General features: G+C 59.5%; 49 protein-coding genes, 5 tRNA genes and 1 other RNA gene (1 of these 55 running past the window's edge). 24 read left to right on the forward strand and 31 right to left on the reverse strand.

The window, feature by feature from the left end; genetic code table 11:
- The 3 genes from EDC28_RS05540 to ffs form a co-directional block, all read right to left on the reverse strand.
- A partial coding sequence (locus EDC28_RS05540; RefSeq protein WP_211355720.1) for an IS4 family transposase occupies positions 1-644 on the reverse strand: 644 nt, incomplete at its 3' end.
- Between the two features lie 45 nt (positions 645-689).
- Positions 690-1,778, reverse strand: a complete 1,089-nt coding sequence (locus EDC28_RS05545; RefSeq protein WP_123420943.1) for a tryptophan 2,3-dioxygenase family protein — start codon at positions 1,776-1,778, stop codon at positions 690-692.
- Between the two features lie 75 nt (positions 1,779-1,853).
- Positions 1,854-1,950, reverse strand: an RNA gene (gene ffs / locus EDC28_RS05550) — signal recognition particle sRNA small type.
- Positions 1,951-2,088: 138 nt separating this feature from the next.
- Here ffs and EDC28_RS05555 point away from each other — a divergent pair.
- From EDC28_RS05555 to EDC28_RS05575, 5 genes are all read left to right on the forward strand, one after another.
- Positions 2,089-2,514, forward strand: coding sequence for a lytic transglycosylase domain-containing protein (locus EDC28_RS05555; protein WP_123420944.1), 426 nt, complete (start codon positions 2,089-2,091; stop codon positions 2,512-2,514).
- A 36-nt stretch (positions 2,515-2,550) separates the two neighbouring features.
- Complete coding sequence (locus tag EDC28_RS05560; protein WP_123420945.1) at positions 2,551-3,204, forward strand: RluA family pseudouridine synthase; 654 nt, start codon at positions 2,551-2,553, stop codon at positions 3,202-3,204.
- Between the two features lie 70 nt (positions 3,205-3,274).
- Positions 3,275-4,396 (forward strand): pyridoxal-phosphate-dependent aminotransferase family protein, encoded by a 1,122-nt coding sequence (locus tag EDC28_RS05565; RefSeq protein WP_123421230.1) that lies wholly within the window; start codon positions 3,275-3,277, stop codon positions 4,394-4,396.
- Positions 4,397-4,482: 86 nt separating this feature from the next.
- Positions 4,483-5,886, forward strand: a complete 1,404-nt coding sequence (locus tag EDC28_RS05570; RefSeq protein ID WP_050657474.1) for an Ada metal-binding domain-containing protein — start codon at positions 4,483-4,485, stop codon at positions 5,884-5,886.
- Positions 5,883-6,362, forward strand: a complete 480-nt coding sequence (locus EDC28_RS05575) for a methylated-DNA--[protein]-cysteine S-methyltransferase (protein ID WP_123420946.1) — start codon at positions 5,883-5,885, stop codon at positions 6,360-6,362. Before EDC28_RS05570 ends, EDC28_RS05575 begins: the two co-directional genes overlap by 4 nt.
- 13 nt (positions 6,363-6,375) lie before the next feature.
- Here EDC28_RS05575 and EDC28_RS05580 read toward each other — a convergent pair whose 3' ends face one another.
- From EDC28_RS05580 to aspS, 22 genes are all read right to left on the reverse strand, one after another.
- Entirely contained in the window at positions 6,376-6,999 is a 624-nt protein-coding gene (locus EDC28_RS05580) for a LysE family translocator (RefSeq protein WP_050657472.1), read from the reverse strand.
- Between the two features lie 150 nt (positions 7,000-7,149).
- Positions 7,150-7,560 carry a D-Ala-D-Ala carboxypeptidase family metallohydrolase gene (locus EDC28_RS20485; protein ID WP_123420947.1) on the reverse strand — a complete coding sequence of 137 codons (411 nt, stop codon included), beginning with the start codon at positions 7,558-7,560 and terminating at the stop codon, positions 7,150-7,152.
- A 490-nt stretch (positions 7,561-8,050) separates the two neighbouring features.
- Positions 8,051-8,138 (reverse strand) — tRNA-Ser (locus tag EDC28_RS05590).
- A 158-nt stretch (positions 8,139-8,296) separates the two neighbouring features.
- Positions 8,297-9,358, reverse strand: coding sequence for a quinolinate synthase NadA (gene nadA, locus EDC28_RS05595; RefSeq protein ID WP_050657470.1), 1,062 nt, complete (start codon positions 9,356-9,358; stop codon positions 8,297-8,299).
- A gap of 93 nt (positions 9,359-9,451) precedes the next feature.
- A tRNA-Lys gene (locus tag EDC28_RS05600) sits at positions 9,452-9,527 on the reverse strand.
- Positions 9,528-9,589: 62 nt separating this feature from the next.
- Positions 9,590-9,665 (reverse strand) — tRNA-Lys (locus tag EDC28_RS05605).
- A gap of 184 nt (positions 9,666-9,849) precedes the next feature.
- Positions 9,850-9,925, reverse strand: a tRNA-Lys gene (locus EDC28_RS05610).
- A 93-nt stretch (positions 9,926-10,018) separates the two neighbouring features.
- A tRNA-Lys gene (locus EDC28_RS05615) sits at positions 10,019-10,094 on the reverse strand.
- Positions 10,095-10,182: 88 nt separating this feature from the next.
- Positions 10,183-10,947 (reverse strand): tol-pal system protein YbgF, encoded by a 765-nt coding sequence (gene ybgF / locus EDC28_RS05620; RefSeq protein WP_123420948.1) that lies wholly within the window; start codon positions 10,945-10,947, stop codon positions 10,183-10,185.
- A 3-nt stretch (positions 10,948-10,950) separates the two neighbouring features.
- Entirely contained in the window at positions 10,951-11,472 is a 522-nt protein-coding gene (pal, locus tag EDC28_RS05625; RefSeq protein ID WP_050657468.1) for a peptidoglycan-associated lipoprotein Pal, read from the reverse strand.
- A gap of 40 nt (positions 11,473-11,512) precedes the next feature.
- The gene (gene tolB / locus EDC28_RS05630; RefSeq protein WP_050657467.1) at positions 11,513-12,856 is read right to left on the reverse strand and encodes a Tol-Pal system beta propeller repeat protein TolB; all 1,344 of its coding nucleotides are present in this window, start codon (positions 12,854-12,856) and stop codon (positions 11,513-11,515) included.
- A gap of 10 nt (positions 12,857-12,866) precedes the next feature.
- Positions 12,867-13,817 carry a cell envelope integrity protein TolA gene (gene tolA, locus EDC28_RS05635; protein ID WP_123420949.1) on the reverse strand — a complete coding sequence of 317 codons (951 nt, stop codon included), beginning with the start codon at positions 13,815-13,817 and terminating at the stop codon, positions 12,867-12,869.
- A 2-nt stretch (positions 13,818-13,819) separates the two neighbouring features.
- Entirely contained in the window at positions 13,820-14,257 is a 438-nt protein-coding gene (gene tolR, locus EDC28_RS05640; RefSeq protein ID WP_050657465.1) for a protein TolR, read from the reverse strand.
- On the reverse strand, positions 14,254-14,946 hold the full coding sequence (gene tolQ, locus EDC28_RS05645; protein WP_336391505.1) for a protein TolQ: 693 nt from the start codon (positions 14,944-14,946) through the stop codon (positions 14,254-14,256). The genes tolR and tolQ overlap by 4 nt, the downstream gene beginning before the upstream one ends.
- The gene (gene ybgC, locus EDC28_RS05650; RefSeq protein WP_050657463.1) at positions 14,943-15,338 is read right to left on the reverse strand and encodes a tol-pal system-associated acyl-CoA thioesterase; all 396 of its coding nucleotides are present in this window, start codon (positions 15,336-15,338) and stop codon (positions 14,943-14,945) included. The genes tolQ and ybgC overlap by 4 nt, the downstream gene beginning before the upstream one ends.
- 46 nt (positions 15,339-15,384) lie before the next feature.
- Positions 15,385-17,526 (reverse strand): prolyl oligopeptidase family serine peptidase, encoded by a 2,142-nt coding sequence (locus EDC28_RS05655; RefSeq protein WP_123420950.1) that lies wholly within the window; start codon positions 17,524-17,526, stop codon positions 15,385-15,387.
- A gap of 484 nt (positions 17,527-18,010) precedes the next feature.
- Positions 18,011-21,703 (reverse strand): autotransporter assembly complex protein TamB, encoded by a 3,693-nt coding sequence (tamB, locus tag EDC28_RS05660; protein WP_123420951.1) that lies wholly within the window; start codon positions 21,701-21,703, stop codon positions 18,011-18,013.
- On the reverse strand, positions 21,703-23,457 hold the full coding sequence (gene tamA, locus EDC28_RS05665; RefSeq protein ID WP_244946547.1) for an autotransporter assembly complex protein TamA: 1,755 nt from the start codon (positions 23,455-23,457) through the stop codon (positions 21,703-21,705). Before tamA ends, tamB begins: the two co-directional genes overlap by 1 nt.
- 24 nt (positions 23,458-23,481) lie before the next feature.
- Positions 23,482-24,486: a Holliday junction branch migration DNA helicase RuvB gene (ruvB, locus tag EDC28_RS05670; protein WP_050657460.1), complete on the reverse strand. Its 1,005-nt coding sequence runs from the start codon at positions 24,484-24,486 to the stop codon at positions 23,482-23,484.
- Between the two features lie 8 nt (positions 24,487-24,494).
- Positions 24,495-25,103 (reverse strand): Holliday junction branch migration protein RuvA, encoded by a 609-nt coding sequence (ruvA, locus tag EDC28_RS05675; RefSeq protein WP_123420953.1) that lies wholly within the window; start codon positions 25,101-25,103, stop codon positions 24,495-24,497.
- Positions 25,104-25,112: 9 nt separating this feature from the next.
- Positions 25,113-25,640, reverse strand: a complete 528-nt coding sequence (ruvC, locus tag EDC28_RS05680) for a crossover junction endodeoxyribonuclease RuvC (protein ID WP_050657458.1) — start codon at positions 25,638-25,640, stop codon at positions 25,113-25,115.
- 117 nt (positions 25,641-25,757) lie between these two features.
- On the reverse strand, positions 25,758-27,527 hold the full coding sequence (gene aspS, locus EDC28_RS05685) for an aspartate--tRNA ligase (protein ID WP_123420954.1): 1,770 nt from the start codon (positions 27,525-27,527) through the stop codon (positions 25,758-25,760).
- Between the two features lie 129 nt (positions 27,528-27,656).
- Between aspS and EDC28_RS05690 the strand changes: the two genes are divergently transcribed.
- The 3 genes from EDC28_RS05690 (at position 27,657) to cmoB (ending at position 30,256) form a co-directional block, all read left to right on the forward strand.
- The gene (locus EDC28_RS05690) at positions 27,657-28,472 is read left to right on the forward strand and encodes a DUF72 domain-containing protein (RefSeq protein WP_050657456.1); all 816 of its coding nucleotides are present in this window, start codon (positions 27,657-27,659) and stop codon (positions 28,470-28,472) included.
- Between the two features lie 81 nt (positions 28,473-28,553).
- The gene (gene cmoA, locus EDC28_RS05695; protein WP_123420955.1) at positions 28,554-29,279 is read left to right on the forward strand and encodes a carboxy-S-adenosyl-L-methionine synthase CmoA; all 726 of its coding nucleotides are present in this window, start codon (positions 28,554-28,556) and stop codon (positions 29,277-29,279) included.
- A complete protein-coding gene (gene cmoB, locus EDC28_RS05700) occupies positions 29,276-30,256 on the forward strand; it encodes a tRNA 5-methoxyuridine(34)/uridine 5-oxyacetic acid(34) synthase CmoB (protein ID WP_123420956.1) in 981 nt (326 codons plus the stop codon). The genes cmoA and cmoB overlap by 4 nt, the downstream gene beginning before the upstream one ends.
- On the opposite strand, the gene glsB is transcribed toward cmoB, so the two are convergent.
- The gene (gene glsB, locus EDC28_RS05705) at positions 30,253-31,167 is read right to left on the reverse strand and encodes a glutaminase B (protein WP_123420957.1); all 915 of its coding nucleotides are present in this window, start codon (positions 31,165-31,167) and stop codon (positions 30,253-30,255) included. The genes cmoB and glsB overlap by 4 nt on opposite strands.
- A gap of 150 nt (positions 31,168-31,317) precedes the next feature.
- Here glsB and EDC28_RS05710 point away from each other — a divergent pair, with 150 nt between their 5' ends.
- From EDC28_RS05710 to EDC28_RS05785, 16 genes are all read left to right on the forward strand, one after another.
- Positions 31,318-32,091 (forward strand): ATP-dependent zinc protease family protein, encoded by a 774-nt coding sequence (locus EDC28_RS05710; protein WP_050657452.1) that lies wholly within the window; start codon positions 31,318-31,320, stop codon positions 32,089-32,091.
- Positions 32,088-33,599 (forward strand): UUP1 family membrane protein, encoded by a 1,512-nt coding sequence (locus tag EDC28_RS05715; protein WP_123420958.1) that lies wholly within the window; start codon positions 32,088-32,090, stop codon positions 33,597-33,599. The genes EDC28_RS05710 and EDC28_RS05715 overlap by 4 nt, the downstream gene beginning before the upstream one ends.
- The gene (locus tag EDC28_RS05720) at positions 33,596-34,567 is read left to right on the forward strand and encodes an alpha-L-glutamate ligase-like protein (RefSeq protein ID WP_050657450.1); all 972 of its coding nucleotides are present in this window, start codon (positions 33,596-33,598) and stop codon (positions 34,565-34,567) included. The genes EDC28_RS05715 and EDC28_RS05720 overlap by 4 nt, the downstream gene beginning before the upstream one ends.
- Positions 34,568-34,707: 140 nt before the next feature.
- Positions 34,708-36,396, forward strand: a complete 1,689-nt coding sequence (locus EDC28_RS05725; RefSeq protein WP_123420959.1) for a M3 family metallopeptidase — start codon at positions 34,708-34,710, stop codon at positions 36,394-36,396.
- Positions 36,397-36,410: 14 nt separating this feature from the next.
- Entirely contained in the window at positions 36,411-37,484 is a 1,074-nt protein-coding gene (locus EDC28_RS05730) for a DUF3541 domain-containing protein (RefSeq protein WP_123420960.1), read from the forward strand.
- Positions 37,485-37,487: 3 nt separating this feature from the next.
- Entirely contained in the window at positions 37,488-38,546 is a 1,059-nt protein-coding gene (locus EDC28_RS05735) for a DUF3541 domain-containing protein (RefSeq protein WP_050657447.1), read from the forward strand.
- 223 nt (positions 38,547-38,769) lie between these two features.
- Positions 38,770-39,669, forward strand: coding sequence for a LysR family transcriptional regulator (locus tag EDC28_RS05740; RefSeq protein ID WP_050657446.1), 900 nt, complete (start codon positions 38,770-38,772; stop codon positions 39,667-39,669).
- Between the two features lie 101 nt (positions 39,670-39,770).
- Positions 39,771-40,208: a hypothetical protein gene (locus EDC28_RS05745; RefSeq protein ID WP_050657445.1), complete on the forward strand. Its 438-nt coding sequence runs from the start codon at positions 39,771-39,773 to the stop codon at positions 40,206-40,208.
- 166 nt (positions 40,209-40,374) lie between these two features.
- The gene (locus EDC28_RS05750) at positions 40,375-43,323 is read left to right on the forward strand and encodes an amidohydrolase family protein (RefSeq protein ID WP_244946548.1); all 2,949 of its coding nucleotides are present in this window, start codon (positions 40,375-40,377) and stop codon (positions 43,321-43,323) included.
- Positions 43,323-44,552, forward strand: coding sequence for an amidohydrolase family protein (locus EDC28_RS05755; RefSeq protein ID WP_123420962.1), 1,230 nt, complete (start codon positions 43,323-43,325; stop codon positions 44,550-44,552). Before EDC28_RS05750 ends, EDC28_RS05755 begins: the two co-directional genes overlap by 1 nt.
- Positions 44,553-44,933, forward strand: a complete 381-nt coding sequence (gene rcsF / locus EDC28_RS05760) for an Rcs stress response system protein RcsF (protein WP_123420963.1) — start codon at positions 44,553-44,555, stop codon at positions 44,931-44,933.
- A complete protein-coding gene (tsaA, locus tag EDC28_RS05765) occupies positions 44,933-45,637 on the forward strand; it encodes a tRNA (N6-threonylcarbamoyladenosine(37)-N6)-methyltransferase TrmO (protein ID WP_123420964.1) in 705 nt (234 codons plus the stop codon). The genes rcsF and tsaA overlap by 1 nt, the downstream gene beginning before the upstream one ends.
- A 38-nt stretch (positions 45,638-45,675) precedes the next feature.
- On the forward strand, positions 45,676-47,163 hold the full coding sequence (locus EDC28_RS05770) for an ABC transporter substrate-binding protein (protein WP_123420965.1): 1,488 nt from the start codon (positions 45,676-45,678) through the stop codon (positions 47,161-47,163).
- Positions 47,164-47,225: 62 nt separating this feature from the next.
- Positions 47,226-48,941 carry a proline--tRNA ligase gene (locus EDC28_RS05775; protein ID WP_123420966.1) on the forward strand — a complete coding sequence of 572 codons (1,716 nt, stop codon included), beginning with the start codon at positions 47,226-47,228 and terminating at the stop codon, positions 48,939-48,941.
- A 112-nt stretch (positions 48,942-49,053) separates the two neighbouring features.
- The gene (locus EDC28_RS05780; protein WP_123420967.1) at positions 49,054-50,190 is read left to right on the forward strand and encodes a patatin-like phospholipase family protein; all 1,137 of its coding nucleotides are present in this window, start codon (positions 49,054-49,056) and stop codon (positions 50,188-50,190) included.
- Positions 50,191-50,231: 41 nt separating this feature from the next.
- On the forward strand, positions 50,232-51,071 hold the full coding sequence (locus tag EDC28_RS05785) for a GGDEF domain-containing protein (RefSeq protein ID WP_170164041.1): 840 nt from the start codon (positions 50,232-50,234) through the stop codon (positions 51,069-51,071).
- Here EDC28_RS05785 and tilS read toward each other — a convergent pair.
- The 5 genes in view from tilS to lpxB are tightly spaced (at most 29 nt apart) and all read right to left on the reverse strand, a layout consistent with a single transcriptional unit that may run on beyond the window.
- The gene (gene tilS, locus EDC28_RS05790; RefSeq protein WP_123420969.1) at positions 51,029-52,306 is read right to left on the reverse strand and encodes a tRNA lysidine(34) synthetase TilS; all 1,278 of its coding nucleotides are present in this window, start codon (positions 52,304-52,306) and stop codon (positions 51,029-51,031) included. The genes EDC28_RS05785 and tilS overlap by 43 nt on opposite strands.
- Positions 52,306-53,262 carry an acetyl-CoA carboxylase carboxyl transferase subunit alpha gene (gene accA / locus EDC28_RS05795; RefSeq protein ID WP_050657435.1) on the reverse strand — a complete coding sequence of 319 codons (957 nt, stop codon included), beginning with the start codon at positions 53,260-53,262 and terminating at the stop codon, positions 52,306-52,308. Before accA ends, tilS begins: the two co-directional genes overlap by 1 nt.
- A 29-nt stretch (positions 53,263-53,291) precedes the next feature.
- Positions 53,292-56,798: a DNA polymerase III subunit alpha gene (gene dnaE, locus EDC28_RS05800; RefSeq protein ID WP_123420970.1), complete on the reverse strand. Its 3,507-nt coding sequence runs from the start codon at positions 56,796-56,798 to the stop codon at positions 53,292-53,294.
- Positions 56,795-57,364 carry a ribonuclease HII gene (gene rnhB, locus EDC28_RS05805; protein ID WP_050657433.1) on the reverse strand — a complete coding sequence of 190 codons (570 nt, stop codon included), beginning with the start codon at positions 57,362-57,364 and terminating at the stop codon, positions 56,795-56,797. The genes dnaE and rnhB overlap by 4 nt, the downstream gene beginning before the upstream one ends.
- On the reverse strand, positions 57,358-57,671 hold the end of the coding sequence (gene lpxB, locus EDC28_RS05810) for a lipid-A-disaccharide synthase (RefSeq protein WP_336391510.1). 817 nt of this gene lie beyond the right edge of the window; the window shows 314 of its 1,131 coding nt (coding positions 818-1,131); its start codon lies off the right edge, out of view; it ends in the stop codon at positions 57,358-57,360. Before lpxB ends, rnhB begins: the two co-directional genes overlap by 7 nt.

A 57,671-nucleotide genomic window follows, 5' to 3' on the forward strand; every position in this document is an offset into this window, starting at 1 on the left:
TCGAGCAGTTGCTCGGCCAGCCGCATTTCCCCTTGGTGTTCGCCGCCCATGGCGCAGTTGAGCAGCAAATGGCTGGTCAGCTCCATCTGACAGACCAAGCGCACCTGCGGGTAGCGCCCTTGCTCGGTGTTATCACCGGTAAAAGCGGCGCGGTTCTCTGCCGTGTCCTGGGCGCGGAACATCACCCCATCCACGGCCAGCAAGTTCAGGCCGCACCAGGTATCGAAAGCATGATGCTGGTAGCTGTGCTGGGCCAATCCTTCAAAAACGGCTCTGACCGGCGCTTCGCCAAGGCGCTGGCGGGCCTGTACCACGGCGCTGGGCGCGAGCAGAGGCTGCTGGTTGGCCAGCAGCACATCCAGGCGATTGGCGATGTGCCACACCGACTCCTGGCGGAACAAGCTCATGCCGATAACGGTCCAGAGCACGGCATCGATGGGTAAACGGCGCCGACGCAACGTGGCAACACCGGTACTGGCAAAGGCTTGTTCGAGCACGGCCGGGTCGAGAAGGGCGGAAAACTGCTCGAGAGAGCGGTACTCGTTGCTGAAGGCAAAAGCGGAGGACAAGGCGGTTTGAAGACGCATAAAAAAATCCGACACCAAGGAGATGTCGGATTTTTCCATCACTAGAGGATCAGTCAAGCGATCGGTCTTAACTGATCAGCATTAGGGCATCAGCCCGCTTTTTCATTCGCCGCCAAGGCTAAAGCCCAAGCGCTTTTTCACCTTCGCCGGCAGCACCGGCAGCGCATGTTTGGGCAACAGATAGGTAGAGATGGCATAGAGGTCGGTAAAGAGCCGGTTGGCTTCGGTGTTGCGGCGCAGGTAGTCCGAACCGCTGGAGCCGCCGGTGCCAATCTTCGAGCCCAGCATCCGCTGCACCATCAGCACATGGCGGTAACGCCAGGCAGTGAACAGCTCGTCGATTTCCATCAGGGTGGTCAGCAGTTGGAAGGGCAATTGAAAAAGGGGCTCGTCCCGGTAGAGGTTGATAAAGAGCGCCGACATCAGGGCGTCGTGGCTGAAATTGAGCTGCCCTTCCTTTAACAGTTGCTGGTAGTGGCTGTCGTCAAAAAGGGCCATAAAGCGGTCGCGGGTGGCGGCCAGCTCTGCCAGTTGGTTATCGCGTTCCTTGCCGTCAAAAGTGGTACGGATAATGGTCTCGTCAGAGTCCAGCATCTCGCTGGCGCCTTTGCGGTAGTGCTCCCAAAAGGCGAAATCTTCAAAATCCAGCAGCGGCAGACGCGACAGCCAGCGGTCCAGCTGCTCGCTCAGGGTCTCCTGCTGCTCCAGGCCCAGCAGGTAGTTGCGGTCCTTATCGTTAAGGCGCGAGTAGAAGAAATCCCGGTCGGCCTGGGTACGCTGGGTGCGGCGCAGCCCAAGCAGAATTTCCAGCTCTTTAAACTGCACCGACTGAAAGCCAGAAGCGGGTACCAGGTAGTCTCGAAATTCCAGGAAGTCCTGGGGCGACATGGTCTCCAGCACCCCAATTTGGTCATTGATGAGCTTTTGAATGGCAGTAAAACGCTTGAGCCGATGCACCACGGTGGCCAGGGCGTTGTCGTCTAAGACCGGCCCGGCAAAGAGCGCCATCACCGAGCGCAGTTCATGGAGCAGCTGCTTGAACCACAGCTCATAAGCTTGGTGGGTAACGATAAAGAGCATTTCATCATGGGCAGGGTTGCCATGTTTTTCGCTCTCCATGGCCTGGGCGTCCAGCAGTTTATTGAGCTGCAGGTAGTCGCTGTAATAGCAGGCATTGAGATTTTTGCGCATAACCTTGTGTGGCCTGTTGTTGTTATCAGGCAGAAGGCTACGTCAGGGATAGGGGTAAGGCAAGGAAGGTGGCTCCCTCTCCAGCCACACCCCGGCACACGAGTCACCTGCTGTGGCTGCTTCCTTCCGGACCTGACCAGGTTCACAGGGTATCGTTGCGAGGGGACCGGAGAGGTCGCCGAGCGCTATTATCCATAGCCCCCTACCCAACAGCAAGGCGCAATGGCTCGTTCGCTCAGAAATCCGGCACTTTTATTAGAAAGCGCCAAAAGCTACACTTTTTAGCAACATATCAATAAGACGCTTGCCCATGGATCTGCCACCACCCTCCGACGTTCCCGTTCAAGAGCTCAGGCTTTGTGTGGCCAAGGCCGCTTTGGATTTCAAGCTGGCCAGTTCCCTGCTTTACGCCATCATCAAGGCCGAAGGCGGCAAAAAAGGCAGCATGAACGTCAACACCAATGGCACCCTCGACCTTGGCGTCGCCCAGATAAACTCTATCCACCTGCCCCAGATGCAGCGCTACTACCCGCACCTGACCTTGCAAAAGCTGGCCACTGACACCTGCACCAACGTCCATGTAGCAGCCCGGCTGTTTCGCAGCCATCTCGACCAAACCGGCGGCGATATCTGGGAAGCGGTGGGCCGCTACCATTCCAAAACCGACAAATACAAAGAGAAGTACCAGCAGCGGGTGGTGAGTTACTGGCTGGAGTTCTCCAAGGCCAAACGCTGATGTGATAAGGTGTCGCCGACTTTTCGGAGAGACCCCATGCAGCCCCTCGTTTATCGCCCCCCACAAGATCCCTTAGCCGTCCTGTTTGAGGACAAGCACCTGTTGGTGGTGGACAAACCCTCGGGGCTGCTGTCGGTGCCGGGGCGCGAGGAAGCGCATAAAGACTCGGTGGTCAGCCGGGTAAGAGTGCGCCACCCCCAGGCCGAGGCCGTGCATCGCCTGGACATGGACACCTCCGGCATCCTGGTGCTGGCCCTTAGTAAAGAAGCCGAACGCAACCTTAAAAACCAGTTTCAGCAGCGCCAGACCCACAAGGGTTACCAGGCGCTCATTTGGGGTTGCCCCGAGGCGCTGTCGGGCAAGGTGGAGCTGCCGCTGGTGTGCGACTGGCCCAACAGGCCCCGGCAAATGGTGTCCTTTGAGCACGGCAAACACGCCCTCACCCATTACAAGGTGACCGAGCAGCAAGGCAGTATCAGCCGGGTGGAGATGACCCCGGTAACGGGCCGCTCCCATCAGCTGCGGGTGCATATGCAGGCGCTGGGCTGCCCCATTATCGGCGACCGCTTTTACGCCGAAGGCGAGGCCTTGGCGGCGGCCGAACGGCTGATGCTCCATGCCCATTGGCTGCAGATCCAGCATCCGGTGAGCACCGACAAACTTAAGCTGGTGGCGCCGCTGCCGTTCTAGCATCAGCCCATAGCGGTTGCACTGCTGTTTTTTTGCCGCCAACATGGGCAAAAACAGCAGGGAAACCACCATGAGCTTTCACTCTTTTATTCCGCCACGTCGTACCCTGATGGGCCCAGGCCCCTCGGATGTTTACCCCAATGTGCTGGCCGCCCTGAGCCGCCCTACCCTCGGCCACCTCGACCCACTGTTCATCGGCATGATGGATGAACTCAAAGCTTTGCTCCAATACGCCTTTCAGACCCGTAACCCCATGACCCTGGCTATCTCCGCTCCCGGCAGTGCCGGCATGGAGGCCTGTTTTGTCAATCTGGTCGAGCCCGGCGAAAAGGTGATTGTCTGCCGCAATGGCGTCTTTGGCGGGCGCATGTTGGAGAACATCAAGCGCCTTGGCGCCGAGGCGGTGGTGGTCGATACCCCCTGGGGCCGGGCCGTGGAGCTCGATAAGGTCAAAGCAGCCATCAGCGCCCACCCCGACGCCAAGTTTCTGGCCTTTGTCCATGCCGAAACCTCCACCGGCGCCCTTAGTGACGCCAAGGCGCTGTGTGCCATGGCCCGCGAAGCCGGCATGCTCAGCATTGTCGATGCCGTTACCTCCCTTGGCGGGGTGCCGGTCAAGGTAGACGAATGGGGCATCGACGCCATTTATTCGGGCAGCCAAAAGTGTTTGTCCTGCGTGCCGGGGTTATCGCCGGTGAGCTTTAGCCCGGCAGCGGTCGAGAAGATAAAAAACCGGCGAAGCCCGGTGCAAAGCTGGTTTTTAGACCAAAGCCTGGTGATGGGGTATTGGGAAGGGGCCGGCAAACGCAGCTACCACCACACGGCGCCCGTCAACGCCCTCTACGCCCTGCACGAAGCGCTGGTGCAGCTGCACAGCGAAGGGCTGGAGCAAAGCTGGCAGCGCCATCGCCAAATGCACGAGCGGCTGGCCGAAGGCCTCGGCGCTTTGGGCCTTGATTTTATCGTGCCCCAAGGCGAGCGCCTGCCCCAGCTCAATACGGTGACCATCCCTCAAGGGATTGACGACGCCGCCGTGCGCGCCACGCTTCTAAATGACTACAACCTGGAAATTGGCGCTGGCCTTGGTGATTTTGCCGGCAAAGCCTGGCGTATTGGCCTGATGGGCTACGGCGCCCGGCGCGAGAACGTCACCCTTTGCTTGGCCGCCCTGGCCGAGGTGCTGAACAAATAACAGTGCCTTAAAGTCCAGGTCCGAAAATGGCGAGCCAGCACCGTGCTGGCTCGCTATCATGGCACCATCCTCAGCGGAGATGGTGTATGCAACTTAACGATGACGCCTGCTACCAGGCCCTTATCAGCCGCGACAGTCGCTTTGATGGCCGCTTTTTTGCCGGCGTACTCAGCACCGGCATTTATTGCCGCCCTGTCTGCCCGGCCCGCAAACCCCTTGCCGAGAACTGCCGTTATTTCAGCAATGCCGCTGCCGCCGAGGCCGCCGGTTTTCGCCCCTGCCTAAAATGTCGCCCCGAGCTGGCGCCAGGCCAGGCCTGGAGCGACGGCGCTGCCATGGTGGCCCGCCGCGCCGAAGAGGCTATCCGGGCTGGCGATTTTCAGGACTTAACCACCCTGGCCGAGCGCCTTGGGGTCACAGACCGGCACCTTCGCCGCGCCTTTGCCAACCGCTTTGGGGTCTCCCCCGTTGCCTACGCCCAAACCCAGCGGCTACTGCTGGCTAAAAAACTGCTGGCCGAAACCACCTTGCCGGTGGTGGATATTGCCATGGCCGCCGGCTTTGGCAGCTTGCGGCGCATGAACAGCCTCTTTGCCGAGCGCTACCAGCTCACGCCCTCCAAGCTTCGCCGCCAAGCCGAAGCGCCGGCGGCCGAGCTTACTTGCCGTCTGGCGTTCAGGCCGCCTCTCGATTGGCAGGCAACACTGGCCTTTTTAAAAAATCGCGCCATCACTGGCGTCGAGAAAATCGAAGCCAATGAGTACTGGCGCACGGTGCGCCTCGATTACCAAGGCAAGATGCACCAAGGCTGGCTGAAGGTGGCGTTGGCTGGCAGCGAACTCACCGTTACCCTCAGCAACTCCTTGATTAAAGCGGTGCCGCCGGTGCTGAGCGCCCTTCGTCACTTGTTCGATCTCGACGCCGATCCGGCCGAAGTGACGGCCAACCTTGGGCCATTGGTTAACAACCCGGGGTTACGCGCCCTCGGGGCCTTTGACGGCTTTGAAATGGCCATACGCGCCATCCTAGGCCAGCAAATCACGGTAGCAGCGGCCAGGACCCTGGCCGGTAGGCTGGCCGCCCTGGGGAGCCCCTGCCCGGATGCACCAGAGGGGCTGAGCCATTGCTTTCCAACGCCGGCGCAAGTGGCGGCATTAAGCCAAGAGCAGTTGGGGCAGATGGGGGTTATCCGCTCGCGAAGCCGCGCCATGCTGGCCTTGGCGAGCGCTGTGACGGAGGGTCTTGAGTTATCGCCTTCGGCCGACATCGACGAGATAACAGCCAAGCTTGAAAGCCTGCCCGGCATCGGCCCTTGGACAGCGAGCTATATCGCCATGCGCGCCTTGCATTGGCCTGACGCCTGGCCTGTGAACGACCACGGCCTCAAAGCCGCCACCGGCCTTGAGAGTCCCAAGGCCCTCGCCCACTACATGAGCGCCTTCAGCCCCTGGCGAGCCTACGCCACCCAGCATTTGTGGAGTCAGTTATGAAAGCCCACCTGAGTCTCGACACTCCCTTAGGAGCACTGCACCTTGTCGCCGAAGCGGGCGCCCTGATTGGCGCCTGGTTTGACGGCCAAAAACACTTCCCGGTGGCGGACGATTGGCAAAGCGCCGGGCAAGAGCCCGTGTTACAAGAAGCGGCCAGCCAGCTTGGCGCCTTTTTTACCGGCCGTCTTACCCACTTCAGCCTGCCGCTGGCGCCGCGCGGCACCGACTTCCAGCGCCAGGTTCGGCAGGCCTTACAACAAATCCCTTTCGGCCAAACCTGCAGCTATGGCGAACTGGCCAGGGATCTGGGTAAACCCAGCGCGGTGCGGGCGGTGGCGGCGGCCAATGGCCGCAACCCTTTGTCGGTGATTGTGCCTTGCCACCGGGTAGTGGGCAGCAATGGCGCCCTTACCGGTTACGCCGGCGGCCTGGAGCGAAAGGCCTGGCTGTTGGCACTGGAGCAAAAAGGCCGCTAAGTGCGGCCTTTTTTCAGCTGTTACCCAGTAACAGCTTTAACCCCAGCGCCGTCATCACGAAACCTGCGGTGCGGTCGATAGCGGTCTTGGCTCGAAGATAAGTCTGGCGGGGCTTTTCAGCCGAGAGCGCGAAGGCCACCAGCAAATACCAGAGGGTATCAACGGTAAAGGCGCAAAGGGGCAACACCGCGTACATCCAGGGAGAGATCTGGGCCGGCAGCAGGGCCGAGAAGACCCCGGCAAAGACGATGGCGGTTTTGGGGTTGGCTAGCTGAGTCAGCAACCCGAACAGCAAGGTTTTGGTTAAACCGCGCTTTTTACCGCTTTTACCGTCAAAGGCCAGCGGCGCCCGGGCGTGGCGCAAAATTTGATAGGCAAGGTAGAGCAGGTAACAGCCGCCACCAATTTTCAGTACCCAGAAGGCCATGGGCACGGCAGCCAACACGGCGTGCAGCCCCAACAACGCCAACAGGGCGAAGACGCCAGCGCCCAGGCCGCTGCCAAGAGCGGTCATAAAGCCATGGCTGCGGGACACCCCAGCTGCAGTGCGGGCCACCACCACAAAGGTAGGGCCCGGGCTCATGGCCCCTATGGCAAGCGCCCCCGTTATCGCCGCAACCGACATTAATTCCTGCATACACAATCCCTCCAGCACCGAACTGCCATTACACCTCAGGGCAGCATAAAAGTCAGGTGGGATTTCCAAAGGAGAGTATTAAAGGGCGCGTGGTGGCACTACCCCACAACAAGTAGCACCAAGCATCGAGGATAAGGTGCCTGCAATCACTTAACGAGGACGGCTCTCGCAATCGCGTTCAATGTGCACAAACTGGCGTTCTTCCTTTACCAGCCAGCCTTGCCTAGCAACGCGCCGAGCCGTATCGGCCAGAAGCTTCAACTCGATGCCCTCAGCCACGATGTCGGCTGCGTCTCCTGCTCGGTAACGATTACCGTGGGCTCCCCCCACGCGCAGATCCTGACACTCACAACGGCTGCTTTCGACTACCCGAATAGGTACAGCCAGCACATCCCTTACCTGTTGCAACAAAAACACCAACTCCGGTGCCACACAAGCCAAACCGCATCCGCAGCGGCATGCAAACTCGGCTCGGCTGAAGTTATTCGTTAGATCGCCCAAAAGTTTCTCGCAAAAAAAAGCCTGCAGAAAACCTGCAGGCGGTGGAATAGGAACGGACACAAACCGAAGCCTTTATACCCGAAGAACCAGCAGGAGGTGAGTGACAAATTGTAGCGAGGTCAGGCCTGTTGCCTACTCCTACAAATGCGCCAGCCAGGATACAAGCGGGCCAGCAGGTTGCAACCATAAAAGGCTGAACATCGAATACAAAAGAAGGCAAGGTTATCGAAACCCTAGCTGTGCATTGCGCCAAGCGAAGTGGGCAACATAGCCGGGATGATGATTTCGCAAATGATGGGGTTTAGAGCGGACAACGAAGGACTGGAGATTGCTGATTCTGCCCCAAATTTGCCCCAAGGAGCTTCCCTAGCACGAAAAAGTCCGATCCCAAGAGCTATTGCGTAGGACCAATGCACCTCCTGTGCTTTGCCCTGCGGCGGTGCCGGTTGCGCCTGCAACCGGGCGAACCCAGGGCTTCGAACCAAGTCCACCCTGCACGGCGTACAAAAGCAAAAAGCCCGTCCAGAGGACGGGCTTTTTGCTTTCAATATGGCGGTGAGGGGGGGATTCGAACCCCCGATACGTTGCCGTATACACACTTTCCAGGCGTGCTCCTTCAGCCACTCGGACACCTCACCACATTGCTTGTTAAGTGCCATCGCACTGCGATTTGCCTCTCAACGGGGCGCTATATTAGGGGCAAGGCCTTGGAGGGTCAACCGCTTTTTCAAGCAAATAAGCGCGTTAGGCGAGGATTTGAGCAAACACCAAAACGCCACCTTGCGGTGGCGTTTTTTCAGGCGTTACCTTTGACCTTGAGTTTGAGGTCGGCGGCAAAATCCAGCATCCGGTTAAGGGGCACCATGGCTTTGTCAGCCAAGGCCGGATCTACATGGATCTCGTGGGGTTGCAGCTGTTCGGCGCTCAGCGATTCGTAAATAGCTTTAAGACCATTCATGGCCATCCAAGGGCAGTGGGCACAGGAGCGGCAGGTGGCGCCGTCACCGGCGGTAGGCGCTTCCACGAACTCTTTGTCGGGGCACAGCTGCTGCATCTTATAAAAGATGCCGCGGTCGGTGGCCACGATAAGCCGCTTGTTGGGCAGGGTTTGGGCCGCCTTGATTAACTGGCTGGTAGAACCCACCGCGTCGGCCATCTCGACAATGCTGGCCGGCGACTCGGGATGCACCAGCACGGCGGCGTCGGGATACAGGGCCTTCATGTCTTTAAGGGCGCGGGTCTTGAACTCGTCGTGGACGATACAAGCGCTTTGCCAGAGCAGCATGTCGGCGCCGGTCTTCTTATTGATGTACCCGCCCAGGTGCTTATCCGGTGCCCAAAGAATTTTTTTGCCTTCGCTGTCGAGGTGCTCAACGATTTCCAGGGCAATGGAAGACGTCACCACCCAGTCGGCCCGCGCTTTTACAGCTGCCGAGGTATTGGCATATACCACCACGGTGTGATCAGGGTGGGCATCGCAAAAGGCGCTGAATTCCTCTGCCGGGCAGCCCAGATCCAAAGAGCAGGTGGCCTCGAGGGTCGGCATCAGTACTGTTTTCTCAGGGCTAAGAATTTTGGCAGTTTCGCCCATAAACTTAACGCCGGCCACAATCAGGGTCTTGGCCGGATGCTCTTTGCCGAACCGGGCCATCTCCAGCGAGTCGGAGACACAACCGCCGGTTTCTTCAGCCAGGGCCTGGATCTCCGGATCGGTATAGTAGTGGGCGACCAGTACCGCATCACGGGCTTTAAGTAGCGCTTTGATACGGGCTTTGTAATCTGCTTTTTGGTCATCGCTCAAGGGTTTAGGCTTGGGCGGGAAGGGTAAATCCAGGTTTACCTGGGGAGTCTGGGTCATAACCTCAAAACCAACTGAGTCTTTGCGTCCGGGCATTATACCCCCACCCCCGGCGATAACAAAAAACCCCGCACAAGGCGGGGTTTCAAATAATGGTGGGTCGTGCAGGATTCGAACCTGCGACCAATTGATTAAAAGTCAACTGCTCTACCAACTGAGCTAACGACCCAAATTGTCTCTTGGGTTTGCAGCAAAGCTGCGCTTTGCCGCCGGGCCAAGCCCCTTGAATGATGGTGGGTCGTGCAGGATTCGAACCTGCGACCAATTGATTAAAAGTCAACTGCTCTACCAACTGAGCTAACGACCCATCTTGTTCTTCATTTACCGTCCAGCGTTGTCAGTCATCCTGACGCTCTGTCCGGCTCGCCGTCCTGCCTCGCGTTCGATGCTGCGTCTTCCTCGCATCTCACCCAACTGAGCTAACGACCCAAATTGTCTCTTGGGTTTGCAGTAAAGCTGCGCTTTGCTGCCGGGCCAAGCCCCTTAAATGATGGTGGGTCGTGCAGGATTCGAACCTGCGACCAATTGATTAAAAGTCAACTGCTCTACCAACTGAGCTAACGACCCATCTAAATTGTCTTTTGTCGCCCTTGGCGTTGCTTCAGAGCCGACTCGGCGTTGCCGATTAAAAAAGCCCGCGCTGGCAGGCTTTTGGGTGTCTGGTGGGTCGTGCAGGATTCGAACCTGCGACCAATTGATTAAAAGTCAACTGCTCTACCAACTGAGCTAACGACCCGACGGGCGCCTATCTTACTGAATTTGCCTGACCGTGCAAGAAGAAAATCACGGCCAGGCATCGATTGCGCAAAAAGCCAACAGGCAGCTTAAAGACTGCCCAAACTGTCCTTGGCCATACGGGCAGAGGTGCTGTCCGGGTACTCTTTGATGACGCGGTTGAAGTAGCTCGATGCCCCCGCTTTGTCCCCTTTCTCCTTGGCGATGATACCGAGCTTGAGCATGGCATCGGCGCGCTTGGTGGAGTTGGGGTAGCGGTTTACAACCACGCTGAAAGATTGGCTTGCCTCATCCAGCTTGCGGTCGCTGTACAGCAACTGCCCCAGCCAGTAATGGGCGTTGTCGATGTAGGAAGATTTCGGAAAATCCTGGATGAACTTTCTGAAAGCATCCGTCGCCTTGGCATAATCCTTTTGCTTGAGCACCAGGCCGACTGCACGGTCATACGCCTCGTTTTCACTCAAGTTATTGGAGTAGTCAGGGGTAGTGGTTACCACTTGCGGTGTTGCGGCTGCAGGCGTGCCACTTGGCGCTGCGGTATCGGTGCCAGCGGCAGGTGCACCGGTTTGCAGGCGGGCGATTTCTTTGTAGATCTCCCGTTGCCTGTCCAGCAGCTGTTGCAGCTGGTGGTCGTGCTCTTCGGTAATGCCACGCAAGTCGCGCAAATCATCCTGCAAAGCACTTAAACGCTGCATCATTTCTAGCTGCGCACGGCTGCGGGATTCAAACTGCGCTTCCAAGCGGGCGACTCGGGACTCCAAATCCCCGCCGGCCTCCACAACGGGCGCCGGCGCCGCGTGAGCGGCGCCGGACAGGCCGACCAACAAGATGACACTTGTCAGCGGTTTCTTCATAACTTAGTAAACCAGTACAGCTCGGCGGTTCTTAGCAAAGGCCGCTTCGGTGTGAGAAGGATCAAGCGGCTTCTCTTCACCGTAGGAGACGATGCTGATCTGGGAGTCCAGCACGCCCAGGCCCAGCAGGTACTGCTTAACGGCTTTGGCACGCTTCTCGCCCAGGGCGATGTTGTACTCAGGGGTACCGCGCTCGTCGGCGTGGCCTTCAATGAGGACCTTAACGTCCGAATGCTCACGCAGGTAAGCGGCGTGGGCTTCGAGCAGTTCGGCGAACTCGGGGCGGATGTCGTACTTGTCGAATTCGAAGTAGATGATGTGCTCGCGGCGCATCTCTTCCATGCGCTGCTTACGCTGCTCTTCGGCGCTCATCACAGGCTCAACAGTACCGGTAACCACTTCTTGCTGCTGGTTAGAGCTGGTTTTAGAAGTTGTTTTATCAGTACCAGAAGTAGAAGAACAGGCTGAGAGGGCCAGGATTGGCAGAGCCAACAGCATCCCTTTCAGAAGTTTATTGTGTTGCATCGTCAGGTCCTTATGTTGTCAATGACTGCAAGTTATTTTTTTACAAAAAGGGTGACCAGGCCGGAGCCTTCACCTGTCCCTGGCGGGCCGGCAAGCGGGCTTTAAAACGCCCATCTACCGACACTAGGCCCAAAACCTTCTGCCCCCGATAGAGCGTGGCATATATGATCATGCTGCCATTGGGGGCCAGGCTAGGCGATTCATCCAATTCTGTCTGCGTCAACACCTGCAAAGCACCGGTTTGCAAATCCTGTCGCGCTATCCGGTAATGTCCCTGGGTACGATTGACCATAATCAGGTATTTGCCATCCGGGCTAATGGAGCCACCCAGGTTTTGCTCACCTTCAAAAGTCAAGCGTTTCACGGCTTTAGTGCCCAAATCTACACGATAAAGCTGTGGACGACCACCCCGCTCCGATGTAAATACCAAAGATTTGGAATCGGGATACCAAGAGGGTTCAGTATCAATAGCGTAATGATCGGTCAGGCGCGTTTCTTGTTTCGTCGCCAGGTCCATAACATAAATTTCAGGGTTGCCATCTTTGGATAAAACCATGGCCATCTTTTTACCGTCTGGTGACCAAACGGGGTTACCGTTAATCATCGGAAACGAGGTTAATTTTTCACGATGTTGGTTATAAAGATCCTGAATGAAAATCTCAGATTTACGGTTTTGGAAAGAAACATAAGCCAATTTGGTTCCGTCTGGTGACCAAGAGGGAGACATCAGCGGTTCTTTGGCCTTGGTGACCATGGTTTCGTTGTAACCATCGTAATCGGACACCATCAACCGGTAGGGGTAAACCGGGTCGGTGTTGTCCACTACCACGTAGGCAATGCGGGTCAAAAAGGCGCCGCGCTCGCCGGTCAGCTTCTCATAGACGATGTCGGAGATGCGGTGGGCATATTGGCGGAACTGGCGGGCGCTGATAACGGCCTGGCGCGACTCCAGCACCGGGCCGGAAGACTTGACCAAGCTGCCGTCTTTGAGGCGCTCCATGTTGCCGCCAATGGCCTGGCCGCGCACCACGTCCACCAAGTCAAAGCTCACCAGGTACTTGTCCTGGCCGTAGGGCTTGACGGTTCCCATCACCACTGCCTCAACCCCTTTGCTGGCCCAGGCCTGATAGTGAATGTTGTCAACCGAGGTGGGCTGCTCCGGCATGGCACTCAGGGCCAGGGGCGAGAACTTGCCGGAGTTGCGAAGGTCGTCGCTTATCACCTCGGCCGGCTGCATTGGCTGGTCGCCGCCTTCAAAGGTAAAGGGCAGTACCGCCACCGGTCGGGCCGTGTCCATCCCGCCGGTAATGACGATGTCCAGGGCAGCACGGGCGCTTAGGCTGATGCTGAGCAGGCCAACAAAGATCACACTGAGAATTCGCACATTTACCTCGTTAGAATTCGGGTCGGTAAGTAATGTTCAGGTTTTTCATCTGGGCAAACACATCCGGGTCCTTGGATACCGGCAGGGTCTGTATTTTCCACAGCGCCCGTTGTACGGCGTCGTACAAAGCCTTGTCGCCAGATAAGTAACGCACGTCCAGCACCAAGCCGCTGGGCGCCAGCTGCACCGCCACTTTTGCTTCTTTTCCGCGCATGCTGTCGTCACGGATAACGTTGCGGTCGATGGCGTCCTTAATCAGCGCCTGGTATTTTTGCAACTCGCTCAAAACCTGTTTTTGCCGGGCAGCGGAACGTTGCGCCGCTTCCTGGGCCATTTGGTCGGCCAGTAGTTTTTCCTGCTCGGCTTTTCGCTTGGCTTCTTCGGCTTGGCGCTTTTTCTCGGCTTCGGCCTTTTTACGGGCCTCTTCTTCTTTACGTTTGCGCTCAGCTTCTTCTTTTTTCCGTTTTTCTTCGGCAGCTTTGGCAGCGGCTTCTTCTTTTTGCCTTTTTTCTTCAGCGGCCTTGGCGGCAGCGTCAGCCTGTTTTTTCTCTTCCAGTTTTTTCTGGCGAGCAATTTCCAGTTCTTTGGCTTTTTGTTGTTCCTGCTGCTGAATACGTTTGGCTTCCTGGGCCTGTTTTTGCGCCTCGACCCGGGCTTGTTCTTCCTGGACGCGCTGCTGCTTGAGCTGGGCTATGCGTTGCTGTTCGGCTTGGCGTTCGGCTTCCAGCTTTTGCTGGCGATCGACTTCAGCCTTGCGCTCGGCGGCCTGGGCCGCCTTGATGCGTTTGACCTGCTGCTCGACAACGGCGCTGTCCACCGCCTTGGCGGTGATGGGCTCGCCCTGGGGCTGGGGCATTTCCGGCGTTTTGGAAAAATCCAGTGACAACCCCAGCAGCGCCAGGATCAGGGCATGTAAACCAATAGACAGCCCGGCCGGCAGCCCCATGCCTTCATTGCGCATCGTTACTTCTTCTCCTCGGGCGGATCGGTCATCAGCCCGACGTTATCCACACCGGCGCCTTGCAAGGTCCCCATCAGCTGCACCACCTTGGCGTAAGGCACGGCGCCGTCGCCGCGAATGACCACCGGCGTCTGGGGTTCCACTTCCCGTTGGGCCTTGACCACGGCAGCCAACATGGCCACGTCGTCATACTGTTCGGCTTTCTTGGACCCCACTTGCAGGAAATAGGTGCCGTCCTTGGTGATGGACACCACCGCGGCCGGTTTGGAATCCGGCGGCAACGGCTGGGACGATTGCTTGGGCAGGTCTACCTTCACACCCTGGGTGATAAGGGGCGCGGTCACCATAAAGATGATCAGCAGCACCAGCATCACGTCGATGTAGGGAACGACGTTGATCTCGGCAACAGGGCGGCGGCGTTTACGCGGCGCGGCACTCATGCAGCCTGACCTCCGTCATTGGCAAACACCTGGCGGTGCAAAATGGTGTGAAACTCTTCTTGGAAGTTGAGGTAGCTCAGCTCCAGCTTCTCAACGTTATGGGAGAAACGGTTGTAAGCCATGACCGCCGGAATGGCCGCAAACAGGCCCATGGCGGTGGCGATAAGCGCTTCGGCAATGCCTGGCGCCACCATCGACAAGGTGGCCTGCTGGACATTACCCAGGGCGATAAAGGAGTTCATGATGCCCCACACGGTACCGAACAGACCAATATAGGGGCTGATGGAGCCGACGGTGGCCAGAAACGACAGGTGGCTCTCTAGGTGCTCCACTTCCCGGTTGAGGGTAACGCGCATCGAGCGGTCGGCGCCGTCCAGCACCGATTGGGGGCTGCGGCTGGAGCTTTTGGAGAGGCGAGCGAACTCTTTGAAGCCGGCAGTAAATACCTTTTCCATGCCCCCCAGCTGCTCCTGGCGGGCATTGAGTTCGTGGTAAAGCTTACCCAGATCCACACCTGACCAGAATTTATCCTCGAACCGGTCCGCATTGCTCTTGGCAGATTTGAGCACCTTATGGCGCTGGAAGATCAGGGTCCAGGAGAACACGGAAAACGCCAGCAGGATAAGCATCACGATCTTCACCAACAGGCTCGCCTGCCAGAAAAGACCAAAAAAGGACATATCGTTCACCCTTTGAGCACTCCCAAAACTTGCGAAGGGATGGCCGTGGCTTTTCCTTTGTTTTGATCGACGCAGGCCACCAGCACTTCGGCTTCACACAAAATTTGACCCCCTTCCCTGAGCAGCTGTTGGTGAAAGGTCAGGCTGGCACGTTTAAGTGCCGGCACTGTGCTTGCCACCGTCAGTAACTCATTGAAGCGGGCCGGTAAATAGTTATCCATCTTAACAGAGCGAACAACGAAGGCGATACCGGCCGCCAGCAGCTCGTCTTGCTCTATCCCAAAGCTTCTGAGCCACTCGGTGCGAGCGCGTTCAAAATACTTGAGATAGTTAGCGTGATAAACGATACCGCCGGCGTCGGTATCCTCGTAATAAATACGAATTGGCCATTGATGCTGCATAGGGCCCTCATCATGAGAAAGGGGAGCTTAAGCTCCCCTGAACACTTTACTGGGTTTCACCGAGGTTTTTTAGCAAAAACGCAAAGATGTCGGAAGCCTCACGGATCTTCATCGCCGTAGGCTTACCGGCGCCGTGACCGGCATTATGTTCCACCCGCAAGATGACAGGAGCATTGCCCTGTTGGTCAGCCTGCAAGGTGGCGGCAAACTTGAACGAATGGTATGGCACCACCCGGTCGTCGTGGTCGGCGGTCATCACCATGGTGGCCGGATACGCCTGTTTTTTCAGGTTATGTAGCGGCGAGTAAGCATAAAGGTAGGGGAAATCGGCGGCGTTATCGGCGCTGCCGTATTCACTGGTCCAGGCCCAGCCGATGGTAAATTTCTGAAAGCGCAGCATGTCCAGCACCCCAACAGCAGGCAGCACGGCACCAAAGAGATCGGGGCGCTGGGTGAGCGCCGCCCCCATCAGCAAGCCGCCATTGCTGCGGCCATAGGCGCCTAATTTGGCCGGGCGGGTGTAGCCCATCTCGATAAGGTACTCGGCGGCGGCAAAGTAGTCGTCAAAGACGTTTTGCTTTTTCTCCTTCATGCCGGCCTGGTGCCAGGCTTCGCCGTATTCGCTGCCGCCACGCAGGTTAGGCACGGCGTACACGCCGCCACGCTCCATCCAGGCGATGTTGGCGGGGCTGAACCTCGGTGTCAGCGGGATATTAAAGCCGCCGTAGGCATAAAGCAGGGTCGGGTTGGCGCCATCGAGCTTGATGCCCTTTTTATGGGAGATCATCATCGGCACCCGAGTGCCGTCCTTGGAGCGGTAGAACACCTGCTCGGAGACGTAGTCGTCAGGGTTGTAGGCCAGCACCGGCTGGCGATACACCGATACCCGGTTTTGGTCCATGTCCAGCTTGTAGACGCTCGGCGCCTGGATGTAGGAGCTGAACGAGAAGTACAAGTCGGGGCTGTTCAGACGGCCATAAAGGCCCGACACCGCGCCTTTGCCCGGCAGCGGCACGGTCTTTAAAAAGGTGCCTTTGCGGTCAAAAATTTTCAGCTCCGACAAGGCGTCTTTCATGGTCAGCAGCACAAACTGGTGATTAAAAAGGGCGGCGCCGGCGATGGGGTTATCCCCTTGGGGGATAAGGGTCTGCCAGTGGGCCTTGGCCGGGTGGCGGATATCGATGGCAATGATGCGCCCGCGCGGTGCATCGAGGTTGGTTTGAAAGTAAAATACCGGGCCGTCGTTACCCACAAAGCTGTAGGACGCTTCCAGGGCCGGCAGCAGCTCCACCACCGGGCCATTGGCCTTTAAATCTTTGTAGAAGAATCGGTTACGAGAATCGGTGCCCTTGGAGACGTAGATCAATAGGTAACGGCCGTCTTCCGAGACGTCGGCGCCAAAGCCCCAGTCTTTGTGGTCGGGGCGCTGATAAATAAGCTTGTCGTCACTTTGGCGGGTGCCGATGCGGTGGTAGTAAAGCTTTTGGTTGTAGTTAACCCCGGACAGGCTGTCGCCCTTGGGCTCGTCGTAGCGGGCGTAAAACACCCCTTTATTGTCCTTGCTCCACACCGCCGAGGAAAACTTTATCCAACTCAGTTCGTCTTTGAGCGGCTTGCCGGTGGCCACATTCAAAAACTGCCATTGCTGCCAGTCGGAGCCGGCGCGGGAAATGCCATACGCCAGGGTTTTGCCGTTACCGGACACGGCGTAGCCGGATAGCGCCACGGTGCCGTCGCTGGCAAAGCGGTTGGGGTCCAGCAGCACCCGGGCGCTGCCCTGAGGGCCGTCCTGCACATAGAGCACGTCCTGGGATTGCAGGCCGTCGTTACGGAAATAGAAAAGGTTGTCACCTTTAAAAAACGGCGGCGAGAATTTCTCGTAATTCCAAAGGGTGGTGATGCGTTTTTCTAGCTCCGGGCGCACCTTGATACCGTCAAGGTAGCGCTCAGCCAGGGCCTTTTCCTTGGCAACCCAATCCGTTACCTCGCTGCTGTCGCTTTCCATCCAGCGGTAGGGGTCGGCCACCTCGGTGCCAAAATAGTTATCCACCTGGTTGCCACGGCGAGCGGTGGGATACACCAGCGGCTCGGTTTTAGCGGCAGCGGGCGCTGGCTGCGGCGCCGAGGCTTGCTGGCATCCGGCCAGCAGATTGGCAGCAACGATAAGGGAAAAGAGGTGTCCTTTCATGGGTTATTCCTGATGTTGGGAGGCGCCTTTTGGGGCAGCAACAGGGGGCAATAGCCGATTTATTCACGTCCACTAGCATAACATTGCAAATTTATTCACTGGCGCATGAATATTTTTATGTAGCGCAAATATTAACCAAAAAACTATTTGCATGTTTCAAAAGGGATTTATCAGAAAAAACACGCCAAGCTGACGTGAACGGAAAGAAGAATAGCCATTTAGCATTAGATTTTCTTATTAGAAATTGCAATTTTTCTCGGTTGAGAGCCGCCGTGCAGATCACCATAATGCGCAGCGTCGGATGGCGGCACCAAGGACTTTGGGTGCCACAGGCTGTCCGGCACTGTTTTGGTAGTGTGATTGATTGGCTATTGCCCCACTAGGCAATGTCGACGTTGTTCTTCCCTGGACATATTCCTTCCTTCAATGTGGTTGTTTCGCCCGAGGCCAATGCCTCGGGCTTTTTTTTGCCCCGCCCTCAGGCTCAGAACTCGAACTTGTAGAAGATATCCAGCGCCTGGTTAACGCCGTTGACGGCTTGCAGATAAAGCCGTGGCAGCAGCTCGTAGCGCAGCTTCACCTCGCCCACCGAGTTAAACACCCCTACCCCGTATTCCAATTGCAGGCCCGGTGCCAGGTAACCGGAGATAGCCACCTGGCTGCTGTCGCCGGAGCCAGCGGTGTCGATGGTGACATCGGAAAAGCCCACCTTCTCGGCGGCGCCGGTCACCACGCCACCCAGTTGGCTGACCCCGGCCGACAGCAGCATCGACTGCATCAGGCCGTTGCTGTCGCTGCCCTCTTGGCTGTCGAGCCCCTTGCCGCGCAGCAGATAGGAGAGCTGCTCGCTTTGCTGCATGTCGGGGTCGGAGAACAATTCCACCTTGGGACTGGCGGCATCGCCGGTGACCTTGACCCCAACGGTGATGGAGCTGTCCGACAAGGTGTCCTTGTTGCGGATGGCCTCGATGTTGAGGTTGGGACTGTCCAGGGCCCCGGAGAACAAAATGGAGCCGGTTTGAATAACCAGGTTCTGGCCATAGGCCTTGTAGGTGCCGTCTACCAGGCGAATTTCACCATTGCCGCGCATGGCCCGGTTCGGGTCTTGGGTAATAAAGAGGGTGCCGCCCAGCTTGGTTTTCAGGCCCATGGCTTCAAGGCGCACGTCCTTACCCAGCTCCACCAGCACCTTCATGGCAAAAGGCGCGCTGACCGGCTGCGGGGCGATATCCGGGTCATTGGTGATCACCACCACGTCTTTAGACACCGTCACCGCGCTGGGTGGCAGATCCTTAACCGCAATACGCGCCCAGGGCACCACCACCTTGCCGCTGAGGTTGGTTTCCTGGCCCATGGTCAGGGTCAAGTCCGGGCTTACCTTAAGCTGGCCGTAGCCGGGGTAACCGGCTTCCAGTTCATTGCCTTTGATATGCAGCTCGCCGCTGATGGGCAGCGCCGCCCAGTCCATGTCGCCGCTTAGCTGCAACTGGCCGCCGCCAAGCTTGCCGGTGCCGTCGAGTTTGGCCTTGGCACCGTCGATATCGAGGCGGGTATTGAGCTCGCTTAAGGTCACCATGTCGCCATCGGTGGTGACGCCGCCACCGGTCAAGGCCAGGTTACCGAAGAACAGCGGCTGGCTGAGGTTGCCCCCCAGGCGTCCTTCGCCGTTGATTTGCCCGGCAATGCTATACACCTGGGGCAGCAGCGGCGCCAGCCAATCGAGGGTCAGGCCCTTGATGGCCAGGTTCCCGGAAAGCGCTCTGGCCTGCTGCGGATCGGTCACCTTGGCATCAAGGCTCAGGGTGCCGAGGGTATCGGAGACAAAGGCTACCTGGCTGGTCAGCGCTTTGTCGTCCATGTCGGCGTCAATGCGAAGCTGCTGGTAGCCCACCTGGTTTTTACCGGATGTCAGCTCTCCGGGAGTAGTCTCGAAATGAGCCGACACCTTGGGTTTGCTGCCTTGCCAAGTGGCGCTCGCCTTACCCGACAGCACCGCCTGCCAGTGGAAGTTATCCGGCATAAAGGGTTGCAGGCGAGCCAGTTGCAGGCCAGTGAGGGTCAACCCGGCCTGGCCGCCCTTGGCCGAGGCGCTGATGGGGTCAAGGCACAGGGCGGCCTGCTGTGAGGCCCAGCAATGCTGGCTGGCGCTAAAGCGCTGATCCTGCCAGGCAAGAGCCACCGCCTTTTCAAGCTGCCAGTGCTGCAAGGGAGTATCAAACTGGGCGCTCACAAGACTGCCTTGCCAGTTGCTGCCATCAAGGTGCCCGTCCAGGGCCAGCTCGCCGGCCACCGGCTGGCCTTTGAAGGCCAGGGTCAGGTGGTGATCGCTGCCGCTGCCTTTTAGGGCCAAGCGAATATCGCCAAGGGAGAGCTCGCTTCCCTGGCGCAGGCTCTCAAGGCTGACCCTCAAAGTGCCGCTGGGGTCCTGGCTCAGGGTGGCGTCGGCATCGAGGTTGAGGTTTTTGGCCATCAGATCGTTAAAGCCAAGGCTGTCTGCTGCCAGGCGCAGCTTGAGGCGGGGTTTATCGAGGCTCCCCCCCAACTGCCAGTCGCCCTTGGCGCTGCCACTGGCGCCAAAGCCGTAAAGGCCGAGGTTATTAAGCGCCAGGTGGCCCTTGATATCGAGGCTATCGGCGAGGCTGCCCTTGGCATCCAGGCTGTTGGGGCCGTTCTCCAAGGTCAGCGCTACCTTACCGTGCAGCGCTTCATTAAGGGCAACATCGCCACTGAGCGCCAACGGCTGCCCGGCCAAGGTCCCTTTGAGATCAGGCTGGGCATCGAGCTGCCAACTTGCCCCTTGCAGCTGAAAGTGGCTGGGCAGCTGGCCCGACACCTGGCCTTTGAGGGTGCTTGCCCAAAAGCTCGGGTCGAGGTTGTTGAGGGCCACCAGCCCCTGCCAGTCCACCCCTTCTTGCCAGCCGAGGCGCCCTTTGAGACTCAGCTTGCCATTGGCCATATCCAGCAGCAGTTGGCGGATATCCAGATGCGCCAGATCGCCTCCGGCATCGAGGTTGATGGCGGTTTGGGGAATGGCCGGGCCGCTGGCGCGGGTTTCAAGGGTAAGTTGGTACTGACCCAGGCTGCCCTTGGCAGCTAGGTTACCCTGCTCCAGATGGTACTGGGGGGCATCGAGGGGCCAGCCAAGGGGCTGCCAGTCAAGGGTCACATCAAAAGGCAGGGCCGGCTCGAGGACCGCCAGCTTGCCAGCCAGGTTAAAGGTCACCGGCCCCTTGGCGCGGGTATCAAGCTCAAGGTTTGCCAGGGAGCCTTTGGCACTCAGGGCCAGGGTTTCGCCGCTAAGCTGGCCGTCCAGCAGCGCCTTTTTAAGATTGGCGGTTAAATCCAGCGACAGTGGGTACTCACCTTTAAGGCTCAGCTTGCCTTTAAGGAATGCGCCGGCAAAACGGTGCTCAAGGTGCAGGCTGGTAATGCTCAGGTCACTGCCGCTGACGCTGCCAGCAAAGCTCAGCATCGGCAGGGCTTCTTTGATATCGCCCTGTTGGAAACGGGTATCGGTCAGCACCATGCCGTCAACGGTGATGGCCATGGGCAAGGTAACAGTGGGCAACGTCAGGGGCGCATCGCTCGCCGCCTCGGTGGCGGTATCGGCTTTGGGCGCCTCGGCGCTCGGCGCCATTACCAGCGACAAGCCATTGACCTTGGGCCCGTTGACGGCAAGGCCTTTTTTGTCCCAAATGCCCGACAGGCCAACACTGGTAGCGCCAATTTCCATGCCCGGCACCGACACCTTGATATCACTAAGGTCAGCCTGATCCAGCACCACCGTCAGCGGTAGCGTCAAAGGTGTAGACGCGCTATCGCTGTTATCCTCGCTGGCCGGCTGGTCGCTGCCTGACGCAACATCCACCGCCACACCGTTGACCTCAAGGGTGGTGATGCGCAACTTGTCGTCCAGCAAGGCCGAAGGTGCCCAGGCCAGTTTGAGCTCAGTAAAGGCCAGCGCCAGGCCCTCGGTCTTGTATTGCAGGTTTGTAAAATGCCAGCCGCGGCTGAGATTGCCGTCCAGCATTTCGCCAGAGAGCCCCGGCACGTTGTCCTTGGCCAAAGACCACACCCAACGGTTGCCGGTGTCGGTCAGCAAGATACTGGCCGGCAACAACACCAGCAGGGTGAATAACACCAAAAAGACCCAGGCGGCCCACTTTAACCAACGCATCAGAGTTCAGGCCCCATGGTGAAATGAATGCGCCAGGGCACATGCTCTTCGCTGATCCCAAAGGCCAAATCGATACTGATGGGGCCGATGGGAGTCAGCCAGCGCACCCCAAAACCGGTGCCCACTTTCCAGTCGTCAAAGCCGGTGTACCTATTGGTGGCGGTGCCAGTATCCACAAAGCCCGCCAGCCGCCATTTCTCGGCGATGCGGTGGTCGTATTCGAGGCTAAGGGCGGTGGTGTATTTGCCCCCCACCAGTTCGCCATCGGCGTTGCGCGGGGCAATGGTTCTGTAGCCAAAGCCGCGCACTGTCTGGTCGCCACCGGTGAAAAACCGCAGCGACGGCGGCAGATCGTCGATGGTGTCAACAAACACCGCGCCCTGCTCGGCGCGGGCGATGATGCGGCCATTCTGCCCGATGCTTCTGAGCCACTTGGTGCGCCCCCACACCCGCACAAAGTGGGTATCTGAGCCCAGCGCCTCATCGGAGGTTTCGATGGTGATTTGCTCGCTGTCGCCCCAGGTCAGGTCAACCCCGCCGCGGGTGCGGGTGCGGTTGAAGGAGACACCGGGGATCACCAAGAACACGTCGTCTTCCTGGTCAGCCTGCTTATAAGACTCGAACAGGGTGCGCAAGAACAGATCCCGGCTCCAGTCGTTGGTCTTTTTGTCCCAGCGGTGCAGGGCAAAGGTGAGCTGCTGGCTCTCGGTGTCTTCCTGGTCCAGGTACTGATAACCGCCCTGGAAACTGTAGAACTGGTTGATAGGGTCGCCACGGGGAATGCGGTACTCAAAAGTGGCTTCCTGGCGCGGCGCCGAGACCGTTAAATCGGTGGTAAAGCTGTGGCCGTATTTGTTTAAAAACGGCTTGGTCCAGGACACCGACGCCCGTGGGCCTTCGTCTGATGACGCCCCCAGCCCCAGCTCCACCTGGTTATCGGCCTTGGCCCTTAGCCTTAAAATAATCGGGATGCGGTGCTCGCTGTCGGCCTGGTCGATAAGCGGGATCACATCCACGTTTTTAAAATACTTGGTGGAGGCCACGCTGCGGCTGACATCGGTGACTTGCGAAGCCTGGTAGGGCTCCCCCTCTTTGATGGTGATAAGGGGGTTTAGTAGCTCGCCAACGTCTTCATCACTGTCGATTTTCAAGGCGCCGAAGCGGTAACGGGGGCCGCTGGCAAAGGCGATGTCGACATCGCCGGCATGGGCCTCGGGATACACCTTGACTTGGTTGGCCTCAAAATGAGCATCAAAGTAACCGCGCTGCAGAGCCAGGGTCTGAAGGCGGCTCTTGGTGCTTTCATAGCGGTCGTGGCGCAGCACATCCCCTTCTTTGATGGGCAGCTGCTCAAGGAGGGTTTTGAAAAGTTGGTCATGGTCGGCGTCACCACTCAAGGTGACCTTGATATGGCGAAAACGCACCGGCTCGCCGGGGGTGACTTCCAGGTGCAGGGTGGCACCATCGAGCTTGCCAAAGGCAATTTGCGGCTGGTAGTACCCCAGGGCCTGCAAGCCATTGCGAACCGCCTCAGTAATGTCATCCTCATAGCGCCCTACCCGGTCGCTTTTTACCGGCGGCAGTTGCGAGAGGTAAATCTCTACGTTGCTTTGCAGCTCGCCGTCAAGGCCGGACACGTCATAGCTGACGTTCTTGACGGCGCTCTTGTCGGCAGCCTCGGCGGCAGGCACCAGCAATGCTGCCAGCAGCCCCAAACACAAAATGCGGCGCGCGATGGCGTTGCAATAGGTCACAAACATCCCTGACACAGATAACGGTTATTCGCCGCGGCTCAGCCCAAAGTGGCGATAAGCGCGGTCGGTGGCGATGCGCCCCCTGGGGGTACGCTGCAAAAATCCCTGCTGGATCAAAAACGGCTCCAGCACGTCTTCGATGGTGTCTTTCTCTTCGCCGATGGCCGCCGCCAGGTTATCAAGGCCCACCGGGCCTCCCAGGAACTTGTCGATAATGGCCATCAGCAGCTTCTTATCCATATAGTCGAAGCCTTCGTTGTCCACATCCAGCATATCGAGCGCGGCAGCAGCGATGGTGGCGCCAACGCGGCCGTCGCTTTTCACCTGGGCAAAGTCCCGCACCCGGCGCAGCAAGCGGTTGGCAATACGGGGCGTGCCGCGGCTACGGCGGGCGATTTCCAAGGCGCCGTTGGCGTCCAGCTCCAGATTCAGGTATTGGGCGCTGCGAGCCACGATGGTGGCCAAGTCCTCTATTTTGTAGAACTCCAGGCGCTGCACTATGCCAAAGCGGTCGCGAAGGGGCGAGGTTAACGATCCGGCGCGGGTGGTGGCGCCAATCAGGGTGAAGGGCGGCAAGTCCAGCTTGATGGAGCGGGCCGCCGGGCCTTCGCCAATCATGATATCCAGCTGGTAGTCTTCCATGGCCGGGTAGAGAATTTCTTCCACCACCGGGCTCAGGCGATGAATTTCATCGATAAAGAGCACGTCGTGGGGTTCGAGGTTGGTGAGCATGGCCGCCAGATCGCCGGCCTTTTCCAGCACCGGGCCGGAGGTGGTTTTGATGTTCACCCCCATCTCGTTGGCAACGATGTTGGCCAAGGTGGTTTTACCCAGGCCCGGCGGGCCGAAGATAAGCAGGTGATCCAGCGCCTCTTCCCGGCCACGGGCCGCCTCGATGAAGATCTCCATCTGGGTGCGCACATGGTCCTGGCCTTGGTAGTCGGCCAGACTCTTGGGGCGAATGGCGCGGTCGATGACATCGTCTTCGCGGTCGGCCTGGGGTTTGATAAGGCGGTCGGCTTCAATCATGGCTTACCTCAGAGCATCGCCTTGAGGGCGTCGCGGATGATGGCCTCGGAATTCATGCTGTCTTTGGCCACCTTCTTCACCACAGTCTCGGCCTGGGCCGGCTTGTAGCCAAGAGCCACCAGCGCCGCCATGGCATCATCTCGGGGCGAGCTGGCTGGCGCCACATCGGTGAGCGGCGCCATGTCCAGCACCGGTACCGACAGATCGGCGCCAAAATCCTTGAGCTTGTCGCGCATCTCCACCAACAGCCGCTCGGCGGTTTTTTTACCGACGCCGGGCAATTTGACCAGGGTGGACATGTCGTTATGATGCACCGCCTGCACGAACTGGCCGACGGTCATGTTGGAGAGGATGGCCAGCGCCAGTTTCGGGCCAACGCCATTGGCTTTGATCAGTTGGCGAAACAGTGCCCGCTCTTCTTTGGTGACAAAGCCAAACAGCAGGTGGGCGTCTTCACGCACAATCAGGTGGGTGTGCAGCACCGCCTTGGCGCCAATCTCGCCGAGGGCGAAAAACGACTGCATGGAGCACTGCACTTCATAGCCCACGCCGGCCACATCAATCAAAATCTCCGGCGGCTGCTTGGCTGCCACCAGTCCGGTCAATCTTCCAATCATAAGCTTCCGTTATTTTCTCAGGCGGCCGCGCACTAGCTTGTGCTTATCCAGGGCCATCTTAGTCAGGCTGGTGCTGGTGTGTCCATGGCACAGCGCAATGGCCAGGGCGTCAGCGGCATCGGCCTGGGGAGTGCCGGGCAGTTTGAGCATATGGGCCACCATATGCGCCACCTGGGTCTTGTCGGCCGCGCCGGTGCCCACCACCGCCTGCTTGACCTGGCGGGCCGAGTATTCCGATATCGCCAAACCGGCGTTCACCCCAGCCACGATAGCCACGCCACGGGCCTGGCCCAATTTCAGGGCCGAGTCGGCATTGCGAGCCATAAACACCTGCTCGATGGCAAGCTCATCAGGCTGGAACTGGCGGATGATTTCGCTCACCCCGTCAAACACCTGCTTGAGGCGCTCGGGTAAAGGTTCAGCGGTAATGCGGATGCAACCGGAGCCGAGGTAGCCAAAACGTACCCCTTCCTGGCGGATAAGGCCGTAACCGGTAATGCGGGAGCCGGGGTCAATACCCAGGATAATGCGGGTCATCCCTGTGGTTCCTTCGGGTTGCCGCACCAAATTGATGCACTAAAACGCGGGGTTGGGGCCTGGCCCCGCGCCTTAATGCGCGGGGCCGGGCCTTTGGCTGCCTGCCAGGCAGGGCCATCAGTCTTCGATTTTCTTGACCACCAGCGACAGCTCTTCCAGGGCTTGCGGGTTGGCAAAGCTGGGGGCTTCGGTCAGCGGGCAAGCGGCGGTGGTGGTCTTGGGGAAGGCCATCACGTCGCGAATGGAGCTGGCGCCGGTCATCAGCATCACCAGGCGGTCCAGGCCAAAGGCAAGGCCAGCGTGGATTGGGGCGCCGTACTGCAGGGCTTCGAGCAGGAAGCCAAACTTCTCTTCGGCTTCTTCTTCGCTGATGCCCAGCAGCTTAAATACCGCCTGCTGCATGGTGTTGTCGTGGATACGCACCGAGCCACCGCCCAGTTCCACACCGTTTAGCACCATATCGTAGGCGTTGGAGATGGTGGCAACGGGGTTGGCCGAAAGCTCTTCAGGGGTGGCATTAAGGGGCGCGGTGAAGGGGTGGTGCAGCGCGTAGAGGCGGCCGTCGTCTTCCTCGAACATCGGGAAATCCACTACCCACAGCGGTGCCCACTCATCAGTGCGAGTAAAGCCCAAGTCTTCACCCAGTTTCAGGCGAAGCGCGCCCAGGGCGTCGGTACAGACTTTGTAGGAGTCGCTGCCGAACAGCAGCAGGTCGCCGTCAGCAACTTCAGTGCGAGCCAGCAAGCCTTGGATGGCTTTATCGTCCAGGAATTTCAAAATGGGTGATTGCAGGCCTTCAGCGCCTTTGGCCAGTTCATTGACTTTGAGCCACGGCAGGCCTTTGGCACCGTACACGCCCACAAAGCTTTGGTAGTCGTCCAACTGCTTGCGGGAAAGAGAAGCGCCGCCAGGCACTTTAATCACGGCCACACGGCCTTTGGCATCGTTGGCCGGGCCGTTGAACACCTTGAATTCCACGTGGGCCAACAGGTCGGCTACGTCAACGATTTCCAGCGGGTTACGCAAGTCGGGCTTGTCGGAGCCAAAGCGGGTCATGGCTTCGAGGTAGGTCATGGTGGGGAAGGTCGTAAACTCGACGCCCAGCATTTCCTTAAACAGCTCGGTGACCAGGCCTTCGGTGATTTCGCGCACTTGCGGCGCGGTCAGAAAGGAGGTCTCGATATCAATCTGGGTGAATTCCGGCTGACGGTCGGCGCGCAGGTCTTCGTCGCGGAAACATTTAACTATCTGATAGTAACGGTCCATGCCGGCCACCATCAGCAGCTGTTTGAAAAGCTGCGGGGACTGCGGCAGGGCGAAGAATTTACCCTTGTGGGTACGGCTCGGCACCAGGTAGTCGCGGGCCCCTTCGGGGGTAGCCTTGGTGAGGATGGGGGTTTCGATATCCAAAAACCCTTGCTCTTCGAGGTAGCGGCGCACAAAACCGGTGACCTTGGCACGGAACATCAAGCGCTCGGTCATCTCCGGGCGGCGCAGATCCAGGTAGCGGTACTTGAGGCGAGACTCTTCGCTGTTCTTCTGGTGGTCATCCAGGGCGATGGGCAGCGGCTTGGCCTTGTTGATGATGCTGAGCTTTTTACCCAGCACTTCCACGGCGCCGGTGGCCATGTCTTTATTGATTTGCGACTCAGGGCGGGCGCGAACCACACCTTCTATCTGGACGCAAAATTCGGCGCGCAGGCTGTTGGCGGTCTCGAAGACGTCTTCCAGATCCGGGTCGAAAACCACCTGCACCAGGCCTTCACGGTCACGAAGCTGAACGAAGATAACCCCGCCCAGGTCGCGGCGGCGGTGTACCCAACCGACCAATTGAACACTGTGGCCGACGTGGGCTTCGCGGATCTGTCCACAATAGATGCTGCGCATGAAACTTTAAGTCCTTTGACGAAGAAGTGTGGCTGTTAAGCCAATAATGACCGCCGATTATAGCGACCAGGGCTTGGGGGATTCAATTGACTCGCTATAATGGCGGCCATGCTGTATCTCGGATGCCCCATGTGGTCGCACCCGGCCTGGAAACACCTGTTGTATCCGCCGGGCACGCCTCAAAATCAACACCTGGCCCATTATGCCCGGGTGTTTAGCGCCATTGAAGGCAATACCACCTTTTATGCGCTGCCAAGCGAAGACACGGTAACACGCTGGCAAGACAGCACCCCGGCCGATTTTCGTTTCACCTTTAAATTCCCCCAGGCCATCAGCCACCACAAGGCGTTGGTGGGTGTCGAGCAAGAGCTGGACACCTTCCTGACAAGGCTGGCGCCACTTAACGGCAAAATCAGCCACTACCTGCTGCAGCTGCCAGCCCAGTTCGGCCCCGAGCAAGCCGGCGCCCTGGTACGCTTTATCGAGCAGCTCCCCAAGAGCTTGCCCCTGGCCATTGAAGTGCGCCACCGCACCTTTTTTGAAAAGGGCGAGGAAGAAAGAGCCCTAAACCGCTTTTTGATGGACAGCGGCATCGACCGCATCGTCATGGACAGCCGCCCGGTGTTCTCCGTGCCCGCCAGCACCCCGGTGCTGGTAGAAGCCCAGCAGAAAAAGCCCAAGGTGCCGGTGCATGCCATCGCCACAGGCCAAAAGCCGGTGGTGCGCTTTGTAGGCCTGCCCGAGCCTGCGCTTAACCATGGCTTTTTAGCGCCCTGGGTGGCCAAGGTGGCCAGTTGGCTGGACGAAGGCCTTAGCCCCACTTTTTTTGTGCACAGCGCCGATAACGACCAGGCGCCACTGCTGGCCCGCTGGTTTTACGAAGAAGTGGCCAAGCGTCATGCGCTGCCGGCCCTGGCCCCTTTTGCCCAAGCACCACTCTTTTAAGGGCAAGGGTTTTGCCGTTAAGGGCTGCGAGCCTTGGCAAAGGGTGGCAAAATAGCGGCCGCTTTTTTATCGAGGTGGCCCATGTCCCAGGATCGCATCTATTCCACACCCCACGGCGCCGTGAAGGATTTTGCCTTTGACGAGCAGGTGGCCGATGTCTTTAACGACATGATTAACCGCTCGGTGCCGGGCTACACCACCATCTTGCACACCCTGGGCAAACTGGCGCCGCGCTTTGCCAAATCCGGCAGCCGCATCTATGACCTTGGCTGCTCTTTGGGCGCCGCCAGCCTCGCCATTAAGCGCAGCGTCGATATCGAAGGGGTGGAGCTGATTGCCGTGGACAGCTCGGCGGCCATGATAAGCCGCGCCGAGCGGCAACTGGCCGCCTACAAGGGCAAGGTGGAAGTGAGCCTTAAAGAAGCCGATATCCGCGATATCGACATCGAAAACGCCTCCTTGGTGGTGCTCAACTTCACCTTGCAGTTTTTGCCCCAAGATGACCGCGACGCCCTTATCAACAAAATTTACGCCGGCCTTCGCCCCGGCGGCCTGCTGCTGCTCTCGGAAAAGCTGGTGTTTGCAGACAGCGCCATCAACGATCTTCTCTCTGAGCTGCACTGGGATTTCAAACGGGACAACGGTTACTCGGAGCTGGAAATCGCCCAAAAGCGCACCGCCATCGAGAACGTGATGCGCCCCGACAGCCCAGAAATTCACCTCAAGCGCCTCAAAGGCGCCGGCTTTAGCCACAGCCAGTTCTGGTACCAGTGCTACAACTTCGCCTCTCTGGTGGCCATCAAATGAACTGGTTTCAACGTTTCTACGCCGACATTGCCGAAGGCCAGCTGAGCCACTGGCTGGAAGTGCTGCCCAAACAGCTGCGCCAATGGCAAGAGCAAAGCCTGCACGGCGAGTTTCGCCACTGGCAGCGCATTCTTGGCCAATTGCCAGAAGTCGCTACCGCGCATCTTGATATCAAAGACAGCGTCACCATAGGCGCGCCGGGAGACGTAGACGGCGGCACCCAAAAGGCCATCGAGGGTTTGTTGCAAAAATTCCACCCCTGGCGAAAAGGGCCCTACCGGGTGCACGGGGTACATATCGACACCGAATGGCGCTCGGACTGGAAGTGGGACAGGGTGCTGCCCCATATTTCGCCCCTTAAAAACCGCTTTGTGCTGGATGTGGGCTGCGGCAGCGGCTACCACATGTGGCGCATGCTCGGCGAAGGGGCCTGGCGGGTGGTGGGCATAGACCCATCGGAGCTGTTTTTGATTCAGTTTCAAGCCATCAAGCACTTTGCCAAAGCGGCCCGCCCGGCGCTGCCCATCGATTTGCTGCCCCTTGGCATTCAGCAGCTGCCGGCCCTCAAGGCCTTTGACACCGTCTTTTCCATGGGGGTCTTGTATCACCGCAAGAGCCCCATCGAGCACATCGAGCAGCTGCGCGCCCAGTTAAAAGAAGGCGGCGAGCTGGTGCTGGAGACCTTGGTTATCGACGGCGACGAGAATGCGGTGCTGGTGCCCAAAGACCGCTACGCCCAGATGCGTAATGTCTGGTTTTTGCCCTCTGCCGAGGCCCTTAAGCTTTGGGTAAGCCGCTGCGGCTTTAAAGACATCAAGGTGGTGGACATCGACACCACCAGTACCGATGAGCAGCGGGCCACGGCCTGGATGCGCAACGAGTCGCTCAAGGACTTCTTGGACCCTAATGACCCCAGCAAGACGGTGGAAGGCTACCCCGCCCCCAAAAGGGCGGTGCTGGTGGCTACCGCCTGCTAGAAAAGGCTCAGGTCCAGGGCCTTGGACAATTCCTCCAAGGCCCAGAGCCCCACCACCGAATTGCCGTATTCATTGAGCTCCGGCGCCCACACGCACACCGTAAAGCGCCCCGGCACCACCGCCATGATGCCGCCCCCTACCCCGCTTTTGCCGGGCATGCCGACCCGGTAGGCAAAATCCCCCGCCGCGTCGTAAAGCCCCGAGGTGAGCAGCAGCGCGTTCAGCTGCTGGGTCTGGCGTTTAGTCAGCCACTGGCGGCCACTTTGCGGGCAGCGGCCGTCGGCGGCCAGGAACGAAAAGGCCCGGGCCAGCTCCACGCAGTTCATGGAAAGGGCGCAATAGCTGAAGTAGGCACGCAGCACCCTGTCCACTTCGTTTTCAAAATTACCGAAGCTTTTCATCAAGTTGGCCATAGCCGCGTTACGATAGCGGTGCTCGTATTCGGAATCGGCCACCTTGCGGTCGATGGTGATACTGGCGGTTCCGGCCATCAGCCGCACCGTTTCGAGCATGGCGTGCACAGGCGCCGAGAGCCGCGAACACAGGCTGTCGGCCACCACCAGGGCGCCGGCGTTGATAAAGGGGTTACGGGGAATGCCCTTTTCAAATTCCAGCTGCACCAGGGAATTAAAGGCGGTGCCCGAGGGCTCTTTGCCCACCCGCTGCCACAGCTCGTCACCGTGGCGGTGAATAGCCATGGTGAGGGAAAATGCCTTTGAAATGCTTTGAATGGAAAACCTTTTTTGCGCCTGGCCGCTAGAATAGAGGTCACCTTCGAGGGTGTGGATGGCAATGCCAAATTGCGCGGGCGCAACAGAGGCCAAAGCCGGGATATAATCCGCCACCCTGCCCTGGCCGTAATGGCTGGCAGCGCCGGCGCAAATGTCGTCGAGAAGTTGTTGAAGGTCCACGTTGGCCCAAGGGTTTTTAGACGGTGGCGTTTATTGTCGCCACTGAATGGATAAAAGCAACGCCAAGCCGGGCTTAACCGGCCAATTCAGATTTGATTGATAAAACCTATGTTGAACTTCAAAGCCCCGAACAAAAAAGGACGTACGGATATGCGCAAAGCGCTTTTGTTGCTCGGTGGTACCTTGCTTTTGCAAGCCTGTGCCCAAACCCAGGCCCCCGCCCCAGCTGAAAAGGACATCAACCACCTCCAGGTTCAGCTCGACACCTTGCACGACCAGCAGAACCAGCACCTGGCCACTTTGGAAGCCAAGCAGGCCCAAGCCCAACAGCAGATCCTCAGTGCCCAGGCCGCCCAACAGGCCACCCTGGCTGCTATCGCCGCAAAACTTAACGAAAAACAACAACCTGTGGTTTGTCCGCAAACACCACAACTACAATGCCCGGAGACCAAACCTATGCCGGTAAAGGACGACAAACTGGTGGTTGGCGCCTTGGAAAAGGTACGCCTGCATCCTTCTGACGTAGTACTGACCGCCCGTATCGACACCGGTGCCACCTCGGCGTCCCTCGATGCCCGCGATATCCAGAAGTTCGAGCGCGATGGTGCCGACTGGGTGCGCTTTAAGGTGCCTACCGACGATAAAGGCAGCGACTACATGGAAGTGGAGCGCAAGGTGCTGCGCTGGGTGCGCATTATCCAGTCCAGCTCCGAAGACGGCGAGCGCCGCCCGGTGGTGGAATTTAAATTCGACATCGGCCCTATTTCCCAAAAGGCCGAGTTCAACCTCTCTGACCGCTCGCACCTGGAATTTCCGGTACTGATTGGCCGCAACATCTTAAAAGACGTGATGGTGGTGGACGTAGGCAAGGAATACAGCCTGAAACTGCCGCCGATGAAAGCCGAGGACAAGGACGCTAAATGATTTCCCGGGTTCCCTTTTACACCATTGTCGTGCTCTTCATCCTGGCGGGCCTGGGGCTGGCTATCGCCCGCCACGCCCAGATGGAGATCCCCTTTTTGCCGGGCGCCGAGCGGCCAGTGTGGCTGGTAGAAGCGCGTATCGATTTTAACGCCAAGAACGAGCCGGTGCTGGTGAGCATGGACTTGCCCGACAGCCCGCCAGGCTTTCGGCTCTTTACCGAGCAAGCCGCCAGCCCCGGTTACGGCTTTTCGGTCATTCGCCATGACGGCAATCGCCGGGGCGAGTGGTCTATTCGCCGCGCCGTAGGGCCGCAAACCCTCTACTACAAGGCGCAGTTCCTGCAAGCCTCTGATATCGAAGAGCTGCCGGAGCAAACTCCGCCCGAGGCTCAAACCATCGACTGGGACGGCCCCCAAGGCACCGCCGCCACCCAATTGCTGGCCCAGGCTCAGCAGCGCTCATCCACGCCGCAGTCACTGACCCGCGAGCTGATTAAACTTTTGAACCAGCCCGAACCCGGCCAGAACGCCGCCTTGCTGCTGCAAGGCCACACCGAGGCCGACCTGCTGGTCAAACTGTTGAACCAGGCTGGCCTGCCGGCCCGCGAATCCCAAGGCTTGTATCTCGAAGATGCGCGCCGCCGCCAGAGCCTGAGCTCCTTTGTGGAGGTGTACGCCGACAACCGCTGGCTGGTGTTCGACCCCAAAACCGGCGAACAGGGCCTGCCGGACAACGTGCTGATGTGGCACAAAAAAGGCGTGTCCTTGCTGGATGTGAACGGCGGCAGCGGCTCCAATGTGTCGTTCTCCATCATCCGCCAAACGGTGCCGGCCTTGCAGCTGGCAAGGGCCCAGGCTGAAGAACACGGCTTTGGGCAGTTCTCCATCTACCAGTTGCCCATTGAAGAACAATCCATGTTCAAGCTGTTGCTGCTGCTGCCCATCGGTGCGGCGGCGGTGGTGTTTATGCGCATTATCGTCGGGGTGAAAACCTCGGGCACCTTTATGCCGGTGCTGATCGCCGTGGCCTTTTTGCAAACCTCCTTGCTGCCCGGCATTGTCAGCTTTATTACGGTGGTGGCGCTGGGCTTGCTGCTGCGGGGCTACCTCTCAAGGCTCAACCTGCTGCTGGTGGCAAGGATAGCTACCTTGGTGATTTTGGTGGTGTTTATCATCGCCATCATGAGCATCGTCGGTTACCAGCTTGGCTTTAACACCGGCATGACCATCACCTTCTTCCCGATGATCATCATGGCCTGGACCATAGAGCGGATGTCCATCCTCTGGGAAGAAGACGGCCCCAAAGAAGTGCTCAAGCAAGGGGGCGGCTCGCTGCTGGTGGCCATCCTCGCCTTCTTGGCCATGGAGTCCAAGCTGGTCAGCCACCTCACCTTCAATTTCCCCGAGCTGCACTTTGTGCTGCTGGCGATGATCCTGTTGATGGGGCAATACAAGGGTTACAAGCTCACCGAGCTCAAGCGCTTTAAAGCCATGGTGGACCGCGCATGAAGTGGGCCAGCCCCTTTGCCCTGAAACGGGCCGGCATCCTTGGCATGAACCGGCGTAACGTCGCTTACATCGGCCAGTACAACAAGCGCAGCCTCTACCCGCTGGTGGACAACAAGCTCAAGACCAAGCTGCTGGCCGAAAAGCACCAGGTAACGGTGCCAAGGCTGCTGGGAGTGGTGCAGCAGCAGCATGAGATTGAGCACGTGGCGGAGCTGGTCACCAACTTTGCCTCTTTTGCCATCAAGCCCGCCAAGGGCTCCGGCGGCAAAGGCATTTTGGTGATAACCGGCCGCGACGGCGACGATTTCGTCAAAGCCTCGGGGTCGGTTATCAGCCAGGAAGACGTCAAACGGCACATGACCAATATCCTGGCCGGGCTCTATTCGCTGGGCGGCAAGCCGGACGTGGCCATTATCGAAGAGCTTATCGAGTTCGACGATAGGTTCGACGGCTTTTCCTTCCAGGGGGTGCCGGATATTCGCATCATCATCTTCCAGGGCTACCCGGTGATGGCCATGCTGCGCTGCGCAACCCGCGCCTCTGACGGCAAGGCCAACCTGCACCAAGGCGCCGTGGGGGTGGGGCTGGATATCGCCACCGGCCGCTGCCTGAACGCCGTGCAGTTTGGCGAGGTGGTCAGCCAGCACCCGGATACCGGCAAGGCGCTCAATCAAATCACCATCCCCTACTGGACCGAGATGCTGGAACTGGCCTCCACCTGTTATGACATGACCAGCCTTGGCTATATCGGCACCGACTTGGTGCTGGATAAAAACAAGGGGCCGCTGCTGCTGGAGCTGAACGCCCGGCCGGGGCTGTCTATCCAGGTGGCCAACGGCTGCGGGCTGCTGCCGCGCCTAAAACACATCGAGAAGATGAAAAAGCGCCACCACAGCCCCGCCGAGCGAGTGGCCTACGCCAAGGCCGCTTTTGGCCAGCCACTCGCAGGCAATACCGCCAGCGAGTGATTTTTGAAGCAGCCTGCGGGCTGCTTTTTGTTTGAGAAGACGAAAAACCTGCTATTCATCAGGCAGTAAGGCGCCGTGGCCCATCATTAAATGCTAAAGGAACCCGGCAGCCCTCTGCCCCCACTAAGGACCCGCGCGCCATGAAATGGACATTGCTGACGGCGGTATTTAGCCTGCCCCTCTTTGCCAGCCCCGCCGAGTTTGATTGCCAGCCGGAGCTTGAACGCCTGCAAAACCTGCCAGCCCTGCCCCAGCAGCCCAAAGCCTGGCTGCAGGCGGTAGATAGCTGGCGGCTGCCGGCCCGCAATAAGCTCTCAGCCGCTTATGTCTATAACGATGCGGCAAGCGACCCGCAAAGCCGCCAAAGCGCCCGCCAGTGCATCAATAGCCTGTCCAAAGCCTTTGAAAAACACACCAATAGCCTTCGCAGCCAAGCCAAAGCGCTGCTTCCCGGCGCCTCGGGGTTAGAAGCGCGCGCCCTTGGCGCCTGGGCCGGCTCCACCAAGGCGCTTAAAAGCCCCGAATACCGAGCGGTGGTGGATAAGGGCCGCAAGCTCAGCCAGCGTTTTCGGGCCAATATCGACAACTTCGAGGGCCGCTACCCGGTGCCCGAGGGCTGCCAAGGCAAGCTCCCCGGCAAGTGGCAAAAAAGCGTGCCGCTTCGTGGTGGCGCCGTAAAAGCCGCCCTTAACGATGTGCCGCCCCACTGCCGCGAGGCGCTTTTTGTCGCCTATGAAAGCCGCCTGAGTGCTGCCAACGCCCCGGTATTAGCGGCGCTTTTGGAAAACCGCCAGCAGCAGGCCAGCCTCGATGGCTTTAAAGACTATGCCGACCGCCGCCTGGCCCGCACCCAGCTTGGCAGCGCCGAGGCGGTGTGGCGCTACCTCGATAAGCTCTCGGCAAAAAATCGCGCCGCCGCCGAGGCCGAACGCGCCGCGCTTAACAACCCGCCGCTTTGGGCGCTGCAAAGCCCCAAGGTCGAAGACAAGCCAGCCAGCTACCGGCCTCAAACCCTTATCGACAACTACTTTGCCTGGCTGGGCAAGGCGCTGGATCTGCGCTTTGTGCCCATCGAGGTAGCGCACCCCTGGGCCAAGGGCATCAGCGGTTATGAGCTTCGCCAAGGGCAAAAGGCCATCGGCAGGCTCTATCTCGACCTTTACCCCCGCGACGGTAAATACGGCCACAACCGCCACCGCGAGCTGCAACGGGGCGTTACCGGCGTGCAGTTACCGGCCTCGGTGCTGGTGATGAACCTCCCCGAAGACCGCTGGCACCATAAGGACCTTAAAAGCCTGATGCACGAAAGCGGCCATGCCCTTAACAACCTGCTGGCGAGCCAGCCTTATGAAATTCTGGCCGGTATCCGCCTGCCCTCCGACTTGGTAGAAGTGCCCTCCAAGGTGCTGGAGCAACTGGCTTGGGACCCGGCGATTCACCAGGCCATTACCGGCGTACGCGAGGCGCCCCCCGAAGATGTGCGCCAGCAGGGCATCGCCCTTGACCAACGCATTTTGAATTCGGCCATGGCCCTTGCCTACCACCAGAGCGGCGCGCCGGACATGGAAGCCATCAACGCCAGGCTTTACCCCAAATACCTGCGCCAGGACTACATCAAGGGCCTCTCGCCCCAGTACGCCTTTCGCCACCTGGCCAGCTACGGGCCGGCCTATTTCACCTACCTTTATGCCGACGCCAAAGCCAGCGACATCAGCGAGGCCATCGCCGGTGGCCAGCTGACCTTGCGCCGCTTTGCCGATTGCATGCTAAGCCCCGGCGGCAGCGTACCGGCCCGCGAGCAGCTGGCCTGCGCCACGCCAGTAGATTGATAAAAGGAGCAGACATGACCGCTAAGCACACCGCTCTGGCCCTGTTGCTGGCCCTGGCCCTGCCTGCGCTGGCAGACACCCCCAAGGCCGCTGATGTCAGCCAGGGCATTCAGCAGCAGCTTGAGCATCACCTCTACCAACTGCCGCCAAGGGTGCAGGGCCACTACGGCATTCGCCTGTGGCGCCTGACAGGCGACAAGCAATACCTCAATAGCGCCCTTTACGACCTTTACGTGGTGTCCGACCGCCTCGAAGCCATCTCCCATGGCCTGAGCCAGCCGGGCTTTATCGAGCACTACAGCCAGCGCTTGGTCAAAGACCTGCCTAATACCGAGCGCGGCAGGCTACGGGAAGCCGCCATTAAAGGCCGTGCCTCTTACCTTTTTTACGCCGATGAGCTGCTGCGTTATATGAGCCGCCTGGACGAGCTGGGGTTTGTGCACCCCAACGACACTGCCTTTCGACAACGGCTCAAAAGCTACGATTTCAAGCCGGCGGTGACCGACCCGCGCATGATCCGCGCCTACGCCGCGCAGCTTGCCAACCATGTCTGGTGGCTCTATCAGTTGGGGATCGTCGACCTTCGGCAAGACTTTGTGGCCGCCTTTCGTGCCACCTACCCGGACAGCCAGGACAAACAGCTCTCGGACCAGCAGTTTGACAATAAAATTTACGGCATGACCCATATCGTCTTTGCCGCCTCCGAGTATTATCAGCACCACCTCGACCCCAAGGCCTACGCCTGGATAACCGACTACATGGACAGCCACAGCCAGCAGATCATCCAAAGGGCCAAGCCGGACGTGATAGCCGAGGTGGGCATCGTCTATGAACTGCTGGGTAAGAAAGACAGCCCGGTGCTGGCCCAGGCTAAGGTCGCCATCATCAAGGCCGTGGACAGCCGCCATCAGGTGATCCTCTCGGAAAAAGGCAACCCGGACTTGGCCCTTGGCGAGCATCGCAACGTGCTGGCCTGGATGCTGCTCAACTGGCCGGACAAACTGCACAAGGGGCCGCTGCTGGGCAAATTCAAGGCCCTGCGTGAAGACCTGCCGATGTCGGTCACCCCCAAGCACAACAAGGAGTAACGGATGAAAGCGGCACTTTTTACCCTTCCCCTGCTGCTGGCCCTGGCCCAGCCTGCCCATGCGGCAACGGCGCCGCTGTTGAGTGACAGCGATGCCACCCGCTTGCTGCGCCACACCTTTGAGAGCCGCTACATCGAGCTTGGCAGCGGCGCGCGCCAGCACTATTCCCTGCGCCTGTACCGGCTTAGCGGCGACAAACGCTACCTGCCCGATATCGTCTCTGACGCCTATGAAACCGCCAGCCGCCTGAACCACTACGTAGCAATGCTGGGCGACCCCAAGGCGCGCAAGGCCGAGTCGAGCCGGCTTATCGGTAATATCTCCGATGGCCCCCGTGGCCAGCGCCGCAAGGAAGTCTTGGCAGGCTCGGGGGATCTGCGCTTTGCCATGTACCTGACCTACCTGCTGGCCAAACTGGACGATCTGGGGCTGAAACATGAGCGCCAAGGCGAGCTGATAAGCTACTTAAAAGCGCACCCGGACCTAAAAAAGGTGATGCTGGACCCAGAATTCATCAAAGCCTACGCCGCCCAGGCAGCCAATTACGTGTACTGGATGGAGCAGCTGGGGGTAGCGGACCTTCGCCAGGATTTTGACCAGGCGATGCGCCACACCTACCCCGATGCCAAAGACGGCAAGCTCAGTAAAAAACAGTTTAAAAACAAGGTGTACGGCATGACCCACATCGTGCTGGCCGCCTCCGGCTACTACCAACATGACCTCAAAGCAGCCGATTATCGCTGGATAACCGATTACTTCCTGAGCCACGGCCAACAGATCCTCGAGCGCACCTCAGAAGACGTCATGGCCGAGGTGGCCTTGTGTCTGGAGCTGACCGGCCAAGGCGACCAGCCACTGGTGCGCAGCATCAAAGACCGCCTGAAACAGGCCATTAACATCAAAGCCGGCCTTATTCCCTCGGTTTCAGGCAAAGTTGCCCTGTCTAGCGGCGAGCACCGCAATGTGCTGGCCATCGCTTTGCTGGCCTGGCCTGCCAAGCGATTTGACGGCCCAAACCTGGGCCAGGCGGCCAAACTGCCTTTTGGTTTAGAGGCCAAATAAAAAAATACCCCGTAGGAAATCCCTACGGGGTTTTGGCTTCACAGGATGATTGATAAACAAACATGCTTTTGAGGAATGGCGGTCCTTCAAACCACCATTGAGGCGAATATGCCATAGGGAAAAACAAAAAGAAAACGTTTTCCTGAAAAAATTACCGGCAAAGGGGGTTTTTTCCCCGGCCCCTTTTCGGCAAGCTGCCCCTATACCGATAAGAGACATTGCCATGTACAGGCCTAAGACCACCCTCGAACAATGGCGGATGCTGCAAGCCGTGGTGGACCATGGTGGTTACGCCCAGGCTGCCGCGGCCCTTAACAAGAGTCAGTCGTCCCTGAACCACGCCGTGGCCAAGCTCCAAGACCAGTTGGGCGTGCCGCTTTTGGAAGTCAAAGGCCGCAAAGCCTTCTTGACCCCCACCGGCGAGGTACTGCTACGCCGCTCACGGGCCCTGACCGACACGGTGGAAACCCTCGAAGGCCTGGCCAAGAACATTGAAAGCGGCTGGGAGCCGGAAATTCGGCTGTCGGTGGAGTCGGTCTATCCTTACGCCCTGCAAATTGAACTGCTGGAGCGTTTTGGCCCACAAAGCCGTGGCTCGCGCCTGCAAGTCTTTAACTCTGTTATCACCGGCTCCGAAGAGCTTATCCTCGAAGGTCTGGTGGATGTGGCCATCACCAGCATCATCCCCCGCGGCTTTATCGGCCTGGCGCTGATGAGTATTGACCTGATACCGGTGGTACACCATAGCCACCCTCTGGCCAGCCGCGAAGGCGCCATCAACGCCGACGAACTGGCTCAAGAGCTGCAACTGGTTATTCGCGACACCGCCCACCGCCCCAAAGAAGTGTCCGGCTGGCTTAAAGCCGAAAACCGCTGGACCTTCAGCCACTTCTATGACGCCTTGCAGGTACTGGAAGGCGGTATGGGCTTTATGTGGATCCCCCAGCACTGGGTGGAAGGAAAGTTGGCCGAAGGCAGTTTGAAACTGCTGTCCATCAAGGATGGCGGCCGGCGCACGGCGGTGATGAATCTGGTGGTGCCGGACCCAGACCAAATTGGCCCCGGCACCCGGCTGCTGGTGGACACCATCAAGGACCTGCATGGTTTGCCAGTGGACAATTAATAAACGCTTGTGAAACAAACGCTTTTTAACAGATTTATTACTTGTCTACAGACGGAGGCTAAGACACACTAACGCCCATGCATGGAAGCAAAGATGTCCAAATGAACCGTTCCCATCGCCACAGCCTACATCGCGCCAAGCCGCTCAGTGTCGGTACCCTGGCGATTGCCATTGGTATTACGCTGGTGTCGTTGCTGTTGCCGCTGCTGGGCCTGCCCGACTGGTTACCGCTGCTGGGCGCGGCACTTTCCGCCACCCTGGTGTACTGGGTACTGAACAATCCCGCCGAAGAGTTTCTGATTGTCCAACAAGGCCAGTTGCGTATTCGCCCTACCCGTAGCCGCCGCTTGGAAACAGTGCCATTGGCGCAGATCCGCGATGTACGCCCCGTTACTGGCCCTGAGACCGCAGAGCTGGAAGTGCAATGCCTGGACGGCAAGCAGCTTCGCTTCCAAGCCTTTTACGGACAGCCCAACGAAGACGAGCTGAGCCAGTTGGAGCAGTTTTTACGTCGCCACCTTCAGACTTTTTCTTCCTGATAAATCGCGGCTTTTCCCTTGTCCCCAAATTACCGGCGGTTGGCCTCTGAGCCGTTGCACCCCTGTAAGCCCTGTGTTGAGATACTGCTAATAAAACCAACAGGGAAAATCTCTCATGACGGCAAGGAATAAGGCAGTCCAACTGTCCCTTCTCGCCAGTGCGCTCATGCCTTTTCTGTCTTTCGCAAGCCAGACCCAGACGGCAGATCCGCACGGCCTGTATCCCAAATCCGGCCAGACCCTGGCCCTGACCCACGCCACCCTGATAACCAGCCCCGGTGAGACGCTCACCGACGCTACCCTGGTGATTCGCGACGGCCGAGTCCTCAGCGTAGGCGGCAAGGTGCCGAGCGGCGCCATGGTCATCGACACCAAGGGTGCCTGGATCTACCCCGGTTTCGTGGACCCTTACTCCAATTACGGCCTGCCGGAAAAAGCCTATCCCGAGGGTGACGACAAGCCCCATTACGACTGGCCCCGCCAAGGCGCCCAGGCCCATAACGCCGCCGTGCACGGCTCTGATGTCTGGCGCGAGCAGGTAAAGGCTGACAGTGAAAAAGCCAAAGCCTACCTCAACGACGGTTTCACCAGTGTGGAAAGCGCCCGCCTGGACGGCATCTTTCGCGGTTACAGTGTCTCCCTTTCTCTGGCAGACCTACCTAGCAACCAGCTGATTTACAAAGATACTGGCCGCCAGTTCATGGCCTTTGACAAGGGCAGCTCGCCCCAGGTCTACCCCACCTCGCTGATGGGAGCTATCGCCTTGGTGCGCCAGACCCTTTCCGATGCGGCCTGGTACAAAGAAGCCCAAACCCACGACGGCGCCCGCAACCAGTTGGAAGCCAACAGCGACTTAACCGCCCTGGCGGCCCTTAAGGACCGCGGCATTCTGATGGCCACCCGCCACGAAGATGAGCTTCTGGAAGCGGCCAGCCTCTTTAAGGAATTTGGCCTAAACCCGGTGTATCTGGGCTCCAATTTTGAGTACGACCGCGCCGACGAGGTAGCCAAGGCCGCCAAAACCGTGGTGCTGCCCCTTAATTTCCCCAAACCGCCGAAACTCACCTCCGAGGCCGATGTAGAGCGGGCGCAGCTGGCCGACCTTCGCCATTGGGAGCGCGCTCCCAGCAGCGCCGCCGAGCTTAGCAAGCGCGGCCTGGCCGTAGCCTTTAGCCGCCACGGGGTGGACGGCTCCATCTGGCCAGAGGTGAAAAAAGCCATCAAGGCCGGGCTCAGTGAAGACAAGGCCCTGGCGGCCCTGACCACGGTGCCGGCCAAAATCAGTGGCGTCGAGCAGCTGGCAGGCCAGCTCAAGCCCGGCATGATGGCCGACTTCGTGATTGCCTCCGGCAACCTCTTTGAAAAGGGCAAGGTGCTCTCCACCTGGACCCAAGGCCAAGCCCACAGCCAAATCCCCCTGGGCCTTGCTGCCCTTTGGGGCCAATACCAAGTGGGTAGCCAGTACCAGCTCAGCGTCAACGACGACGGCAGTGTCAGCCTCAAAGACGGCGACGCCGAGGTAAAGGGCCTGTCCAGCAACTACGAAGACGAGCACCTGCAACTGCGCTGGGCCGACGATAGCGGCAGCCATTACTGGACGCTGACCGGCACTAGCCAGGCGCCAAGCCTCAGTGCATTTAACGGCGACCGTTGGCAAAGCCTTGGCGCACGCGCCATCGCTCCCGAAGCCAAGGATGACAAAGCCGCCAACAGCGACGACGCTCTGGTCAGCCGGGTTACCTTCCCCAACCAGGCCTATGGCCTTGCCGCCCATCCCAAGGCAGAAAAACTGCTTATTAAAAACGCCACGGTGTGGACCTCCGAAGACGCCGGTATTTTGCAAAACACCGACGTACTCATCGAAGACGGCGTGATTGAGAAGGTCGGCAAAGACTTGTCAGCCCGTGGCGCCCAGGTGATTGATGCCACCGGCATGCATCTGACCGCCGGCATCATCGACGAGCACAGCCACATCGCCATCAGCGGCGGGGTGAACGAGGCCAGCGAATCGGTGACCTCGGAAGTGCGTGTCGGTGATGTGGTCAATCCCAATGATGTGAGCATCTACCGGGCTCTGGCTGGCGGCACCACCACCGCCCAGCTGCTGCACGGCTCGGCCAACGCCATTGGCGGCCAGGCCCAGATAGTCAAACTGCGCTGGGGCGAAACCGCCAACGACATGAAGTTCAAAGAAGCCCCCGGCACCATCAAGTTCGCCCTGGGTGAGAACGTCAAGCAGTCCAACTGGGGGGATGATTTCACCATCCGCTACCCGCAAACCCGCATGGGCGTGAAAAGCCTGATGGAAGACGCCTTCCAAACCGCCCGGGAATACCAAGAACAGCGCACCCGTTACGACTTGCTGTCTCGCCGCCAGAAAAGCGAAGTGCTGCCGCCGCGCCGCGACTATCGCCTGGACGCCCTGGTGGAGATCATGAACAAGGAGCGCTTCGTGCATGCCCACTCCTACGTGGCTTCCGAGATCTTGGCGCTGATGGAAGTGGCGGACGACTTTGATTTTCATATCCAGACCTTCACCCACATCCTCGAGGGCTACAAGGTGGCCGACGAGATGAAGGCCCACGGCGCCACCGCCTCCACCTTTGCCGACTGGTGGGCTTACAAGTTCGAGGTGTATGACGCCATCGCCCAGAACGCCTGCTTGATGAACAAAAAAGGCCTGGTGACCTCCATCAACTCCGACTCCGAAGATCTCATTCGCCGCCTGAACCTGGAAGCGGCCAAGTCCATGGCCTATTGCGGCATGAGCCCGGAAGATGCCTGGAAGATGGCCACCATCAACCCGGCCAAGCAGCTGAAAGTCGACCAGTACACCGGCTCTATCAAGGAAGGCAAAGCCGCCGATCTGGTGCTGTGGGACGCAGACCCGCTCAGCGCCCGCGCCCGGGTACAAATCACCTGGGTAGACGGCAAACGCTACTTTGACCGCAAGCAGGATCTGGTGGAACGCCAGGCCATCAAAGCCGAGAAGGCCGCCCTTATCGACAAAATTCTCGCCTCCGGTGAAAAGCCGGCCGAGAACCGCGAAGGCTACCGCCCGGCGGTGGTGCATTGGCACTGCGAAGACATGGACAACCACCTGGAGGAAATGTGATGCGCGCACTTTTTGCCGCCCTGATGCTGTTGGCGTTGCCGGTGCTGGCCCATGACATGGTCCCCGGTAAAGCCCAGAGCCAAGCCATTTTGATTAAGGGCGCCACCCTGCACAGCGTTGCCGGGGGCGACCAGCCCAATACTGATCTGCTGTTTGAAAAAGGCGTTATCAAAGCCATAGGCCAAAACCTTGAGGCCCCGGCCGGCACCGAGGTAGTGGACGGCACCGGCAAGCACCTTTATGCCGGCCTTATCGGTCTTTCCACCCTTCTGGGTATTCAGGAAATTGAAGCGGTACGCTCCACCAACGACGTGGAAGAAGTAGGCAGCTTCACCCCGGAAGTGGCCGCCGAGACCGCCTTTAATGCCGACTCCGAGCTTATTCCTACTGTGCGCTCCAACGGCATTGCCCTGGTGGAAGTGGCGCCGCAAGGTGGCCTGGTTGCCGGGCGCTCCGCGGTCATGCGCATGGATGGCTGGAACCGCCGTGACATGCTGGTTCGCGCCGACACCGCCATGCACCTTTATTGGCCAGAAGTGGGCGACGAAGCGGCCCGCGAGAAGTTGGAAACCTTCTTTGCCAATGCCGAGGCCTATCGCCAGCGCCGTATCGACAGCGAAGATCAGACCATCGACGCCAGCCTTGAAGCCATGACCGGGGTGATGGAAAAGCGCATTCCGCTCTTTATCCACGCCGACGGTAGCGCCGCCATCCATCAAGTGCTGCGCTTTGGTGACCGTTTCGGCCTCAAATGGACCCTGGTGGGCGGCCGCGGCGCCGAGCGCTACGCCAACGAGCTTGCCCGCCGCGGCGTGGCGGTGGCGGTCACCAACCCACAAGGCCTGCCCTCCAGCGACGACGCCCCCTATGACGAGGCCTATGCCTTGGCTGGCATCCTCGACAAGGCCGGGGTCAAGGTGGCCATCGCCCTGCCAAGCTCTTGGTCGTCGCGGGACCTGCCTTTCGCCGTTGGCCAGGCCCAGGCCTGGGGCCTTGACCCGAAAAAAGGCCTGGCTTCTGTGACCCTGGTGCCGGCCGAGCTGCTGGGCATAGCCAAGCAATATGGCGACCTCACCGTTGGGCGCAGCGCCACCTTGATGGTGACCGACCACCCGCTTTTTGATTATGCCGGGGTCAGCGTGAAGGCACTTTATATCGACGGCGCCGCCGTGGATCTGGATAATCGCCAGAAACGCCTGTACCGCAAGTATCTTCAAAAAGGACAGTAAATGAACAAAGGCCTGCTGCTGATGGCCCTGCTACTGACCGGCTGCGCCGGTGATTACCAGGTCATTACCAATCTCGATAAGGAGCGCATCAGCGACTACTTCACGCCAGGTAAGGTCGAGGTGGTGGGCAGCGACGCCCTGGCAGGCCAACGTTACAAGATTTTGGGGCTGGTCAGTGGCGAGTCGTGCCAGGAGGAGGCCAACCTGCCGCCGGCCCAAGCCAGCGACGCCCGTACCGATGCCCGCACCCAGGCGGCCAAGATGGGGGCCAACGCCATCGTCATCCGCCAGTGCCTGAGCCTAAGCGGTAAGGAGGCAGCCCCAGGCTGCCTGACCCAGGTGATTTGCCAGGCCCAGGCCATTGAAATGGAGGCGCCCTGATGGGCGCCTTTTCATTTACCGCCATCGGCCATATCGAAAGCCCCTACGCCGAGAAGTTTGCCGTACCCCGCCAGCCGGGGCTGGTGAAGTCGGCAAGGGCGAGACTGGTGCTGGCCCCTCCTTACCGGGGCGATGCCTTGCGCGGCATCGAGGCCTTTTCGCACCTGTGGTTGAGCTTTGTTTTTCACGAACACCTAGGCCGCGACTGGCAGCCGCTGGTGCGCCCGCCGCGCCTTGGCGGCAACGCCAAAACCGGGGTCTTTGCCAGCCGCTCTACCTTCAGGCCCAACCCCATGGGGCTCTCGGTGGTGGAACTACTGGCAGTAGACGCCGCCAGCGGCGTTTTGACCCTGGGCGGGGTTGATTTGGTGGACGGCACACCCATCCTCGACATCAAGCCCTACCTGCCCTACGCCGATGCCCTACCCGAGGCCCGTGGCGGTTATGCCCCAGAGCCGCCAGCGGCGCTCAATGTGGCGTGGCTGCCCGAGGCGCAGGCGGCGCTGAACGCCTTGGGCAAAGGCGAGCTGGAGGGCTTTATCAGCGAGGTATTGGCGCAAGACCCAAGGCCTGCCTACAAAAAGCAGCAGGTCGATGAGCGCCAGTACGGGGTGACCCTTGCCGGCCTTAACGTGCGTTTTCGCGTTCACCCCCAAGGGGTGGAAGTGGAAGAGATAACCCGCTTTACTAAGCCAAGTGCTTGAACCATAGTGGCTTTAGTTTTGATGACACAGGACCCGTCATGCTGCGTTTGGCCCTTGCCTTCACCCTGCTGCTGTTAAGCCGCCCGCTTTTTGCCGACCCGTTGGTGTTGCAGCTGCGCTGGCACCACCAGCCCCAGTTCGCCGGTTACTACGTGGCGCTGTACAAGGGCTATTACAAGGACGCGGGCCTGGATGTGACCATTCGCGGGGGCAACGCCAACCGCTTCCCGGTCAACGAGGTGTTTGAAGGCCGCGCCCAGTTCGGAGTGGGCAACATGGAGGTGCTGAGCTTTTGGGCCGAGGGTTATCCCTTTGTGGCCCTGGCCGCCATCTACCAGCACTCCCCTTCGGTGCTGGTGGCCCGCACCGACAGCGGCATCAAGAGCGTAAAAGACTTGGTGGGCCACAAGGTGATGTTCTTCCCCGGCGGCCTGGACCCGGAGATCCTCGCCATGCTGAACAAGGCCGGTATCAAACCCAGCCAGCTCATCCGCCAAGACACCTCCACCAATATCCAGGATTTTATCGCCGGCAAGGTAGACGCCTTTAACGCCTACCTCACCAACGAGCCTTATCAGCTGGATAAACTGGGGCTGCCTTATGTGATCCTCGACCCGCGCGCCATGGGCATGGATTTTTACTCCGACATCCTCTTTACCTCCACCCCCTTCCTCAAAGAACACCCGCAAGAGGTGGCCAAATTCCGGGCCGCGTCCCTCAAAGGATGGGACTATGCCCTGGACCACCCCCAGGAAGCCCTGGCTATTATCAGTAACCACTACCAGACCGACAAATCCCAGGGCCACATGCGCTTTGAACTGGATACCGCCCGCCAGTTGATCATGCCGGATCTGGTGAGCATCGGGCACATGAACCCCAGGCGCTGGCAGCACATTGCCGACATCCTCGCCGAGAGCGGTCAAATTCCCAAAGTCGATAACATCAGCGATTTTCTCTACCACCCAGGCCCGCAAACCCGCACCGGCTATTGGCCCTGGCTGCTGATGCTGCTGCTGTTGCCGCCACCGCTGTATTTGCTGTGGCGCTGGCGCCTTGCCCAGAAGCGGCTGTATCGCAACATGGCGCGGCTGGCCAAATTGGAGCATCGCCTGGACCACGACGCCGCCACCGGCCTGCCCACCCGTGGCCGGCTGTGCCGGATGGTGCAAAAGGGTGATTTAGATGCCTGGTTGGTGATGATCCACGTCGATAACCTGCGGGCCATCAACCTCGATGCCGGCTTTGCCGGCGGCGATAAACAGTTAAAGGCCTTGGGCCAGCGCTTAAAAAAAGAGTGCCTGCCGGACGATATCCTGGCCAAGGGCGACGGCGCCCGGCTGCTACTTTATCTGCCGCGCCGCAACCACCCCCATGGCGAGAGCTTTGCCGAGGCCCTTTGCCTGCAATTAGGGCCGCCGCTGGGTCTGGTGTTGTCCTGGGCGGTACTGGCGGTAACCGACCGCCAGAACGTCGACAAACTGCTGGCCCGCCTCGAAGAAAAACGCCAGGGCCACCGGGGCTTCTAGGGGGCCCCGGGTGCTGCTACACTACGTCTCCTTTTAACACTTCACCACGGCCTTGTTTGGAAATGCGTACCAGCCAATACCTGCTGTCCACTCTCAAGGAAACCCCAGCCGACGCTGAGGTTAAAAGCCACCAGTTGATGATGCGTGCCGGCATGGTGCGTAAAATCGCCGCCGGTCTCTACACCTGGCTGCCCACCGGTCTTCGCACCCTGAGAAAGGTGGAAGCGGTGGTGCGCGACGAAATGGAAAAGGCCGGGGCCATTGAAGTGTCCATGCCGGTGGTGCAACCTGCCGAGCTGTGGCAAGAATCCGGCCGCTGGGAAGACTACGGCCCTGAGCTTTGCCGCATCAAGGACCGTGGCAACCGCGAATTTGTGCTGGGCCCGACCCACGAAGAAGTGATCACCGCCCTGGTGCGCGGTGAGGTGAGCAGCTACAAGCAGTTGCCCCTGAACCTCTTTCAGATTCAGACCAAGTTCCGCGACGAAGTGCGCCCCCGTTTCGGGGTGATGCGTGGCCGCGAGTTCCTGATGAAGGACGCCTACTCCTTCCATCTGGACAAGGCCAGCCTGGAAGACACCTACCAGCGCATGCACCGGGCCTACTGCAACATCTTCACCCGCCTGGGCCTGGATTTTCGCCCCGTGGTGGCCGACACCGGCTCCATTGGCGGCAGCGCCTCCCATGAGTTCCAGGTGCTGGCCGAGAGCGGCGAAGATGTAATTGCCATCTCCAACGGCTCCGACTTTGCCGCCAACGTGGAAATGGCCGAAGCCCTGGCCCCCAGCACCGAGCGCGCCGCCCCTACTGGCGAGCTGGCCGAGCTGGACACCCCCAATGCCAAGACCATCGATGAGCTGGTGAGCCAGTTCGGTATTGCCATTGAGAAAACGGTCAAAACCCTTATCGTCAAAGGCGCCAGCGAAGAAGCCCCGCTGGTGGCGCTGCTGGTCCGTGGCGACCATGAGCTGAACGACATCAAAGCCGAGAAGCTGCCCCAGGTGGCCAGCCCCTTCGCCTTTGCCGACGAAGCCGACATTCGCGCCGCCATCGGTGCCGGCCCCGGCTCCCTGGGCCCGGTTGGCCTGAAATTGCCGGTGATTGTTGACCGCAGCGTAGCGGTGATGAGCGATTTTGCCGCCGGCGCCAACGTCGATGGCAAGCACCACACCCACATCAACTGGGACCGCGACGCGCAATTTACCGCCGTTGCCGATATCCGCAACGTGGTGGCTGGTGACCCCAGCCCCTGCGGCAAAGGCACCATCGAGCTCAAGCGCGGTATCGAAGTGGGCCACATCTTCCAGTTGGGTACCAAGTACTCCGAAGCCATGAAGGCCACGGTATTGTCCGAGCAGGGCAAGGCCACCGTCATGGAAATGGGCTGCTACGGCATCGGTGTCTCCCGGGTGGTGGCCGCTGCCATCGAGCAGAACCATGACGACAAAGGCATCATCTGGCCGGACGCCATCGCCCCCTTCCAGGTGGTGATCATCCCCATGAACATGCACAAGTCGCACCGGGTGCAGGACGCCGCCGAGAGGCTCTACGCCGAACTGACCGGCGCCGGTATCGAAGTGCTGTTCGATGACCGTAAAGAGCGCCCCGGCGTGATGTTTGCCGACATGGAGCTGATTGGTATTCCCCACAGCATCATCATCGGCGAGCGCGGCCTCGACAACGACTTGGTGGAATACAAAAACCGCCGCGACGGCGAGAAGGTGGAGCTGGCCATCAGCGATGTGCTGGCCACCCTTAAAGGCCACCTTGGCCAGTAAGGCGAAGCGATTAAAAAAGCCCCGCAACTGCGGGGCTTTTTGTTGCCAAGGAGGCAAGATAAGGCATTGTAAACTAAGCTGATTGGCAGAATAAAAGCATACGGGACGCGCCATGCACAGCCCTGCCACTACAGCCCTTATCCTCACCGGCGGCGGCGCCAGGGCCGCCTATCAAGTAGGCGTGCTCAAAGCCATCGGTCGCTGGCAAGGTCCCAAACAAGGCCTGCCTTTTCATATTCTCTGCGGCACCTCGGCCGGCGCCGTCAACGCCACGGCCTTGGGTGCCTGGGCCCATTGCCTGTGCCGGGGAGTGCGGCATCTTGAGCGGGTTTGGGGCCAGTTTCATACCGGCCAGGTTTTTCATGCCGATCCCTGGCACCTGGCCGGCCATATTGTCCGGCGCATGGTGCGATTCTTCCAGGCCGACTACGCCCGTCAGCTTCAGCCTTGCCTGCTCGACCCCAGGCCATTACAAAAACTGCTGGCCAGCCGTGTCCCCTTTCATCGTCTGGCAGGGCAAATCACCGCCGGTAGATTGCGGGCCATAGGCATCACCGCCTCTTCCTATACCGAACGCAGCTCGGTGACCTTTTTTACCGGTGCCGACACCTGCCAGCCGTGGCAACGGGCCAGGCGCCTAGGACAACGGGTACACCTTAACGAGAGCCACCTGATGGCCAGCACCGCCCTGCCCTTTTTATTCCCGCCGGTGCGCATCAAAAACCAGTATTTCTGCGATGGCACTATCCATCAGCTAAGCCCCCTGAGCCCGGCCATTCATCTGGGGGCCAGCCGCATTCTGGTGATCGGCACCCAGCACCAGCAGCTGCACAATATCCGCTCGACCCAGACTCACACCCCCACCGCCGGTACCATAGCCGGCTACCTGCTGGAGAGCATTTTTACCGATGCCCTCAATGCCGATCTGGAGCGGGCCTGGCGAGTCAACCAGACCCTGGAGATGATCCCGCCAAGAAAGCGCCACCAGTTGCCCCTTCGCGCCATCGATACCCTGGTGGTGCAGCCCAGTCAGGATATTGACGTCATAGCGGCTCACCACTACCGCAGTTTGCCAAGGGCTATTCGCTGGCTGCTGGCACGGCTAGGGGTTACCGACGAAGAAGACGCATCGCTGCTCTCCTATCTACTCTTTGAAAGCCTTTATTGTCAGGAACTTATCGCCCTTGGAGAACAAGACGCCGAGCGCCAGAAAGCGGCCATCGTCAGTCACCTTGGCATTTTGGCCTAGATCTTGCTCAGATTTGCCCAGGTATTACCGAGGGCATGCCCATGCAGTTACATCCCTATACCGCCAATTCCAAGACCCTGCCCCTGGCCATCACGCCACGGGCAGAAGATGTGATAGGCCTGTACCAGACCCTGGACCCCCAGCAGGTGCTGATGCGTTTTGCCGCCCTGGCAAAACATTGCCTCCCCCTTGCCGCCATTCGGGTCAATGACTCGGTGCAGCTGCGCTGGCGAAGCGGCAATACCGAGCGCTATCTCACCACCGACTGTCCAGCAGTGGACGGCGTGCACTACAGCCTCAAAGGGCCTCTGAGCCTGTGGCAGGAGCAACTGTTGGGGCACTGGCACGACGCCTTGGTACCGGCCCTTGGCAACGCCCTGATGCATGGTAAGGCCCTGAGCCAGGCCCGCACCGACCAACTGACCGGCCTTGGCAACCGCACCGCCTTTGCCGAGGAAGAAACCCGTCTGGTGGCCAGGGCCGACCGCCATCAGCGCCCCTTTTGCCTGCTGCTGCTGGACTTGGACAACTTCAAGCCGGTTAACGATGCCTACGGCCATCAACGGGGAGATGCCGTTCTCTACCGGGTGGCCCAGCTGATGACCAGCCAGGCCCGCATTGAGGATTTGTGCTTTCGCTTAGGGGGAGACGAATTTGCCCTGCTGCTGGCCGACACCGACCAGGACGGCGGCGAAAAGCTGGCCCAGCGGCTGTTGGCAAGCCTCAAAGACAACGAGTTCCTGGCCAGCCATAAAATTGGTGTCAGCATGGGCTTGGCCCAGTGGCAACCAGGAGAACACCCCCGCTCATTGCAAGCGCGGGCCGACTTGGCGCTTTATCAGGCCAAAGGCGCCGGCCGCGGCTGCCTGAGAAAAGGCTGAAAGGCGCCAGGGGCATCCCAAGCCGGGAATTGCCCCTGGGGCTGAAAGTGGCCTTTGGCCACCGCCATGCCCGCTACCGCCAGTAGCTCACCGCCCTCACCCACTAACAGTGGCCAGTGGCGGCGCAGCCAGGGCGGCACGCCCCATTCTTGCCAGAGCTTTTTAAGGGTCCGGCCCTGGTCTCTGTCGTGGGGCTGAAAACGGGTTGCGCCCGGCAAGTCAAAACGCCAGTGCCCTTTTTGCAGCAAACCGCCCCCGGGTTGCCAGGCAATAGCGGTGAGTAAGGCTGCTTTATCGGCGCCAAGGGTTGGCGGCAAATAAAACCAGCGGCCCTTAAAACGGCCAAAATCCCCCACCCGCACCGTGGCATCGTCTGCGGCGTGTTGTTGGCGCAGCATCTCGGCAACCACCTTGTGCCCCAGCGCCACGCCTTCGTCAACACGCGCGGCCCAAGCCCGCAGCAACAGCGCCGCTGCCTCAACAGGGGCGCCGCCAAGGTCCAGGCTGCCATCAAGCCCCACCCGCCGCGCCAGCTCCTGCGTTAGCAGCCAGTCTCTGGCCGGCAGCTCCTGTTGCAACAACTCAGCACTGCGGGCAAGGCCGGCGCTAAAGCCGCCAAGCCTTACCTCTGCCGCTGGCAGCAGGGATTGGCGCAGGAAGTTGCGGTCAAAGGCGGTGTCTTGATTGGACTCGTCTTCCACCCAAGCCAAGCCCTTAGCTGCCGCTTCCAAGGTTTTTCGGCTCAGGGCCAGCAATGGCCGGATAAGGGTGCCGGGGCCAAAGGGCCGGGCAAACGGCATGGCGCAAAGGCCATCCAGGCCAGCGCCGCGCCGGGCAGCGAGCAGAAAAGTCTCGGCTTGGTCATCCAAATGATGGGCGGTCACCAGGCAATCACCCGGCGCCATGGCATCGGCCAGCACCCGGTAACGGGCGTCACGAGCGATGGCCTCCAGGCTTTGGCGCGGCCCTTTGTTAAGGGCGAGGTGCTCTATCGCCAAAGGCACGCCTAGGGCGGCGCAAAGCCCCTGGCAGTGTTCAGCCCAGCTATCGGCATTGGCGGAGATGCCGTGATGAACGTGCACCGCTTTTAGCCTGGCGTCTCGCGCTTGGCACCAGGGCGCCAGGGCGCGGAGCAGCACCACCGAGTCCAGGCCACCTGAGAGCGCCAAAACGACAGAGCCCCCGCCAAGGCGGGGGCCCAGTTGTTGGTCAAGGGCGTCGAGCACGGTCTGCATCAGACGTAGCCGTACCCCATCAGGCGCTCGTAACGCTTGTCCAGCAGGGTGTCGCCGTCGAGGTCACGCAGGCCGTTCAGGTCGGCCAGCAGGCGCGCCTTGAGGCGCTCAGCCATCAGTTTGGGATTACGGTGGGCGCCGCCCAAGGGCTCTTCGACCACGGTATCAATCAGCTTGAGCTCTTTGAGGCGCTCGGCGGTGATGCCCATGGCTTCGGCCGCCACGCTGGCCTTGTCGGCGCTTTTCCACAAAATGGAGGCGCAGCCTTCGGGGGAGATCACCGAATAGGTGGAGTATTGCAGCATGTTGACCCTGTCGCCCACACCGATGGCCAGGGCGCCGCCGGAGCCACCTTCACCGATAACAGTACAAATCACCGGCACCTTGAGGGTGGCCATCACCTTGAGGTTGCGGGCAATGGCTTCGGACTGGCCACGCTCTTCGGCGCCCACACCTGGGTAGGCGCCGGGGGTGTCGATAAAGGTGAGGATGGGCATCTTGAAGCGCTCGGCCATCTCCATCAGGCGCAGCGCTTTGCGGTAGCCCTCGGGGCGCGGCATGCCGAAGTTACGCTTGGTGCGCTCACGCACGTCGCGGCCCTTCTGATGACCAATCACCATCACCGGCTCGCCTTCAAGGCGGGCAATACCACCGACTATGGCTTTGTCGTCGGCAAAGGCGCGGTCGCCGGCCAACTCGTCATATTCGGTGAAGATGTGCTTGATGTAGTCGTAGCTGTAGGGGCGCTGGGGGTGGCGAGCCAATTGCGCCACTTGCCAGGGAGTCAGATCGCTAAACAGCTTTTTGGTCAGCTCATCGCATTTGTCGTTAAGACGGCCGATCTCCTCGCTGAGGTTGAGATCTACGCCATTGCTATCGCCCACTGCTTTTAGCTCTTCGATTTGTGCCAGCAGTTCAGCGATAGGTTGTTCGAATTGTAAAAAGTTAAGGCTCATGTTTTGTCCGTTATCCTGAAGGCTTCGCCTTAAGCGTCATACTGAAGCGTGACCGCTTCTTTACCCAAAAGGGTCCCCAATTGATGCAGCAAGGCATCTTCCGGCATGACCCGCCAGCGAACACCCAGTTTCATTTCCCCCTGGGCCTGCTGGTTGGCAAGGCTCAGAGTAACAGGACAGGTGCCCTGGCTGAACGGTTCCAGCACATTGAGCAGCTGCTCCGGCTTAACCTGGCCCCCTACCTGCAATTTCAGGCCCCGGGCATGGCGTTCGCGGGCTTGAGTGATGGTCATCACATTACGTGCCGTCATTCTATAGCCCCCGGAAAAGTCATCAAAGCTGACCTGTCCTTCAACCACCAACACCAAATCCGGTGCCAAAAGATCCTGATATTGCTCGTAAGTGTCAGCATATAGCATGACATCGAGGCGTGCCGAGCCATCATCGAGGGTAACAATACCCCAGCGCTTGCCGTTTCGCTTGTTGATCATGGGCCGTACCGCCAGAACCAGACCTGACAGCACCACGCTGCCGCCTTTTGGGGTGGGCTGCACATCGCACAGCCGGCAACGGGCCAGGTGCTTGAGCTCCGGCAGGTAACGGTCGATGGGGTGGCCGGAAAGGTAAAGCCCGAGGGTCTCGCGCTCCCCCATCAGCCACTGCTCGTCAGGCCAGGTTGCTGCCTGGGCAAAGCTTTGCTGGTTATCGTCAGGGGACTCGTTGACCAGGCCAAATAAGTCGCCCTGGCCGATGCTTTGCGCTTTGGCGTGCTGGTCGGCCGCCTTGATGGCTTCTGGCAAGGTGGCAAACAGCCGCGCCCGCTGCTCGCCAAGGCGCCCTTTGAGGCTGCCCTTGATGGGGCCGAGGCTATCCATGGCGCCAGACTGCACCAGTTTTTCCAGCACCCGGCGGTTCACCCGCTTGATGTCGACCCGGTTACAAAAATCAAAAAGGTCGCTAAAGGGGCCGCCTTCGCTGCGGGCCTCCAAGATGGCCTCGATAGGGCCTTCACCGACGCCCTTGATGGCACCGATGCCGTAAATCACCTCGCCTTGCTCGTTAACGGTGAACTTGTACTGGCCAACGTTAACGTCCGGCGGCTGCATCACCAGCCCCAGACGGCGCACTTCGTCCACCAGGGTCACTATCTTGTCGGTGTTGTCCATATCGGCAGACATCACCGCCGCCATGAACTCGGCCGGGAAGTGGGCCTTGAGCCACAAGGTTTGGTAAGACACCAAAGCGTAGGCGGCAGAGTGCGACTTGTTAAAGCCGTAACCGGCGAACTTCTCTACCAAGTCGAAGATCTTTATTGCCAGTTCGCCGTCAATGCCATTGGCTTTGGCGCCGTCTTCGAAGGTGGCCCGCTGCTTAGCCATTTCTTCGGGCTTTTTCTTACCCATGGCCCGGCGCAGAAGGTCAGCGCCGCCGAGGCTATAACCGGCCAGCACCTGGGCTATCTGCATGACCTGCTCTTGGTAGAGGATAATGCCGTAGGTGGGCTCGAGAATGGGCTTGAGGCTCTCGTGCTGGTACTGGGCGTCGGGGTAGGAAATTTCCTCGCGGCCGTGCTTACGGTCGATAAAGTTATCCACCATGCCCGATTGCAGCGGGCCCGGCCTAAACAGGGCCACTAGGGCTATCATGTCCTCGAAGCAGTCGGGCTTGAGGCGCTTTATCAGCTCCTTCATACCCCGCGATTCAAGCTGGAAAACCGCCGTGGTTTCGGCGTTCAGTAGCTTTTTAAAGCTGTATTTGTCATCGAGGGGGATGGCGGCGATATCCACCGGCGCCTTGCCTGCTTTTTGCAGGCGCGGGTTAATCATCTCCAGCGCCCAGTCGATGATGGTGAGGGTTCTTAGGCCAAGGAAGTCGAATTTAACCAGCCCGGCGTATTCCACGTCGTTCTTGTCGAACTGGGTAACCGGGTGGTGGCCCTGATCGTCGCAATAAATGGGCGCAAAATCGGTGATGGTGGTGGGCGCGATAACCACGCCCCCGGCGTGCTTACCGGCGTTACGGGTCACCCCTTCGAGCTTACGGGCCATGTCGATAACGGCGCGCACTTCTTCGTCGGCGTCGTACACCTCTTGCAGGCGCGGCTCTTCCTCGAAGGCCTTTTTGAGGGTCATGCCCGGGTCGCCGGGAATGAGCTTGGAGATCCGGTCAACAAAGCCGTACGGATGGCCCATGACCCGGCCCACGTCCCGCACCACCGCTTTAGCGGCCATGGTACCGAAGGTGATTATTTGCGACACCGCGTCGCGGCCGTATAGCTCGGCCACGTGGTCAATCACCTGGTCCCGTTTGTCCATGCAAAAGTCGACGTCAAAGTCGGGCATGGAGACCCGTTCGGGGTTCAAAAATCGCTCGAACAGCAGGTCAAATTCCAGGGGGTCCAGGTCGGTAATTTTAAGGGCGTAAGCCACCAGGGAGCCAGCACCAGAGCCCCGGCCTGGGCCGACCGGGATGTCGTTATCCTTGGACCACTGGATAAACTCCATGACGATAAGGAAGTAGCCGGGAAAACCCATCTGGTTGATTACGCCCAGTTCGATTTTCAGGCGCTCGTCGTACTCGCCGCGCCGCTCGGCCCGCACTTTTTCATCAGGGAACAGGAATTGGAGGCGCTCCTCAAGACCCTTCTCGGACACCTTGACCAGGAAGTCCTCGATGCTCAGATCGCCCGTTGGGAAGTTGGGCAGGAAGTATTCGCCCAGGCGGATGGTGACGTTACAGCGCTTGGCGATCTCCACGGTATTTTCAAGGGCCGAGGGAATATCAGAGAACAGCTCTGCCATTTCCTCGGCGGATTTCAAATACTGCTCGCTGCTGTAGCGTTTGGGGCGATTGGGGTCGGCCAGCACGTAGCCGTCGCGAATGGCCACCCGGGTTTCGTGGGCGTCGAAGTCGTCCTTTTTGAGGATAACCACTTCGTTGGTCGCCACCACCGGCAAGCCTTGCTGCTGAGCCAGCGCCACGGCGTAATGGAGGTAGTTTTCCTCGTCGCTGCGGCCGGTGCGGATAAGCTCCAGGTAGTAACGGCTGGGAAAATGCTGCTGGTAAAAAGCCACCGCTTCGTCCACCAGCGCGTTATTGCCCTTCAAAAGGCCAATGCCCACATCCCCTTCCTTGGCGCCAGACAGCAGGATAAGCCCTTCGCTGTGATGGGCTAGCCACTCCCGGTCCACCACCGGGCGGCCCTGCACGTGGCCGCGCAGGTAGGACTTGGAAATGAGCATGGTGAGATTCTGGTAACCGGTGTTGTCTTGGCACAATACGGTCAGGCGATAGAGCTGATCTTCCATGGGGCCGCTTTGCAGCCACAAATCAGCCCCGACAATGGGCTTGATACCGGAGCCGTGGGCCGAGCCGTAAAAGCGCACCAGGCCGCACAGGTTGCCCTGGTCGGTGATGGCCAAGGCCGGAAAGCCCATTTCGCCGGCCTGTTTGACGATGGGGCCGACCTTGGCCACCCCGTCGACCATGGAGAAATCGGAATGAACCCGAAGATGGATAAAGCTCGGTGTGCTCATGACTCTATTCCCAGTGCCAGGCGCACCGGTTTGAAACTGCGTCTGTGTTCGTCGATAGGGCCATACTCGGCGAGCTTTGCCAGGTGCTCGGCGGTGGGATAGCCCTTGTGCTTGTCAAACCCATAGTGGGGGTAGCGCTGGTGCAGTTCAACCATCTCGGCGTCGCGGGCCACTTTGGCAAGAATACTGGCAGCGCCAATGGCAGGCTCTAGCGCATCACCTTTGACGATGGCCCTGGCCGGCATGGCGAGCTTGGGCACTTTGTTGCCGTCAATCAGGGCTTCACTGGGCACCAGGCTCAGGCCTTCCACGGCCCGGCTCATGGCCAGCATGGTGGCCTGGAAGATGTTAATACTGTCGATTTCGGCGGCGCTGGCCCTGGCCACGCACCAGGCCAGGGCCTTTTCACGAATTTCTACCGCCAGGGCCTCGCGGCGCTTGGCGCTGAGTTTCTTGGAATCGGTCAGGCCTTCGATGGGGTTGGCCGGGTCTAAAATCACCGCGGCGGTGACCACATCCCCCACCAAGGGGCCGCGGCCCACTTCATCGACACCGGCAATCAACATAACAGCTCCAATACGGCCTTGGCCGCCTGCTCTGAGGCGTTTTGGCGAATACGTTCATGAAGGGCGCGAAACCGCGCCGGGTTGGCCTGTTGCTCGGCCCCCAACGCGCCCTGAACCGCCCTGGCAATGGCGGCCGGGGTGGCGTCGTCCTGAATAAGCTCCGGCACCCAGTCGGCGTCGGCCAGGAGATTGGGCAGGCTAAAGCGTTTTACCCGCACCAGTTTCTTGGCCAGCCAATAGGTAAAGGGGTGCACCTGATAAGCCACCACCATCGGCTTTTTAGCCAGCATGGCTTCCAGGGTGGCGG

This window comes from Gallaecimonas pentaromativorans (assembly GCF_003751625.1).
In the GTDB taxonomy this organism is placed as follows: domain Bacteria; phylum Pseudomonadota; class Gammaproteobacteria; order Enterobacterales; family Gallaecimonadaceae; genus Gallaecimonas; species Gallaecimonas pentaromativorans.

Bases quoted from the DNA above. Each gene is read 5' to 3' on its own strand.
- EDC28_RS05545 (WP_123420943.1), bottom strand. From the start codon at position 1,778: ATGCGCAAAAATCTCAATGCCTGCTATTACAGCGACTACCTGCAGCTC.
- EDC28_RS05555 (WP_123420944.1), top strand. From the start codon at position 2,089: ATGGATCTGCCACCACCCTCCGACGTTCCCGTTCAAGAGCTCAGGCTT.
- EDC28_RS05560 (WP_123420945.1), top strand. From the start codon at position 2,551: ATGCAGCCCCTCGTTTATCGCCCCCCACAAGATCCCTTAGCCGTCCTG.
- EDC28_RS05565 (WP_123421230.1), top strand. From the start codon at position 3,275: ATGAGCTTTCACTCTTTTATTCCGCCACGTCGTACCCTGATGGGCCCA.
- EDC28_RS05570 (WP_050657474.1), top strand. From the start codon at position 4,483: ATGCAACTTAACGATGACGCCTGCTACCAGGCCCTTATCAGCCGCGAC.
- EDC28_RS05575 (WP_123420946.1), top strand. From the start codon at position 5,883: ATGAAAGCCCACCTGAGTCTCGACACTCCCTTAGGAGCACTGCACCTT.
- EDC28_RS05580 (WP_050657472.1), bottom strand. From the start codon at position 6,999: ATGCAGGAATTAATGTCGGTTGCGGCGATAACGGGGGCGCTTGCCATA.
- nadA (WP_050657470.1), bottom strand. From the start codon at position 9,358: ATGACCCAGACTCCCCAGGTAAACCTGGATTTACCCTTCCCGCCCAAG.
- ybgF (WP_123420948.1), bottom strand. From the start codon at position 10,947: ATGAAGAAACCGCTGACAAGTGTCATCTTGTTGGTCGGCCTGTCCGGC.
- pal (WP_050657468.1), bottom strand. From the start codon at position 11,472: ATGCAACACAATAAACTTCTGAAAGGGATGCTGTTGGCTCTGCCAATC.
- tolA (WP_123420949.1), bottom strand. From the start codon at position 13,817: ATGCGCAATGAAGGCATGGGGCTGCCGGCCGGGCTGTCTATTGGTTTA.
- tolR (WP_050657465.1), bottom strand. From the start codon at position 14,257: ATGAGTGCCGCGCCGCGTAAACGCCGCCGCCCTGTTGCCGAGATCAAC.
- ybgC (WP_050657463.1), bottom strand. From the start codon at position 15,338: ATGCAGCATCAATGGCCAATTCGTATTTATTACGAGGATACCGACGCC.
- EDC28_RS05655 (WP_123420950.1), bottom strand. From the start codon at position 17,526: ATGAAAGGACACCTCTTTTCCCTTATCGTTGCTGCCAATCTGCTGGCC.
- tamB (WP_123420951.1), bottom strand. From the start codon at position 21,703: ATGCGTTGGTTAAAGTGGGCCGCCTGGGTCTTTTTGGTGTTATTCACC.
- ruvB (WP_050657460.1), bottom strand. From the start codon at position 24,486: ATGATTGAAGCCGACCGCCTTATCAAACCCCAGGCCGACCGCGAAGAC.
- ruvA (WP_123420953.1), bottom strand. From the start codon at position 25,103: ATGATTGGAAGATTGACCGGACTGGTGGCAGCCAAGCAGCCGCCGGAG.
- ruvC (WP_050657458.1), bottom strand. From the start codon at position 25,640: ATGACCCGCATTATCCTGGGTATTGACCCCGGCTCCCGCATTACCGGT.
- aspS (WP_123420954.1), bottom strand. From the start codon at position 27,527: ATGCGCAGCATCTATTGTGGACAGATCCGCGAAGCCCACGTCGGCCAC.
- EDC28_RS05690 (WP_050657456.1), top strand. From the start codon at position 27,657: ATGTGGTCGCACCCGGCCTGGAAACACCTGTTGTATCCGCCGGGCACG.
- cmoA (WP_123420955.1), top strand. From the start codon at position 28,554: ATGTCCCAGGATCGCATCTATTCCACACCCCACGGCGCCGTGAAGGAT.
- cmoB (WP_123420956.1), top strand. From the start codon at position 29,276: ATGAACTGGTTTCAACGTTTCTACGCCGACATTGCCGAAGGCCAGCTG.
- EDC28_RS05710 (WP_050657452.1), top strand. From the start codon at position 31,318: ATGCGCAAAGCGCTTTTGTTGCTCGGTGGTACCTTGCTTTTGCAAGCC.
- EDC28_RS05715 (WP_123420958.1), top strand. From the start codon at position 32,088: ATGATTTCCCGGGTTCCCTTTTACACCATTGTCGTGCTCTTCATCCTG.
- EDC28_RS05720 (WP_050657450.1), top strand. From the start codon at position 33,596: ATGAAGTGGGCCAGCCCCTTTGCCCTGAAACGGGCCGGCATCCTTGGC.
- EDC28_RS05725 (WP_123420959.1), top strand. From the start codon at position 34,708: ATGAAATGGACATTGCTGACGGCGGTATTTAGCCTGCCCCTCTTTGCC.
- EDC28_RS05730 (WP_123420960.1), top strand. From the start codon at position 36,411: ATGACCGCTAAGCACACCGCTCTGGCCCTGTTGCTGGCCCTGGCCCTG.
- EDC28_RS05735 (WP_050657447.1), top strand. From the start codon at position 37,488: ATGAAAGCGGCACTTTTTACCCTTCCCCTGCTGCTGGCCCTGGCCCAG.
- EDC28_RS05740 (WP_050657446.1), top strand. From the start codon at position 38,770: ATGTACAGGCCTAAGACCACCCTCGAACAATGGCGGATGCTGCAAGCC.
- EDC28_RS05745 (WP_050657445.1), top strand. From the start codon at position 39,771: ATGAACCGTTCCCATCGCCACAGCCTACATCGCGCCAAGCCGCTCAGT.
- EDC28_RS05750 (WP_244946548.1), top strand. From the start codon at position 40,375: ATGCCTTTTCTGTCTTTCGCAAGCCAGACCCAGACGGCAGATCCGCAC.
- EDC28_RS05755 (WP_123420962.1), top strand. From the start codon at position 43,323: ATGCGCGCACTTTTTGCCGCCCTGATGCTGTTGGCGTTGCCGGTGCTG.
- rcsF (WP_123420963.1), top strand. From the start codon at position 44,553: ATGAACAAAGGCCTGCTGCTGATGGCCCTGCTACTGACCGGCTGCGCC.
- tsaA (WP_123420964.1), top strand. From the start codon at position 44,933: ATGGGCGCCTTTTCATTTACCGCCATCGGCCATATCGAAAGCCCCTAC.
- EDC28_RS05770 (WP_123420965.1), top strand. From the start codon at position 45,676: ATGCTGCGTTTGGCCCTTGCCTTCACCCTGCTGCTGTTAAGCCGCCCG.
- EDC28_RS05775 (WP_123420966.1), top strand. From the start codon at position 47,226: ATGCGTACCAGCCAATACCTGCTGTCCACTCTCAAGGAAACCCCAGCC.
- EDC28_RS05780 (WP_123420967.1), top strand. From the start codon at position 49,054: ATGCACAGCCCTGCCACTACAGCCCTTATCCTCACCGGCGGCGGCGCC.
- EDC28_RS05785 (WP_170164041.1), top strand. From the start codon at position 50,232: ATGCAGTTACATCCCTATACCGCCAATTCCAAGACCCTGCCCCTGGCC.
- tilS (WP_123420969.1), bottom strand. From the start codon at position 52,306: ATGCAGACCGTGCTCGACGCCCTTGACCAACAACTGGGCCCCCGCCTT.
- accA (WP_050657435.1), bottom strand. From the start codon at position 53,262: ATGAGCCTTAACTTTTTACAATTCGAACAACCTATCGCTGAACTGCTG.
- dnaE (WP_123420970.1), bottom strand. From the start codon at position 56,798: ATGAGCACACCGAGCTTTATCCATCTTCGGGTTCATTCCGATTTCTCC.
- rnhB (WP_050657433.1), bottom strand. From the start codon at position 57,364: ATGTTGATTGCCGGTGTCGATGAAGTGGGCCGCGGCCCCTTGGTGGGG.